The 57,316-nt window shown below is 70.2% G+C and carries 53 protein-coding genes and 1 pseudogene (2 of these 54 only partly in view); 36 read left to right on the top strand and 18 right to left on the bottom strand.

Annotation, left to right across the window (positions count from 1 at the left end; genetic code table 11):
- The 4 genes from rplI to rpsF all read right to left on the bottom strand — a co-directional run.
- Positions 1-198 carry the beginning of a 50S ribosomal protein L9 gene (gene rplI / locus BMZ18_RS09345; RefSeq protein WP_068104522.1) on the bottom strand. It extends 258 nt beyond the left edge of the window, so the window shows 198 of its 456 coding nt (coding positions 1-198); it begins with the start codon at positions 196-198; its stop codon lies off the left edge, out of view.
- Positions 199-213: 15 nt separating this feature from the next.
- The gene (gene rpsR / locus BMZ18_RS09340; RefSeq protein ID WP_068104520.1) at positions 214-456 is read right to left on the bottom strand and encodes a 30S ribosomal protein S18; all 243 of its coding nucleotides are present in this window, start codon (positions 454-456) and stop codon (positions 214-216) included.
- 44 nt (positions 457-500) lie between these two features.
- A complete protein-coding gene (locus BMZ18_RS09335) occupies positions 501-1,037 on the bottom strand; it encodes a single-stranded DNA-binding protein (protein ID WP_068104518.1) in 537 nt (178 codons plus the stop codon).
- An 80-nt stretch (positions 1,038-1,117) separates the two neighbouring features.
- A complete protein-coding gene (gene rpsF / locus BMZ18_RS09330; RefSeq protein ID WP_068104516.1) occupies positions 1,118-1,405 on the bottom strand; it encodes a 30S ribosomal protein S6 in 288 nt (95 codons plus the stop codon).
- 165 nt (positions 1,406-1,570) lie between these two features.
- Between rpsF and BMZ18_RS09325 the strand changes: the two genes are divergently transcribed.
- Both BMZ18_RS09325 and BMZ18_RS09320 read left to right on the top strand, forming a co-directional pair.
- A complete protein-coding gene (locus tag BMZ18_RS09325; RefSeq protein ID WP_068363484.1) occupies positions 1,571-2,929 on the top strand; it encodes a glycosyltransferase 87 family protein in 1,359 nt (452 codons plus the stop codon).
- Positions 2,926-3,558 (top strand): GNAT family N-acetyltransferase, encoded by a 633-nt coding sequence (locus BMZ18_RS09320; protein ID WP_068363485.1) that lies wholly within the window; start codon positions 2,926-2,928, stop codon positions 3,556-3,558. The genes BMZ18_RS09325 and BMZ18_RS09320 overlap by 4 nt, the downstream gene beginning before the upstream one ends.
- On the opposite strand, the gene BMZ18_RS09315 is transcribed toward BMZ18_RS09320, so the two are convergent.
- Positions 3,513-7,271: an nSTAND1 domain-containing NTPase gene (locus BMZ18_RS09315; protein WP_169817725.1), complete on the bottom strand. Its 3,759-nt coding sequence runs from the start codon at positions 7,269-7,271 to the stop codon at positions 3,513-3,515. The genes BMZ18_RS09320 and BMZ18_RS09315 overlap by 46 nt on opposite strands.
- Positions 7,272-7,378: 107 nt before the next feature.
- On the opposite strand from BMZ18_RS09315, the gene BMZ18_RS09310 reads away from it, so the two are divergent.
- Positions 7,379-7,630 (top strand): LuxR C-terminal-related transcriptional regulator, encoded by a 252-nt coding sequence (locus tag BMZ18_RS09310; protein ID WP_240926728.1) that lies wholly within the window; start codon positions 7,379-7,381, stop codon positions 7,628-7,630.
- 1 nt (position 7,631) lies between these two features.
- Here BMZ18_RS09310 and BMZ18_RS09305 read toward each other — a convergent pair whose 3' ends face one another.
- Positions 7,632-8,738 (bottom strand): DUF475 domain-containing protein, encoded by a 1,107-nt coding sequence (locus BMZ18_RS09305; protein ID WP_068104508.1) that lies wholly within the window; start codon positions 8,736-8,738, stop codon positions 7,632-7,634.
- A gap of 152 nt (positions 8,739-8,890) precedes the next feature.
- Positions 8,891-9,466 carry a TerD family protein gene (locus BMZ18_RS09300; protein WP_068104506.1) on the bottom strand — a complete coding sequence of 192 codons (576 nt, stop codon included), beginning with the start codon at positions 9,464-9,466 and terminating at the stop codon, positions 8,891-8,893.
- 135 nt (positions 9,467-9,601) lie between these two features.
- Between BMZ18_RS09300 and BMZ18_RS09295 the strand changes: the two genes are divergently transcribed.
- The 7 genes from BMZ18_RS09295 to BMZ18_RS09265 all read left to right on the top strand — a co-directional run bounded on the left by BMZ18_RS09295 (position 9,602) and on the right by BMZ18_RS09265 (position 16,990).
- Positions 9,602-10,801 (top strand): hypothetical protein, encoded by a 1,200-nt coding sequence (locus tag BMZ18_RS09295; protein WP_244516472.1) that lies wholly within the window; start codon positions 9,602-9,604, stop codon positions 10,799-10,801.
- A 30-nt stretch (positions 10,802-10,831) separates the two neighbouring features.
- Positions 10,832-11,998 carry an HpcH/HpaI aldolase/citrate lyase family protein gene (locus BMZ18_RS09290; protein WP_068363492.1) on the top strand — a complete coding sequence of 389 codons (1,167 nt, stop codon included), beginning with the start codon at positions 10,832-10,834 and terminating at the stop codon, positions 11,996-11,998.
- Positions 11,995-13,248 (top strand): phosphoribosyltransferase family protein, encoded by a 1,254-nt coding sequence (locus BMZ18_RS09285; RefSeq protein WP_068363493.1) that lies wholly within the window; start codon positions 11,995-11,997, stop codon positions 13,246-13,248. Before BMZ18_RS09290 ends, BMZ18_RS09285 begins: the two co-directional genes overlap by 4 nt.
- On the top strand, positions 13,245-14,354 hold the full coding sequence (locus BMZ18_RS09280; protein ID WP_068363495.1) for a cysteine protease StiP family protein: 1,110 nt from the start codon (positions 13,245-13,247) through the stop codon (positions 14,352-14,354). The genes BMZ18_RS09285 and BMZ18_RS09280 overlap by 4 nt, the downstream gene beginning before the upstream one ends.
- Positions 14,351-15,184: an HAD family hydrolase gene (locus BMZ18_RS09275; RefSeq protein WP_068363498.1), complete on the top strand. Its 834-nt coding sequence runs from the start codon at positions 14,351-14,353 to the stop codon at positions 15,182-15,184. Before BMZ18_RS09280 ends, BMZ18_RS09275 begins: the two co-directional genes overlap by 4 nt.
- 36 nt (positions 15,185-15,220) lie before the next feature.
- Positions 15,221-16,450 carry a TerD family protein gene (locus BMZ18_RS09270; RefSeq protein ID WP_170851476.1) on the top strand — a complete coding sequence of 410 codons (1,230 nt, stop codon included), beginning with the start codon at positions 15,221-15,223 and terminating at the stop codon, positions 16,448-16,450.
- A gap of 90 nt (positions 16,451-16,540) precedes the next feature.
- A complete protein-coding gene (locus BMZ18_RS09265; protein ID WP_068104499.1) occupies positions 16,541-16,990 on the top strand; it encodes a universal stress protein in 450 nt (149 codons plus the stop codon).
- On the opposite strand, the gene BMZ18_RS09260 is transcribed toward BMZ18_RS09265, so the two are convergent.
- From BMZ18_RS09260 to BMZ18_RS09250, 3 genes are all read right to left on the bottom strand, one after another.
- Positions 16,953-18,437 carry a glycosyltransferase family 87 protein gene (locus BMZ18_RS09260; RefSeq protein WP_083400194.1) on the bottom strand — a complete coding sequence of 495 codons (1,485 nt, stop codon included), beginning with the start codon at positions 18,435-18,437 and terminating at the stop codon, positions 16,953-16,955. The genes BMZ18_RS09265 and BMZ18_RS09260 overlap by 38 nt on opposite strands.
- A 146-nt stretch (positions 18,438-18,583) precedes the next feature.
- Positions 18,584-21,298, bottom strand: a complete 2,715-nt coding sequence (locus BMZ18_RS09255; RefSeq protein ID WP_371828496.1) for a transglycosylase domain-containing protein — start codon at positions 21,296-21,298, stop codon at positions 18,584-18,586.
- 289 nt (positions 21,299-21,587) lie between these two features.
- Positions 21,588-22,007, bottom strand: a complete 420-nt coding sequence (locus BMZ18_RS09250; protein ID WP_068104497.1) for a DUF5318 domain-containing protein — start codon at positions 22,005-22,007, stop codon at positions 21,588-21,590.
- 180 nt (positions 22,008-22,187) lie between these two features.
- Here BMZ18_RS09250 and BMZ18_RS09245 point away from each other — a divergent pair, with 180 nt between their 5' ends.
- From BMZ18_RS09245 to BMZ18_RS09200, 10 genes are all read left to right on the top strand, one after another.
- On the top strand, positions 22,188-23,420 hold the full coding sequence (locus BMZ18_RS09245; RefSeq protein WP_244516471.1) for a M23 family metallopeptidase: 1,233 nt from the start codon (positions 22,188-22,190) through the stop codon (positions 23,418-23,420).
- A 28-nt stretch (positions 23,421-23,448) separates the two neighbouring features.
- Positions 23,449-24,258: a DUF1707 SHOCT-like domain-containing protein gene (locus tag BMZ18_RS09240; RefSeq protein WP_083400191.1), complete on the top strand. Its 810-nt coding sequence runs from the start codon at positions 23,449-23,451 to the stop codon at positions 24,256-24,258.
- A gap of 13 nt (positions 24,259-24,271) precedes the next feature.
- The gene (locus BMZ18_RS09235) at positions 24,272-25,093 is read left to right on the top strand and encodes a DUF1707 SHOCT-like domain-containing protein (RefSeq protein WP_074922110.1); all 822 of its coding nucleotides are present in this window, start codon (positions 24,272-24,274) and stop codon (positions 25,091-25,093) included.
- A 240-nt stretch (positions 25,094-25,333) separates the two neighbouring features.
- Positions 25,334-25,981 carry a PadR family transcriptional regulator gene (locus tag BMZ18_RS09230; protein WP_074922108.1) on the top strand — a complete coding sequence of 216 codons (648 nt, stop codon included), beginning with the start codon at positions 25,334-25,336 and terminating at the stop codon, positions 25,979-25,981.
- Positions 25,974-27,074: an inositol-3-phosphate synthase gene (locus tag BMZ18_RS09225; protein ID WP_068104492.1), complete on the top strand. Its 1,101-nt coding sequence runs from the start codon at positions 25,974-25,976 to the stop codon at positions 27,072-27,074. Before BMZ18_RS09230 ends, BMZ18_RS09225 begins: the two co-directional genes overlap by 8 nt.
- Before the next feature lie 82 nt (positions 27,075-27,156).
- Positions 27,157-27,966, top strand: coding sequence for a DUF2786 domain-containing protein (locus BMZ18_RS09220; protein ID WP_068364984.1), 810 nt, complete (start codon positions 27,157-27,159; stop codon positions 27,964-27,966).
- A gap of 6 nt (positions 27,967-27,972) precedes the next feature.
- Complete coding sequence (locus BMZ18_RS09215) at positions 27,973-28,497, top strand: TIGR04338 family metallohydrolase (RefSeq protein ID WP_068104488.1); 525 nt, start codon at positions 27,973-27,975, stop codon at positions 28,495-28,497.
- Positions 28,498-28,556: 59 nt separating this feature from the next.
- Positions 28,557-29,432, top strand: a complete 876-nt coding sequence (locus BMZ18_RS09210; RefSeq protein WP_082895131.1) for an SDR family NAD(P)-dependent oxidoreductase — start codon at positions 28,557-28,559, stop codon at positions 29,430-29,432.
- Between the two features lie 17 nt (positions 29,433-29,449).
- Positions 29,450-31,615, top strand: a complete 2,166-nt coding sequence (locus tag BMZ18_RS09205) for a molybdopterin-dependent oxidoreductase (protein ID WP_068364981.1) — start codon at positions 29,450-29,452, stop codon at positions 31,613-31,615.
- Between the two features lie 10 nt (positions 31,616-31,625).
- A complete protein-coding gene (locus BMZ18_RS09200) occupies positions 31,626-32,402 on the top strand; it encodes an LLM class F420-dependent oxidoreductase (RefSeq protein WP_068364978.1) in 777 nt (258 codons plus the stop codon).
- A 10-nt stretch (positions 32,403-32,412) separates the two neighbouring features.
- Here the strand turns inward: BMZ18_RS09200 and BMZ18_RS09195 are convergent, their stop codons facing one another.
- Positions 32,413-33,774: an ammonium transporter gene (locus BMZ18_RS09195; protein ID WP_068364975.1), complete on the bottom strand. Its 1,362-nt coding sequence runs from the start codon at positions 33,772-33,774 to the stop codon at positions 32,413-32,415.
- A 175-nt stretch (positions 33,775-33,949) separates the two neighbouring features.
- Here BMZ18_RS09195 and BMZ18_RS09190 point away from each other — a divergent pair, with 175 nt between their 5' ends.
- The 3 genes from BMZ18_RS09190 (at position 33,950) to fdhA (ending at position 37,941) form a co-directional block, all read left to right on the top strand.
- A complete protein-coding gene (locus BMZ18_RS09190) occupies positions 33,950-35,761 on the top strand; it encodes an ABC transporter substrate-binding protein/permease (RefSeq protein WP_068364972.1) in 1,812 nt (603 codons plus the stop codon).
- A gap of 1 nt (position 35,762) precedes the next feature.
- Positions 35,763-36,506 carry an amino acid ABC transporter ATP-binding protein gene (locus BMZ18_RS09185; RefSeq protein WP_068364969.1) on the top strand — a complete coding sequence of 248 codons (744 nt, stop codon included), beginning with the start codon at positions 35,763-35,765 and terminating at the stop codon, positions 36,504-36,506.
- A 214-nt stretch (positions 36,507-36,720) separates the two neighbouring features.
- On the top strand, positions 36,721-37,941 hold the full coding sequence (gene fdhA / locus BMZ18_RS09180) for a formaldehyde dehydrogenase, glutathione-independent (protein ID WP_068106673.1): 1,221 nt from the start codon (positions 36,721-36,723) through the stop codon (positions 37,939-37,941).
- A 78-nt stretch (positions 37,942-38,019) separates the two neighbouring features.
- Here the strand turns inward: fdhA and BMZ18_RS09175 are convergent, their stop codons facing one another.
- A complete protein-coding gene (locus tag BMZ18_RS09175; protein ID WP_068364966.1) occupies positions 38,020-38,853 on the bottom strand; it encodes an alpha/beta fold hydrolase in 834 nt (277 codons plus the stop codon).
- Between the two features lie 166 nt (positions 38,854-39,019).
- On the opposite strand from BMZ18_RS09175, the gene BMZ18_RS09170 reads away from it, so the two are divergent.
- The 3 genes from BMZ18_RS09170 (at position 39,020) to BMZ18_RS09160 (ending at position 43,570) form a co-directional block, all read left to right on the top strand.
- The gene (locus tag BMZ18_RS09170) at positions 39,020-41,074 is read left to right on the top strand and encodes a PhoX family protein (protein ID WP_371828495.1); all 2,055 of its coding nucleotides are present in this window, start codon (positions 39,020-39,022) and stop codon (positions 41,072-41,074) included.
- A 97-nt stretch (positions 41,075-41,171) separates the two neighbouring features.
- Positions 41,172-42,140: a universal stress protein gene (locus tag BMZ18_RS09165; protein ID WP_068364959.1), complete on the top strand. Its 969-nt coding sequence runs from the start codon at positions 41,172-41,174 to the stop codon at positions 42,138-42,140.
- Positions 42,137-43,570: an amino acid permease gene (locus BMZ18_RS09160; protein WP_068364955.1), complete on the top strand. Its 1,434-nt coding sequence runs from the start codon at positions 42,137-42,139 to the stop codon at positions 43,568-43,570. The genes BMZ18_RS09165 and BMZ18_RS09160 overlap by 4 nt, the downstream gene beginning before the upstream one ends.
- A 17-nt stretch (positions 43,571-43,587) precedes the next feature.
- Here the strand turns inward: BMZ18_RS09160 and BMZ18_RS09155 are convergent, their stop codons facing one another.
- Genes BMZ18_RS09155 through BMZ18_RS09145 form a run of 3 tightly spaced genes read right to left on the bottom strand, consistent with a single transcriptional unit; the run spans position 43,588 to position 45,567 of the window.
- A complete protein-coding gene (locus tag BMZ18_RS09155) occupies positions 43,588-44,361 on the bottom strand; it encodes a pirin family protein (RefSeq protein WP_068364952.1) in 774 nt (257 codons plus the stop codon).
- Positions 44,362-44,398: 37 nt separating this feature from the next.
- A complete protein-coding gene (gene wrbA, locus BMZ18_RS09150) occupies positions 44,399-44,998 on the bottom strand; it encodes an NAD(P)H:quinone oxidoreductase (protein ID WP_068104466.1) in 600 nt (199 codons plus the stop codon).
- A 44-nt stretch (positions 44,999-45,042) separates the two neighbouring features.
- On the bottom strand, positions 45,043-45,567 hold the full coding sequence (locus BMZ18_RS09145) for a VOC family protein (protein ID WP_068364987.1): 525 nt from the start codon (positions 45,565-45,567) through the stop codon (positions 45,043-45,045).
- Positions 45,568-45,663: 96 nt separating this feature from the next.
- On the opposite strand from BMZ18_RS09145, the gene BMZ18_RS09140 reads away from it, so the two are divergent.
- Complete coding sequence (locus BMZ18_RS09140) at positions 45,664-46,125, top strand: MarR family winged helix-turn-helix transcriptional regulator (protein ID WP_068104464.1); 462 nt, start codon at positions 45,664-45,666, stop codon at positions 46,123-46,125.
- 9 nt (positions 46,126-46,134) lie between these two features.
- Positions 46,135-46,803, top strand: a complete 669-nt coding sequence (locus tag BMZ18_RS09135; RefSeq protein ID WP_068364948.1) for an SDR family oxidoreductase — start codon at positions 46,135-46,137, stop codon at positions 46,801-46,803.
- A 9-nt stretch (positions 46,804-46,812) separates the two neighbouring features.
- On the opposite strand, the gene BMZ18_RS09130 is transcribed toward BMZ18_RS09135, so the two are convergent.
- Positions 46,813-47,199 carry a universal stress protein gene (locus BMZ18_RS09130; protein ID WP_068364945.1) on the bottom strand — a complete coding sequence of 129 codons (387 nt, stop codon included), beginning with the start codon at positions 47,197-47,199 and terminating at the stop codon, positions 46,813-46,815.
- Between the two features lie 201 nt (positions 47,200-47,400).
- Between BMZ18_RS09130 and BMZ18_RS09125 the strand changes: the two genes are divergently transcribed.
- The 6 genes from BMZ18_RS09125 (at position 47,401) to BMZ18_RS09100 (ending at position 52,868) form a co-directional block, all read left to right on the top strand.
- Positions 47,401-48,384: a Bug family tripartite tricarboxylate transporter substrate binding protein gene (locus tag BMZ18_RS09125; protein WP_068104458.1), complete on the top strand. Its 984-nt coding sequence runs from the start codon at positions 47,401-47,403 to the stop codon at positions 48,382-48,384.
- A gap of 8 nt (positions 48,385-48,392) precedes the next feature.
- Complete coding sequence (locus BMZ18_RS09120) at positions 48,393-48,923, top strand: tripartite tricarboxylate transporter TctB family protein (RefSeq protein WP_235606364.1); 531 nt, start codon at positions 48,393-48,395, stop codon at positions 48,921-48,923.
- Positions 48,923-50,428 carry a tripartite tricarboxylate transporter permease gene (locus BMZ18_RS09115; protein ID WP_068104454.1) on the top strand — a complete coding sequence of 502 codons (1,506 nt, stop codon included), beginning with the start codon at positions 48,923-48,925 and terminating at the stop codon, positions 50,426-50,428. Before BMZ18_RS09120 ends, BMZ18_RS09115 begins: the two co-directional genes overlap by 1 nt.
- Before the next feature lie 178 nt (positions 50,429-50,606).
- Positions 50,607-51,107 (top strand): GNAT family N-acetyltransferase, encoded by a 501-nt coding sequence (locus BMZ18_RS09110; RefSeq protein ID WP_068364944.1) that lies wholly within the window; start codon positions 50,607-50,609, stop codon positions 51,105-51,107.
- 159 nt (positions 51,108-51,266) lie between these two features.
- Positions 51,267-52,064 (top strand): DNA/RNA non-specific endonuclease, encoded by a 798-nt coding sequence (locus tag BMZ18_RS09105; protein WP_068364941.1) that lies wholly within the window; start codon positions 51,267-51,269, stop codon positions 52,062-52,064.
- A gap of 60 nt (positions 52,065-52,124) precedes the next feature.
- On the top strand, positions 52,125-52,868 hold the full coding sequence (locus tag BMZ18_RS09100; protein ID WP_068364939.1) for a pirin family protein: 744 nt from the start codon (positions 52,125-52,127) through the stop codon (positions 52,866-52,868).
- A 6-nt stretch (positions 52,869-52,874) separates the two neighbouring features.
- Here BMZ18_RS09100 and leuS read toward each other — a convergent pair whose 3' ends face one another.
- Positions 52,875-55,730, bottom strand: coding sequence for a leucine--tRNA ligase (leuS, locus tag BMZ18_RS09095; RefSeq protein WP_068364936.1), 2,856 nt, complete (start codon positions 55,728-55,730; stop codon positions 52,875-52,877).
- Between the two features lie 68 nt (positions 55,731-55,798).
- Between leuS and BMZ18_RS09090 the strand changes: the two genes are divergently transcribed.
- Positions 55,799-56,218 (top strand): SdpI family protein, encoded by a 420-nt coding sequence (locus tag BMZ18_RS09090; RefSeq protein ID WP_068364934.1) that lies wholly within the window; start codon positions 55,799-55,801, stop codon positions 56,216-56,218.
- A 1-nt stretch (position 56,219) separates the two neighbouring features.
- Positions 56,220-57,216: pseudogene (locus tag BMZ18_RS09085) on the top strand (bile acid:sodium symporter family protein).
- Here the strand turns inward: BMZ18_RS09085 and BMZ18_RS09080 are convergent.
- Positions 57,191-57,316: the final stretch of a hypothetical protein gene (locus BMZ18_RS09080; protein WP_068364932.1), read on the bottom strand. 324 nt of this gene lie beyond the right edge of the window; only the last 126 of its 450 coding nucleotides appear in the window; the start codon falls outside the window, past its right edge; the stop codon is at positions 57,191-57,193. The pseudogene BMZ18_RS09085 and the gene BMZ18_RS09080 sit on opposite strands and share 26 nt — an antisense overlap.

Raw genomic sequence — 57,316 nt, 5'->3', positions numbered from 1 at the left:
GTTGGCGTGGTCGAGACCGCGCACGGCGCGGGCTTCCTGCGCACGACGGATGCCGTCGACCTGCTTCTGCGCGCCGCGGGTGGCCACGATGGCCAGGCCGCGAGGCAGCAGGTAGTTCCGGCCGTATCCGTCCTTGACCTCCACGGTGTCGCCGGGCGCACCGAGGTTGTCGACATCAGCGGTGAGGATGAGCTTCATGGTTTCCCTTTCCCCTTATCGCGCAGTCGCGGCGTAGGGCAGCAGGGCCACCTCACGCGAGTTCTTGACTGCGATGGCGATGTCCCGCTGGTGCTGGACGCAGTTGCCGGTGACACGACGAGCGCGGATCTTGCCGCGATCGCTGACGTACTTACGCAGCAGCGTCGTGTCCTTGTAGTCGATGGACGTGTTCTTTTCCTTGCAGAAGGTGCAGACCTTCTTCTTGATCACCTTGTCGCGCAACGGCGGTTTGGGCATGGTCGATCTCCAGATCAGATGTGAAACGTGTGTTGGGGTGCCGGTCAGAACGGCGGTTCGTCGTCCCCGCCACGGTTGCCGCCACCGAACGAGCCCGATGCCTGCGGGGCGCTGCCCCACGGATCGTCGTTCTGCGAGCTGCCACCGGACGACGGACGGGACGATCCGCCCGACCCACCGGAGGAACCGAACCCGCCTCCGCCACCGCCGCCACCGCGACTGACCTTGTTGACCTTGGCCGTCGCGTAGCGGAGCGAAGGGCCGACCTCGTCGACCTCGAGTTCGACGACAGTGCGCTTCTCACCCTCACGCGTCTCGAAGGAACGCTGCCGGAGCCGGCCCGTGACGACCACCCGTGCGCCGCGAGTCAGGGACTCGGCGACGTTCTCCGCTGCCTCACGCCAGATGTTGCAGCGGAGGAAAAGCGCGTCGCCGTCCTTCCACTCGTTGGTCTGGCGATCGAAGGTGCGGGGAGTGGACGCGACGGTGAAGTTCGCGACCGCCGCACCGGCGGGGGTGAATCGAAGTTCGGGATCGGCCGTCAGGTTTCCGACGACGGTGATGACGGTTTCGCCTGCCATGATTCCTCTTTCTCGTACCTCGTCAGTGCCTGCAGTGTCGTGTCCGCCGCCAGCCTAGGGGCGGGCGCCGACAAGGAAGGTCACTTGCCGCGGCGGAGAACCTTGGTGCGCAGAACGGACTCGTTCAGGCCCAGCTGACGATCGAGCTCGGACACCGAAGCAGGCTCGGCATCGATGTCGATGACGGCGTAGATACCTTCGGAGTGCTTCTCGATCTCGTAGGCGAGACGGCGCTTACCCCACACATCGACCTTGTCGATCTTGCCGCCGTCCTTGCGGATGACGTTGAGGAACGTATCCAGCGACGGGGCGACGGTGCGCTCGTCCAGGTTGGGGTCGAGAATGACCATCAGTTCGTAATGACGCATGAGACCTCATCACCTCCTATGGACTGTGAAACGGTCACGGACGATCCGTGACAGGAGGGTCGTTGCGTCAGCAACCCGCCCAGGGTACCTGTCGGACCTGCTGCGACAGAAATCCGCGACCCCCGACGGACGCCCGCACCCGCATCCGCCACCTAGGCTGACCGCATGGAGACCCGTCGCCGCGCGAGCCCCGTCGTGGCCGCGTCGGTCACGGTCGTCGCACTGGTGACGATGGCGCTCGGGTATCTCAACAAGGCCCGGTGCGCGGGTCCGCCGTTCGACGACGCGGGGCGCAGCGAGGTCTTCGATCGCATCAAGGACTCCGCCGTCTGCTACTCCGACATCCAGTTCCTGTGGCTGGGTCGCGGCATCGACCTCCACCTGTTCCCGTACGTCGGCGGGGCCATCGCGCCCGACGGCTCCCTGACGGGCGGGACGGTCGAGTACCCGGTGCTCAGCGGCATGCTGATGTGGCTCGGCGGCCTGGCCAGCGACACCGACGCGGACTTCCTCGCGTGGTCCGCCGTGCTGCTCGCCCCCTTCGGTGCGCTCATCGCCTGGATGCTCGGACGACTCGCGGGGCGCGTCGCCCTGATCTGGTCGGCGAGTCCGGCGCTGGTGATGTACGCCTTCCACAACTGGGAACTGCCGGTGGTCGCGACGGCGGTCGGCGCGGTCGCCGTGATGGCGACCCGGTTGCCGCTCCGCGTGCGCGCGGTGATCGCCGCCGTGCTGCTCGGCATCGGCTTCTGCCTCAAGCTCTACCCCGGCGCGTTCGTGCTGCCGCTCGCGGCGTACGTCCTCCACGGCGAGACGGAACGGGATCGCCGGGACGTGCGCGGCGCTCTGGGCGTGCTCGCCGCGGCCGGCATCACCGTCGCCGCGATCAACGTGCCGTTCGCCGTCGCCGGATACGACGGATGGCGGGCGTCGTTCGCGTTCCAGAGCCTGCGGCAGGCGGACATCACCACCAATTCGATCTGGTACTGGGGTGTGCGGTACCTCTTCGAGACGCCCGGTGCCACGCCGGAGGTGAGCGCCGCCGACGAGGCCGCGTTCCAGTCGGCGGTCGACCTGCTGTCCCCGACCCTGGTGCTGCTGTCCTTCGCCGGCGCCCTGTGGGTCGGTCGGCGCAGCCTGGCCACCGTCGGCTCCTACCCCTGGGTGCAGACGAGCGCCGTCATGCTCACCGGCTTCCTGCTGTTCCACAAGGTGCACTCCCCGCAGTACACCCTCTGGATCCTGCCGTTCTTCGTGCTGCTGCGCGTGCCGTGGCAGGTGGTCGGCGCCTACCTCCTCACCGACGTGGCGGTCGGGGTCGGCGTGTTCCGCTGGTTCGCCGCCCTCGCCGCGGGGCAGGACGCCCGGTCCGAGGAGACCCTGGTGGTGCTGGGCGTCTGGGGACGCACCGTCCTGCTGGTGATCCTGCTCGTGCTCTTCGCCCGGGCGTACGTCCGCACACCGCCCGTCCGCACTACGAGGCCGAGAATGCACCGTCTCGAATCGGAGGAGGTTCCCGTATGAGCGGGTGGATCGAGCACGAGACTCTGCACGGCACGCACGTCACCCTCGAGAAGCTGACCGCCGACCATGCCGACGATCTGCTGGCCGCGGCGGACGACGAGCGCATCTTTCGATGGACCAGCGCCCCGATCCGGACGCGGAGCGACGCCACCGCGTACATCGACGCGGCCCTCGCCGACCCCGCGCGGCAGCCGTTCCTGCAACGCACCGCCGCGGGCGAGCCCGTCGGCACGACGTCGTACTACCTTCTCGACCCCGCCCACCGCAGTCTGGCGATCGGCTACACGTGGCTCTCGACGTCGGCGCAGGGCACCGCGATCAACCCGGAAGCCAAGCTGCTGCTGCTCGGCCGCGCCTTCGCGCACGGCGCGGTGCGCGTGGAATGGCACACCGACGAACACAATGTGCAGTCCCGCGCCGCCATCGCCACGCTCGGCGCGACGTTCGAGGGCCTGCTCCGCAAGCACCGGCAGCGGACCGACGGATCGTGGCGAACCACGGCCCTGTTCGCCATGACCGACGACGACTGGCCGTCCGCCCGACAGGCTCTCCAGGCGCGGATCGACCGCCGACTTTCCGGCGGTCAGCGAGGGGCCCGAGGCGCTGCTTCGTCGCACGGCGGGTCGTAGTTCACGCCCGGCAGCAGATCCGCCCATTCCCGCTCGGTGACCAGCGCCCCCGCTCGCGAACACAGGTTCTCGACAGCGAACTCGGGATCGACCGTCCACTGCCGCACCGTGCCACCCGCACCGCCTGCCACCAGGGATGTCGCTCCGACGAAGACCGCGTCGTTCACCCGTTCCCCGATCGCGCTCAAGGCCGCGTAGGGCCGAGGCGTCGTCGGATCGCGCACGTCCCAGATCCACGCCGAGTCGATCGACGTTCCCCCCACCAGCCGTTCGCCGTCGGCGTCGAACGCCAACGAGTACACCTCCGTGTCCGCGCCGGTCCTGCCCAGCACCCTCGTCTCCGCAGGATCGGTCGCGTCGACGAGGGTGACCGTCCCGTCCGCGGTCCCGACGGCCAGCACCGCATCGTCCGCCGACAGCGCGACCGCGTTGGCCCCGGCAGGCAGTCCCGTCAGCGCTCCGACCCGTACCGGGCGGGCCGGATCCGTCAGGTCCCACGTCTCGACGGCGGCAGCCGACGTGGCGACGTGCACGATCGCGCGGTCGGTGCGGAAGACCGACAACGACGGCAGACCGGTCACCGCGAACGTCGACACAGCGCGAGGGGCGGCGAGATCGGCCAGATCGAGGACGGCGAGGTCGGGCGCGTCCTGCTGGGACAGCAGGAGGTTCCGGCCGTCGGCGGTGAAGGCGAGACCGCCCACCAGCAGAGGCACCACGGCGTCGATCGCTCCGAGCCGCGCCGGCCGCGCGGGGTCGGAGACGTCCCACAGCTCGACGCCACCGGTGGTCGTGCCGATCGCCGCCGTCGAGCTGTCCCAGCTCAGCGCCGACGCGCCGGAGTACGACACCCCCGGGCCCGGGCGCAGCGTCGTCGGCGGCGGTTCGACGCCACCGGTCCCGGCCGGCCACAGCACGGCGCCGTCGCCCCGCACTCCGACACCGGCGAGCACCGACGGGCCACCCTGCCGGTGGACCAGCGTGAAGACGCTCGCCGTCGGTCCGGGAAGGTCGGGACCGGGGAGGCGCCACTGCCGGGTGGTCCCGGCCCCGTCGGACGTGATCAGCGACCCGGTGCGGTCGAACGCGACGCTGCCGACGGTCGCGGGACCGGGAAACTCCGTCACCTCGTCGCCGGTGCGCGCGTCCCACACGAGGGTCGACGCGTCCGCACTTCCCGCGGCGAGGAACTGGCCGGTCCGATCGAATGCGACCGACGTGGCGTAGCTGGCGAACTGCCCCAGGGGCGCGAGGCCGGTGAGCAAGCCGTCTCCGCCGACGGTCCACCGTGCGACCTCACGCCCGGTGGATCCCGTCGCCAGCGTCGTCCCGTCCGGCGACACGTCGAGATCGAGGTAGCGGTAGGTCGAGCCGTCGAACGGGACCGCGAACAGGGGTGCGCCCGAGACGGCGTCCCACACGGCGAGCGTGCGCCCGTTCCCGGCACCCAGGACTCGGCCGCCATCGGGCGTGTAGGCCACGACGGTGTTTCCGGCTCCGGGTAGATCGAGTCGCGTCGGCGACGCCGGCGTCTCGTACGCCCACCGCAGCACCGTCGACGCCGCGGTCCCCACCGCCAGCTCGGCACCTCCCGGACGGAACGCGATCGATTGCGCCGTCGTGTCGAGGGGCAGAGTCGCGACCCTGCGCGGCCGGTCGAGTGCAGCGAGGTCGTACACGGCGACGCCCGTGGCGCTGCCGATCGCCAGTCGCGTTCCCGCTGCGTCCACCGCGAGCGACTGCACGGGGCCCGCATCCGTGCTCAACCGCGCCGGCGGGGCCTGCGCGAACGCGCTCGCATCGTCCGAATCGTCGGAATACAGATCCACCGATCCCGAGGAATACCCCACGGCCAGAACACGTCCCGCCTCGTCGAGAACGGACTGGGTGGGCCCTGCCGAGCCGACGACGCGGGTCGGGAACGCCGACGCCGTGGTGTCCAGGACCGCCGATCGAGCATCGAACGACGGGTCCGTCTCGTAGGCCGCCACCGCCAACTGCGCCGACAGTGCCGGGTCCTGGTCGCGGAGTCGCCGCGACTGCGCGAGGACGACGCGTGCGTCCGCGATCGCCCGAGCCTCGACCGCGTCGTTACGTTCGGACACCGCGCGTGATCGCGCCGACACCGCGAATGTCGCCGCGGCCACCGCGAGCACCGTCATCACGGCCAGAGCCGACGTCAACGCCGCCCGCACACGGGCCCGTCGACGACGCGCGTCGGCCGCCCGGTGATGCTCGGCTGCCGATTCGGTGAGGTACTCCGTCTCGAGCGCGTTGAGGTGTTCGCGTCGGCCGCCGGTGGAGAGCAAGGATTCGTACAGGGCCGATCGCGTCTCGCTCAACAGTTCGCCACGGTCGCGACCCGTCTCGTTCCACCCGTGCGCGTACTGCGTCAGCGTGCGGTGGTGCACCACCCAGTCCCGGTGGGCGTCGATCAGCTCCGCGAATCGAGGCCACGTGGTCACCAACGACTCGTGAGTGATCGTCACGAACTGCTCGTCGACGGTCACCAATCTGGCGTCGGTGAGATCGTCGACCACCTCGGACGCGACGGCCCCCACTTCGGAGAGGGGCACGAGGCGACGCGTCACGGTCGGGCCGTCGAGGTCCACCAGCCGCAGGAGCAGACGCTCGGCCACGGCCCGGTCGTCCACGTCGTACGTGCCGAGCACCGCTTCCGCCGTGTGCTCCACCGCGCCGGCGATCCCCCCGGTCTGTCGATAGTCCGCGACGGACAACGTGGACGTGCGCGCGCGCTCCCAGGTCGCGAGAAGAACATGCGAGAGCAGAGGGAGTGTCGACGGCGACAACCCGTGCTGCGATCGCACACCCAGCTCCGCGAGCAACACCTCGACGAGTGCGGGGTCGACCCGCGCACCGGCGGTCTCGGCGGGGGCGGTGATCACCCGACGCACCCGCTGCTCGTCCAACGGGCCGACGACCAGCGGATCCGACGCGAGCGCGGCCGCCACCGTCGGCTCCGTGAGGGCGACTGCGTAGAAATCCGCGCGCAGCGCGACCACCGCCACCACGGGGTGGCGCCCATCGGTGGTCAGGCCCTCGAGGCGGTCCAGATACCGTCGACGCTCGCCGGCGTCGAACGCCTCTCCCCACAGTTCCTCGGCCTGATCGACCACGACGATGTCCGGTCGCGGGTCGAGGTCCGTCGGATTCCGCAGCCTCGACGGCGTGATGCGCACGGCCGTCCGCGCACCGAGGTCGCCGCGCTCGATCCGAGCCAGCAGGCCCGCCGACAGGAGCGAGGACTTTCCGGCGCCGGACGCTCCGACCACGGCCAGAATTCCGCCTCCGGTCAGCAGCCGAACTCGGTCGAGCAGCGCATCGGTCTCCTCCTCCCGGCCGTGGAACCACCGGGAGTCACCGACGGAGAAGGCCTCCAGACCTCGGTAGGGCGTCGCCGCCGCCCGGCGCTGGGTCGCGCGCCGCACTCGCATCACCGCGGCCCACCACGCGTCGGCGTCGTCGGCGGTGACCCCGCAGGCACCGAGCACACGACGGAAGGCGTCCTGGTTGGCCGGCGTCGGAACGTGCTTGCCGCTGAACCAGCCACCCACCGTCGCCAGGCGGACGTCCGCACTGTCGGCGATGGCGCGGACGGTGAATCCGCTCGCCTGCCGGAGGCCTCGCAGCGCGTCCGCGAAGTCCTCCCTCGTCTCCACCGACGCCAAACCCCGCCCGGCCCCCCAGCTCATGCCGCCGACTATAGATGCGCAGGTCGGCGGCAGATACGCGTTCGGAGTTCGTTCGGACATCGCGCTCGGGCTGGTCGTGCGACCGGCTCGGAGCGAGCATCGAGGACATGCACGAGCCCGCCGGTCCCGCCGCGATTCCGTCCCTCAGCGACCGGGAGATCGAAGTCCTTCTCGCGTGGTTCGCGGCCGACTCGAAGACCGACACCGCGAAAGCTCTCTACATCGCCCCGTGCACCGTCCACACCCACATCACGCGGGTTCGGGCGAAGTACGAGGCGGTGGGTCGCCCGGCACAGACGAAGGCCGCCCTGTTCGCGCGTGCGATCCAGGACGGCCTCACCTCCGTCGAGAGCTGGTGAGTCAGCCGGCGACGTCCACCTTGGCGTCCTCGGCGTGGCCCTCGGCCGCGAGCCGACGGTTCCGTCGCACGCTGGAGAAGAACGACAGGCCGATCAGGACGACGCCGACGAGGCCGGTGACGATCTCGTTGATGTGGACGCCGATGGACACCAGCAGGATCGCGGCCAGCGCGCCGATGGCCCAGTGCGCACCGTGCTCGAGGTACACGTAGTCGTCGAGCGTGCCCTTGCGCACCAGGAAGACCGTGAGCGAGCGGACGAACATCGCGCCGATGAAGCCCAGGCCCAGAGCGATGATGATCGGGTCCGCCGTGATGGCGAACGCGCCGATGACGCCGTCGAAGCTGAACGACGCGTCGAGCACCTCGAGGTAGAGGAAGAGGAAGAAGCCGGCCTTGCCGGTCGCCTTGGCCAGATCGGACGGGCCCGAGGACTCCTCCTCGTCCTCACCGGGGACGTGGAAGAGATTTCCCAGGCCGTTGACCGTGATGTAGGTGACCATGCCCAGGACGCCGGAGACCATGACGGTGGAGATCTTCTCGTCCTCGGCGAGGAACTCCGCCGCGAGAACCAGGGAGACACCGGCGACGACGACGGGCAGCATGTCCAGCTTGCCCGCCTTGGCCAGTGGCTTCTCGATCCAGGAGAGCCAGGTGTGCTCGCGCTCCTCGAAGATGAACCCGAGGAACAGCATCATGAGGAACATGCCGCCGAACGCCGCGATCTGTGGGTGCGCGTCGGTGATCAACGTTTCGTACGACGGGCTGCCGTCCGGGAAGTACGCGGCGTCGTCGGCGGGCGGATTCAGCGCGAGTCGGAGGGCATCGACCGGGCCCAACCCGGACGCGGCCCAGACGATGACCAGCGGGAACACCAGGCGCATGCCGAAGACGGCGATGACGATGCCGATGGTGAGGAAGATCTTCTGCCAGAAATCGCTCATCCGCCGCAGCACGGTGGCGTTGATGACCGCGTTGTCGAAGGACAGCGACACCTCGAGGATGCCGAGGATCACCACGAGGGCGACGGCTTCCCAACTGCCGTAGACGAACGCGACGACGATCGAGACCGCCGTGATCGCGAACGACCACCCGAAGATTCTGAGCACCGGACCTGGCCTTCCTGGCGGCGTCGGCACCTGTGAGCCGAGCCGATGACGAATACTGCCCGCCACCCGTGTCGGATGGCGGGCAGATCGAGAGTGACGAACGGGGCGTTCGCTCCGTTCGTGGCTGGACTCTACTCCCGGTGCAGGGCGACCTAGACGTTCACGCCGAAGTCACGGGCGATACCGGCGAGACCGGACGCGTACCCCTGGCCGACCGCGCGGAACTTCCACTCGCTGTTGTTGCGGTACAGCTCGCCGAACACCATGGCGGTCTCCGTCGAGGCGTCCTCACTGAGGTCGTACCGAGCGAGCTCGGTGCCGTTCGACTTGTCGACGACCCGAATGAAGGCGTTGCGCACCTGGCCGAAGGACTGCGAGCGGGCGTCGGCGTCGTAGATCGAGACCGGGAAGGTGATGGTGTCGATGTTCGGGGGCACCGCGGACAGATCCACGTTGATCACCTCGTCGTCGCCCTCACCCTCGCCGGTGGTGTTGTCCCCCACGTGCTCGATGGAGCCGTCGGGGCTCTTCAGGTTGTTGAAGAAGACGAAGTGCTGGTCACTGACGACCTTCTTGTCGGTGCCGAGCGCGATGGCGCTGGCGTCGAGGTCGAAGTCGGTGCCCGTGGTGGTCCGCACGTCCCACCCGAGACCCACCGACACCGCGGTCAGGTTCGGTGCCGCTTTGGTCAGGGAGACGTTGCCGCCCTTGCTCAGGCTGACGCCCATGATGCTTCCTCTCGTCGATGCGTTCGGTCGTGCTCGCTGGATCGGATTCTGCTCGGTGGAACCTTCTGCACGTTCATACCGTCAACGACCGACGACGCACACGCGTTCCCGACACCCGGCCGTAGGATCGTGAGCGTGACTCACCGGTGGCCCGGGCGGCTCAGCCGTTCGACCGCCCGCGCGGAGGCGGTCGCGGACATTCGCGGCGACACCGTGCGCACCTTCCTGGACATGGACACCCGGCAGAGCATCGCGGCCGGCGGCGTCGACGCGCTCCGGAAGCTCGGCCGTGCCGACGACTCGCTGCACGAGCAGTGGCGTCGAGTCGAGGAACAGTGCTTCGCGGCCGGCGCCACCTACCTCGCCGCGACGGAACGGCCCGAGTCCGACGTCTCGGAAGAAGCCTGGTCCGCGTTCGCGTCGGCGATCGCCGAGCTCGGTGCAGCCAGCGCCGCCGTCGATCGGTTCTACGAGGCGTACCGCGGTCGCATCGAGCAGGCCGTCGCCGAGTACGCAGCCGTCCCGCGGCTGGCCGCCGACGCGCGGCGCGCCGCCCGAGAGGTGGCCGGCCGCGTCGACGGGACACAGCCCTACCACGACTTCCGTTCCGTCCGAACGGCTCTGCGGAACGTCGACTCCGCGCTCGACGCGCTGGCCCGCGCCGAGGCGACCGGGCTGGGTCCCGACGTCGTCGCGGCGGCGGCACGCACCCGCGACGCCACCGACGCCCTGCGCACCGCACTCGCGGACGCACCCGGCCGTGCCGACGCCGCCACCAAGGCGCTGGCCTCGGTGCGCACGCGTCTTCAGGCCGTCGGCACGCGCGCGGAGAACATCGCGCCGGCGTACTCGGCCCTCCTGCGCGAGTTCGTCGCCGCAGGATCGGCGGACCTCACGGGCGCCCGCGAGCGCTGCGAGCAGCACATGCGCGCCGCGGCCGCGGACATCGAGGACGCGACCGTCGCGGCCCGGCGCGGCGATCCGGAAGGCGCACTGGACCGCATCGCCGCCGCCCGACAGCACCTCGCGGACGGGGAGGAGGACGTCGACGCCGTCACGGATCGGCTCGCCCGACTTCGCGAGGTGCGTGACCATCCCGACCGGGTCGAGCAGGGCGTGCGGTTCCGGTTGCGCGACGCGCAACTGCTGGTGGTCGATCGTGGACGGGTTGCCGAGTGGGGGTCGGTCCTGGATGCTCAACTCGCCCGCCTGGAGCGCGCCGGTGAACGGCTCACCGTGGGCAGGCCCGACTACTGGGCGTACCTGCGTGAACTGGACGCCATCGACGCCTTCGTCGCGGGTGTGATCGACCGCGTGCGCGGCCGGCGCGGCTGACCACCCGGCACCGACCCGAAAGGCCCACGAGTGCAGCATTTCTCCCACCTGGACGACGACGTCCGGGCGCGGCTGTTCCACCGTCCGCCGAGCGACGTGCCCGCGACCGGCGACATCGTCGACCGCGCGCTGGCGCTGGGCGCCACGCTCTACGTCCCCGCGACGCGGGACGACCTCGCCGCGACCGTCCGGCGCCGTGCGGCGGCCGGTGTCCGCTCGATGGTGCTCGACCTCGAGGACGCCGTCGCCGACCAGGATCTCGACGGCGCCCGCCTCCAGGTCGTGCGGGCGCTGCGCGACCTGGCGGACGATCCGCCCGAGGCCGCCGTGTTCGTCCGCGTGCGCACCGTCGACGACATGCACCGGGTCTGCGACGGAATCGGCACTGCCGCAGCGGCGCCCGCCGGATTCGTTCTGCCCAAGGTCCGCCCGACCGTCGGCGACGCGTTCCTCACCGCCGTCTCCGACCGGGCCGAGGAACTCGGTGTGCCCTTCGGGGTCATGCCGGTCGTGGAGACTCCGGAGGTGGTCCACCGGGAGACCCGCGACGAGGAACTCTCCGCCCTGCGCGAGGTACTGAGCCGGCACCGGGACCGGGTCCTCGCCGTGCGCATCGGCGCCACCGACATGAGCGGGCTGTTCGGCATCCGCCGCGACCGCGACCTCACCATCTACGACGTGCGGGTGGTCGCGGACACCATCGCCGCCATCGTCAACCACCTCGGGCGCACGGACGGAACGGGTTTCGTGGTCACCGGCCCGGTCTGGGAGTACTTCGCCGACCACGAACGGCTGTTCCGGCCGTTGCTGCGCCAGACGCCCTTCGCCGAGCACGACGCCGTGCGGTTCCGGACGCACCTGGTGAGTCGGGACATCGACGGCCTGCTCCGGGAGGTCGCCCTGGACCGCGCGAACGGCCTGTACGGCAAGACTGTGATCCACCCGACGCACGTCGCCGCGGTGCACGCCCTGTCGGTGGTCACCCGTGAGGAGTACCGCGACGCCCGGGACGTCGCCGCCGCGGCAGGCGGCGGGGTCCGAGCATCGGACTATCGCAACAAGATGAACGAGTCGGGGCCGCACCGCACCTGGGCCGAGCGCACGCTGCGCCGCGCGCATGTCTTCGGGGTCACCGCCGACGGCGTATCGTTCGTCGACGTGATGCGCGCCCTCGCCGCACCGGAGGGGGAGCGATGACCGACGAGCCCCGGGCCACCGCCGAACTCGGCCTGCGTGTCGACCACGTCGACTCTCCGATCGGACTGCGTGTCGACGAGCTGGTCCAACCGGGCCTGCGCCGCAACCCCAAGCGGGCTCACCTGCTGGTGTCGACGGTGCTGGGCAAGCACATCCCGTGCGATCCGGCGCGGGTGATCGACGCCGGCGCCCGGCTCGGGGACCTGTGCGCCGCCGCCCTCGCCGACTCACCGGGGCCCGTCGCGGTCTTCGGATTCGCCGAGACGGCAACGGGTCTGGGCCACTGCGTCGCGACGGCGCTCGACGCGTCCGGCTACCTGCACTCCACTCGCCGGTCCGTCCCCGGCTTTCCGGTGGTGGGCGGATTCGAGGAGGGCCACTCGCACGCGACCGACCACGCACTGGTGCCCTCCGACCCCGCCGTCGATCTTCCACCCGGGCTGCCGCTGGTCCTCGTCGACGACGAGATCTCGACCGGGGCCACCGCACTCGACGCCATCCGTGCGCTGCAGGCACTCGCGCCGCGCACCCGGTACGTGGTGGCGTCGCTCGTCGACATGCGCTCGGACGAGGACCGCGCCCGTATGGTCGCTGCGGCCGAGGAACTGGGGGTGCGGATCGACTCCGTCGCCCTGGCGACGGGTCGGGTCACCACGCCCGACGGGCTGATCGACGCGGTTGCCGCCCTTCCGCCGACGCCGGACCCCGTACCCGCCGGTCGGCGGGGGAGCGCGACGAGAGTCGATCTGCCCTGGCCGGACGGCGTGCCCGACGGCGGGCGCCACGGTTTCCGCGCGAGCGACCGACCGGCCTTCGACCGGGCGGTCGAGAAGGCGGCCGGCGCGCTGCGCGCGGTGGTGGGGGATGGCCCCGTCGTCGTGGTCGGACACGAGGAACTCATGTATCTGCCGTTGCGGCTGGCGGATTCGCTGGCGCGCATCGGCGTTCCGGCGGTGTTCCAGACCACGTCGCGCTCACCGGCCTTCGTGCTGGACGCACCGGGCTACCCCCTGCGTCGGGGTTGGTCGTTCCGACCCCCGGAAGGTGGGGACGGGCGTCGCTACCTGTACAACGCCACGGTGCAGGGGAAGAACGCGACGGTCGTCCTCGTGATCGACCCGCCCGCCGACACCGACCACCTCACCGCGCCGGACGGCGTCGTCGACGCGCTGACGTCGTCGGGCATCGACGTGGTGATCGCCGTCGTTCCGGCCGACCCGGCGCACCTCACCGCGGAGCGGCGCCGATGACCACGCCGCTGCACGGGCCGGCCTTCTCCTCCTACGCGCCCGACGAGGTGTCCTGGCTGCTGCAGGACCTGTCCCGAGTCGACCTCGAGGCGCCCACCGCCGAGCGCGAACGCAGGATCCAGTCCGGCGCAGCCCATTACGCCGAGTCGCTCCCCGTGGAGTATCAACCCGACGAGCAGTACCGCGCTCTCTTCGACGCGGTCCTCGCCGACACCGCACCCCGCCTGGCGACGGCCGTCGGTATCGTCACCGAGCTGATCCGCGCCGAACGTGGCCCGCACCCGGTCCTGGCCTCCCTGGCGCGCGCCGGAACCCCGATCGGCATCCTCATCCGCCGCTGGGCCCGCCACGTGCACCGTGAGACCTGGCCGCACTACACGGTCTCGATCGTCCGTGGCCGCGGAATCGACAGCGCTGCACTGGAGTACCTGAGCCGACATCACGACCCGTCGTCGGTCGTGTTCGTCGACGGGTGGACGGGGAAGGGCGCCATCGCCCGCGAACTCACCGCCGCCCTGGACGCGCACGCCGCCGCGGGTGGGGCCCGCTTCGACGACCGTCTCGCCGTCCTGGCGGACCCCGGCCACTGCGTCACGACGTACGGAACCCGTGACGACTTCCTCATCGCGTCCGCGTGCCTCAACTCCACGGTGTCGGGCCTGGTCTCCCGCACCGTGTTGAACGACGCGCTGATCGGCCCCGGTGAGTTTCATGGCGCCAAGTTCTACGCCGAGCTGGCCGACGTCGACGTCTCGAATCTGTTGCTGGACACGGTCTCCGACTGCTTCGACGAGGTTCGGGATGCCGTCGAGGATGGCGTGCGGGAGGTGAGGGCCGGCGACCGGACACCGACGTGGTCCGGGTGGCACTCGGTCGAGCAGGTGCGGGAACGCTACGGAATCGCGAGCGTCAACTTCGTCAAACCCGGCGTCGGCGAGACCACCCGGGTGCTGCTCCGCCGGGTGCCGTGGCGGGTGCTCGTCCGCGACGCCGACGCCCCCGAACACCGGCACATCCGTCTGCTCGCCGACGCTCGCGGTGTCCCGGTGGACGTGGTGCCCGACCTCGCCTACTCCTGCGTGGGCCTGATCAAGGAGGTGGCGTGAACGCCCTCGTCGCCACCGATCTGGACCGCACCCTGATCTACAGCGCGGGCGCGCTGGCAGAGGGCTCGGACCCCGACTCTCCGACGGTCTGCGTGGAGCACCTCGACGGACAACCTTTGTCGTACATGACCGTTCGCGCCGCCGATCTTCTCCGGGAGCTGACCGGGATGGCCGTCGTCCTCCCGACCACGACGCGCACCGTCGAACAGTTCCGGCGGATCGACCTGCCGGGGGCACCGTGGCGCTACGCCGTGACCAGCAACGGCGGCGCGATTCTCGCGAACGGCGAGCCCGACCGCGCCTGGCGTGCCGGCGTCGATCGGGCGGTCCGGGACTCGGCGGCCTCCCTGGCCGACATCGGTGCCGAACTGGACCGACTCGGCACCCCCGAGTGGATCCTCAAGCGGCGCACCGCGGACGACCTGTTCTGCTACCTGGTGGTGGACCTCGCCACCCTCCCGTCGTCGTTCGTGTCGGACTGGGGGCACTGGTGCGCCGAGCGCGGCTGGAACGTCTCGCAACAGGGCCGGAAGATCTACGCGATGCCCGACGCAGTGTGCAAGTCGCGGGCCGTCGCCGAGGTGCGGACACGCCTCATCGCCGACGGCACCCTGCCCGACACCGCCCCGATCCTCGCCGCGGGTGACGGCGCACTCGACGCGGAGATGCTTCGCGCCGCGGATGCAGCCGTGCGGCCGCGGCACGGCGAGCTCCACGCGCTCGGGTGGGAATGCCCCGGCCTGAGCGTCACCGCCGCGTCGGGCGGAAGCGCCGCCGAGGAAATCCTGCAGTGGTTCGCGCACCGGATTCCGACGGCCGCCGCCACGTAGGCTGGGACACCACCACCGTCACGAGGTAGGAGCACCGTGTCCACACCGCTGACCAAGGGCCAGAACGCACCGCTGACCACGCCCGTCGTGCGCGTCGGAGTGCAGCTGTCCGCACCGTCCGACGTCTCCGCGCTGCTCGTCACCGACGCCGGAAAAGTGCGCAGCGACGCCGATTTCGTCTTCTTCAACCAACCCACCGGACCGGGCGTCCAACTCGACGGCCAGCAGGTCGTCGTCACCACCACCGACGTTCCCGCCGACGTGGCGCAGATTCGCGTCGTCGTCACCCTCGACGACGCCACGGCCACCTTCGGCCGGTTCGACGCCCCCACCGCCGTCGTCCTCGACGGATCCGGGGTGCAACTCTTCGCCTACCGCATCGACGGACTGTCATCCGAATCCATCGTCATCGCCCTCGAGCTCTACCGTCGCGGCGACGGATGGAAGGTCCGCGCCGTCGGCCAGGGCTACGCCGGCGGTTTCGCGGCCCTGGTGCGCGACCACGGAGTCAGCGTGGACGACGCGCCTACACCGACCCCGCCGGCTGCGCCCACCCCGCCGCCCGCCCCCGCGGCCCCGCCGGCGCCGACGCCCCCGCCCGCGCCGACACCCCCGCCCGCGCCTAGTCCCACCTCCCCACCTGCGCCTACTCCCACCACCCCACCCGAGGTCAGCCTGACCAAGGCTCGCCCGGTCAGTCTGTCCAAGGGCCAGAAGGTGACTCTGAAGAAGGACGGCGGCGTCGCCCTCACCACGATCCGCATGGGCCTCGGGTGGGACCCGGTGAAGAAGTCGGGCGGATTCTTCGGTGGTCGCACCGCCAACATCGACCTCGACGCCTCCGCGTTGATGTTCGCCGGAACCCGCCATGCCGACGTCGTCTACTTCGGGCAGCTGCGGTCGAAGGACGGCTCCATCGTGCACGCGGGCGACAACCTGACCGGCGACGGCGAGGGCGACGACGAGGTCATCACCGTCGACCTGACCCGCGTCCCCGCCCAGGTGACGTCCATCGTCTTCATCGTGACGTCCTACCGCGGGCAGACGTTCGAGCAGGTGGCCAACGCCTTCACCCGCCTCGTCGACGCCCCCGTCGGGTCCGAGCTGGCGCGCTTCACCCTGCAGGGCGGCATGCCGTACACGGGCCTGGTCATGGCCAAGGTCTATCGGGCCGACGGGACGTGGAAGCTGCAGGCCATCGGCGACGGGATCCAGGCGAAGCACGCCGGGGAGGCACTGCCGCAACTGGCGCCCTACCTCCAGTAGCTCCTCGGTTCCGATCGGGCTCCCCCGATCGGGGGCGCCGCCCCGCAATCGGGGTGCCGCCCGTTCGCGCTGCAGTCGTAGGGTGGACCCGTGACGGGGTTCGAGTACGGCGTGGACGGGCCGAAGCTGATCGTGGTCGGTCTGGACGGCTCCGACTCGTCCTGGCGCGCAGCGGCATACGCTGCGGGATCCGCCCGCCGACAGCGCTCGAAACTGGTGCTGGTCTACGTCCAGACGCTCGGTGCGGGAGCGTTCGCCCAGGCGTCCGGGGTGCTGTACGACTCGGGCACCCAGGCCGCGGACGACCTGCTCGGCGAGATCAAGGAGCACGTGCTGCGCTTCGGCGAGCAGGAACACGTCTCGTGGGAGTTCCGCACGTTCCGGGGCGACCCCGCCACCGGGCTGGCCGCCGTGGCCGACGAACTGCGGGCCGACGCCATCGTGGTGGGCACCAGCGAACGCGCCGGCCATCGCATCTTCGGGTCGGTGGCCGTGCGGCTGGTCAAACTGGGGCGGTGGCCCGTGACGGTGGTGCCGTGACGGCGCGCGGCCGCAGCCACGCAGGAACTCGATCCGGGTAGGCGTCCGGCGCTTCGTCGAGCACCCCGCCGGCGGGGTCGTCGTCACCGCTGCGGCGCACCAGATCCTCGGCGGGACGGTAGATCTGCCACACGATCATCGCGCACAGACCGATCACGGCGAGATCCCGCAGCAGGACCGTCGCGGTGAAGTACTGCTCGGGCAGACCCTTGTTGCTCACCCCGAGGTAGTACATCATGCGCGGCACCCACACCAGAGCGTCGATCGTCATCCACGTCAACAGGATTCGGCGATGGGGCAGTGCGAGCACGGCCAGCGGCACCAGCCACAGCGAGTACTGCGGACTCCACACCTTGTTGGTGAGCAGGAACCCGGCGACCACGAGGAAGCACAACGACGCCACCCGCGGACGTCGCGGCGCGGTCATCCCCACGTAGGCCACCGCGAGGCACACCGCCAGGAACAGCAGGGCCGTCACGGCATTGAGGATCACCGGCTTCTCACCCGGACCGAGCGGACCGTCGAATCCCGACCACCCGGTGAACGACGAGATCACGTTGTAGATCGAATCCGGATCTGCACCGCGATCGGAGTTCAGGCGGAAGAACTCGGCCCACCCGCGCGGAAACAGCAGTGCGATCGGCAGATTCACCGCGAACCACGTGGCCGCGGCCGCCGCCGTGGCACGCGCCCAGAAGGCGAGCGTCCCGGTGCGCACACAGAGCACCAGCAGGGGGCCGAGCAGGAACAGCGGGTACAGCTTGGTCGCCCCGCCCAATCCCAGCAACACCCCGGCCAGGACCGGTCGACGACGCGCCCACGCCAGCAGACCGCCCGACGCGAACGCCGTGGCGAGAGCATCGAAATTGGTGAAGACGTGAACGACCACCAGCGGTGAGGCGGCGGCCAGCGCGGCATCCCACACGCGTCGACCCGCCAGCATCGTCGTCGCCCAGATCGTGACGATCCACGCCAGCGCCGCACCGAACGCCACCACGTTGAAGTAGAGAGCGACCGTGAGCGCCTGCGGCAGCCACGGCACTGCGGCCCACGCGTGCGCCACCTGCATCGACACGTACTGGTACATCCCGGCGACGACCGGATACTCCATGTAGCGGGTGATCGTGGTCCCGTACGGACCCGTCTCCTCCCACGACTTCTTGTAGGGCAGCGCCCCCTCGTTCAGCCGCTCCGCGCCGTACAGCGGAACGATGTCCGAGTAACACATCGCGGTGTATTGCCGACTGCCGCTCCAGTCCAGGCCGAGCTGACCGTCCGGACCGCCCGGTGACTGCTGGATACACGCGGCCTTGCCGAACCACCCGAGCGCCAGGAACACCACCGTGAACGCGAAAATCACGCGCAGCGGCGTGATCCGACGCTGACGTCCGACCATCGCGTGCCGACCGACCGGGCCGCCGACCACCGACGACAACTCCGCCACCATCGGGTCCGTCCGGCTCGGCAGGTCACGCCAGCGGGCCGAGCGGCGGTCCTTCGCCAACGTGCCCGCACTCGCGAGCAACGCCTGCTCGACCTCCGGACCGGCCGACCCAGCCACCCCACGACCGGCCTCCGGCCTGCCCGGCACCCCTAGCCGCCGGGCGACGCGGCCGGCGGTTGGCCCGCACCGGCACCGGCGCCACCTTCGGCACCCGCACCGGCACCGGCACCACCGCCTGTGTCCTCACCCGCTCCGGTGCCTCCACCGGCACCGGCACCCGGTTCCGCACCCGGCGCGGTGGTCGTGGCCGCCGGTGCGAGTCCGGGTACCGGAATGGTGATACCCGGCAGGATCTCGACCTGGGAGGGGACGACGACCTGCGGGGGCGGAGCCTCCGTCGTGGGCGGTGCGGACGGCGCTTCGAACGTGGTGGCCACCGGCGCCCGCGTCGGGGCCGGCGCGGAGTACTGCGGCACACCGGCCTGCCCGGCGATCGCTCCCGGGGCGGGGAACGACTCGACCTCGGTGCCCTCGAGCGACCCGTCGAGGGTGTCCTTCCAGATATCCGAGGGCAGACCGGATCCGTAGATCGGCCCGCCGTAGACGTTGCGGAGCGGCAGGCCCTGCTCGGTGCCCACCCAGACCGCGGTCGCGAGCGACGGGGTGTATCCGACCATCCACGCGTCCTTGTTCTCCCCGGTGTCGCCGAGCTGCGCGGTGCCCGTCTTGGCGGCCGACGGCCGCCCGCCGGCGAGGTTGTGGCCGTTGGAGTAACCGGCGATGGGCCGCATGGCGGCGGTCACGTTGTCCGCGACGTTCGGGTCGACCCGCTGCTCGCCGGGCTCGGTGCCGCGGTCGAGCAGGACGGTGCCGTCGGCGGTGACGACGCGCTGCACGAAGTGCGGTGCGTGGTAGGTGCCCGAGGCGGCCAGGGTCGCGTACGCGCTGGCCATGTCGATCACGCGCGACTGGTACTGGCCCAGGATGATGCCGTTGTTGGGGCCGGCGCCGTTCGGCTCGGTGAGCGTCGGTCCGATGCCCTCGACCTCTTCCGGGATACCGAGCCGGTGTGCCATGTCGGCGACGGCCTGCGGGCCGCCGTCGAGACCCAGCTGCAGGCGATAGAAGCTCGTGTTCAACGACCGCTTGAGCGCTTCGGCGATGGTGCACGTACCGCAGGACTCGCCCTCGACGTTGCCGATGGAGATGCCGTTGACGGTGAGCGGGGAGCTGTCGTACGTCTGCGACAGCGGGATGCCCTGGTCGAGCGCTGCGGCGAGACCGAACACCTTGAACGACGAGCCGGTCTGCAGACCGGACTGCGCGAAGTCGAAGCCGCGGCCGTCGGCCCCGCCGTAGTAGGACTTCACCGCACCCGTGCGCGGATCGATGGACACCGACGCCGTCCGCAACTCCGACGGCTCGCCCTCCATGTTGCGGTTCACGGCGTCGATCGCGGCCTGCTGGTCCTGCGGGTCGATCGTGGTGGTGATCTGCAGCCCGGCCGTGTTCAGGTCCTGCTCGCTGATGCCCGACGACGACAGCTCGCGCAACACCTGCGTCTTGATCAACCCGTTGGGGCCCGCGTCGGTGGCGTCGCCGCTGTTGACGGACGCCAGCGGCCGGGTGGCGGGGTACTGCATGGCCGACCGTGCGCCCTGGTCGAGCGCACCCATGGTCACCATGCCGTCGAGCACGTAGTTCCATCGGCTCTGGGCACCGACCGGATTGTTCTCCGGATCGAGACCCGAGGGCTGCTGGATGATCGCGGCCAGCACCGCGCCCTCCTCGACGCTCAGCGCCTCGACGGGCTTGTCGAAGTACGCCTTGGACGCGGCGGCGATGCCGTACGCGCCACGACCGAAGTAGATGGTGTTGAGGTAGGCGGCGAGGATGTCGTCCTTGGTCCACTGCCGGGCCATCTTCGAGGAGATGACCAGCTCCCGCATCTTGCGGGTGAGCGTGCGCTCCGACCCGACCAGCGCGTTCTTCACGTACTGCTGGGTGATGGTGGAGCCGCCGCCGGCGCTGTCGCGGCCCAGGACGTTGTCTCGCGCGGCGCGCGCGAAGCCGGACACCGAGAAGCCCGGGTTGGAGTAGAAGTCCCGGTCCTCCGCGGACAGCACCGCGTTGCGGACGTGCTCGGGAATCTGGCCGATCTCGACGTCGGTGCGGTTGCCCTCCGGCGGCACCACGGTGCCGAGGACGGACGTCCCGTCGGACGCCAGGATCGTGGCCACCTGGTTGGTCTTGATGTCACCGGGACGTGGGACGTCCTCGATCACGTACGCCACCATGAACGCAAGGATCGGCACGATCAGTCCGAGCGCGACCAGGGCGTAGGCCGTGCGTCGCACGGTGCGCCAGGGGGACTTCTTCGCGGTCTTCGTGGTCCTACCTCCTGATGGCGGTTCGGTGGGTCCTCCACCGAACCGTGCACTGTCCTCGTCACGGCCGGACGCGGCCCTGTCGTCACGGCCGGACGGGGCCCTGTCGTCACGGCCGGACGGGGCCCTGTCGTCACGGTCGTACTCGCCGCGTCCGTAACCGGACGTCGGGGCGTCGTCGCGAGGCGGGCGGGCCTGCGAGTACGCGGCTCCCGCCGCACCGGCGCCCCCCACCGCACCGGCGCCGGCGATGTATCCGGTGTCGTCGTACCGACGTGGCCCCGGCGGCGGGCCGGCCGGGCGCGCGCGGTAGCCGTCGTCGTACCTCGGTGGTGTCTCCCCGGTCCCGTACGCCGGACGCGGCGCCCGGTACTGCGGCGGCGGGCCCTGAGGCGGACCCTGCGGCGGGCGCCCCTGCGGCGGGGGGCCGTACGACCCGCGGTACTGCCCCGGGCCGTCGCCCCGCCGGGGCGGCATCGGGGAACGCGGCGGCTGGTCGTCGGGCAGCTGGTGACGCGGCCGGTAGTCGTCGCGGTCGTCGCGGTAGCGGTCGTCGTAGCCCGGGCCGTCGCTGCGAGGACGGTCGTTACCCGCGCCGGCCCCGTCGTCGCGGGACCCGTCGTAGGGGGTGGTCACTGACGTACTCCACTGTCGGGACGCACGACGAGGACGTCGGCGTCGGTTGTCCGCTGAGCGCGAGCGGGTCCCGGCTGGGGTGCCCGCCCGTCGGTTCTCGGCGGACGGTACCGCCGATCACCTCTCCCGGTCACTCGCTGGCCGTGCGGCGACGGCCGGTACTACGGGTGCGAGGGCGGGTGGGGGCCGGTGCACTGCCCAGTACATACGACTGGACGAGATGGTTCCAACTGCACGTACGGCAGACCTCGACCACGTGCACGGAGAATTCCTCCTGCGTGGCGGCCAGTCGGCCCAGGTCCTCGGCGGATCGCGCGGAGCCGTTCATCTGGCCCAACTTCTCCCCGAACACCCAGGACACGAGGGTGAGCTGTTCCTTGCGGCAGATCGGGCAGGCCACCGTGGAGGGGCGCCCGTGGAACTTGGCCGCACGCAACAGGTAGGGATCCGCATCACAGACCTGGGCGACGGCGGTGCGACCCGAGTACACCTCGGCGAGCAGCGACTTGCGCTGCAACGCGTAGTCCACCACCTGCCGTTCGAATCGCACGACGTCCAGAGTACGTGCGCCCCGTCGCCGCCGGTCCGTGACGGACCCCGGGTCCGCGTCCGTCGACCGGATGAATCGACGATCGGACCGATCGTTCCGACCCGGGTTCGCCGCTGGTGGCGCACACTGTTCGCCATGTTCACCGGGGGTCGTCACCCTCTGGCGGCAGGGTATGTCGCCGTGGCGGGGATTCTCCTCGTCGCCTGTGGGACCGAGTCGTCCGTCACTCCGTCCGAGAACTCCACCGCATCGAGCACCACCGCATCGAGCACCACCGCGTCCGCGTCGTCGGCCACCGCCTCGGCCGCGGCGTCCGCCGCGGAGGTGACCATCACGCCGATCGTCGGGACCGTTCTTCACGAGCCGGTCCCCGTCCCGGCCACCGACGGCCGAACCCATCTCGTCTACGAGGTGGAACTGACCAACGCCACCTCGCAGAACATGACGGTGCGCGAGGCCGTCGTGCGCGCCGACGGCGAGGAACTGCTGACCCTGGACGCCGAGGCGCTTCCCCAGTGGATGCGGGTGTTCGGGCAACCCGAGCCGACGGCCACCTTCGGTCCCGGCCAGGCCGGCCGACTCTGGCTGGACGTCGCGCTGGACGAGGGTGCGACGGCGCCGTCGTCGCTCGAGCACGTCCTGACCGTGATTCCGGAGACGCCGTCCGACCCGCTGCTTCCCGAGACGATCACCGAGACCGTCGCGCCCGTCGCCGTCTCGACGCGCACCCCGATCGAGGTCGCCCCGCCGGTGCGCGGTCCGGGGTGGCTCGACGGCAACGGGTGCTGCGTGGTCTCGGCGCACCGCGGGGCCGTCAGTCCGCTTGCCGGGCAGTTCTGGGCCGCCGAACGCTTCGCGATCGACTACGTGCAACTCGACGCCGACGGCAAGCTCTACGTCGGAGATCCGACACGGAACGAGACCTATCCCTACTTCGGCGCCGACATCCTCGCCGCTGGGGACGGGCCGGTGGTCGCGGTGGTCGACGACCTGCCCGAACAGACGCCCGGCAGCAACCCCAGCGGCCTGAAGGTCACCGAGTACGCGGGCAACCACGTGGTGCAGGACCTCGGCAACGGCAACTACGCGCTGTACGCACACCTGCAGCCGGGATCGATCACGGTGCAGCCGGGGGATTCGCTCACCCGGGGACAGTCGATCGCGAAGCTCGGCAACTCGGGCAACTCGTCGGCAGCGCACCTGCACTTCCATGTCATGGACGGGCCCGATCCGCTCGCGTCCAACGGGTTGCCGTTCGTGTTCAGCGCGTTCGACCTCACCGGGCAGGTGGTCGGCGACGACAGCATCGAGGAACTCGAGCGCACCGGTGGACCCGTGCCCACGTCCACCACCGAGACCGGGCGGCGGACCGGCGAACTCCCGCTGTATCTCGACGTCACGACCTTCGACTGAGACCGCCGCTCGGTCGTAGTATCTCCGCGTGGCGATCGGCCGACCTGCGGGTACGAGGGCCCGCGACCAGGACCGCGTGGACGCCTGCGCCGAACTCGACCGGGCGCGCGACGACGGGCAACTCGATGCCGAGGAACATGCCCTGCGCATCGGGCTGGCCACCGACGCCCGGACCCTGGGGGACCTCCACGACCTCGTCGACGATCTGCAGGGCGACTCGCGGCTCGCGCCGGTCGTGCTGCCCCGAGCCCTGCCGCCCGGCGCCGTGTCGGGACGCGGCGTCCTCGTCGTCGTGGACGGCGCCGTCCTGGTGGTGATCCTGACGATCGTCGGGATCGCGGCCGGCATCCGGGCCTACGTTCGCAGCGACGATCCGACGTCGGTCTACGGGTCGGCCGGCTACCTCGCCCCGCAGGCCATCGCCGACGTGCTCGCCGCCGTTCCGTCGCGCACCGGGAGCACGACGGTCGACTCGGTGCTGTTCTATCCGGACTACGTCGTCGTCGACGTCCAGGATCCCGACGCGCCGCGCAAGGACGTCTCGTACACCTACCGCGACGGGGAATGGCGGGACGGCTTCGCCGGCGACCGATCGTCGGACACCGTCGCCGTCGACCTGGCCGTGTTCCGGCCGGAGGTGCTCGGCGGGCTGATAGCCGGCGCGTCGGAGTCGCTGAATCTCGACCGCATCGACTCGATGTACTTCTCCCTCGGCGCCGACGACTCCGGCCCGCGCGTGATGCTCCATGCGAGCAACGACGACAACGAGGACGGCTACTTCACGGCCGGCCCGGACGGCGCGTTCGTGTACGTCGACCGGTTCGATCCGGACGAGTGAGGGAGGCCGAGCGATGACCACGCCGCGATCGGACCTGCGGGCGCGCGACGTCGACCGGGCGGTGACGGCCACCGCGCTCGACCGTGCGTACGCCGACGGTCAGCTGACGTTCGACGAGCACCGGGCGCGCAGCGCGTCGGCACGGTCCGCGCGGACGGTGGGTGACCTGCACGCCCTGGTCTCCGACCTGCAGTCGGACGTTCCGCTGCCCGAGCCCGAGACGCCCCGGCGGACGCGCGGACCGCGTCGCCGGTGGCCTCTCGTCGTCGCCGTCGTCGCGGTGGTCGCGCTCGGCGGGTGGCTGCTCGGGCGCGACGAGGATCCCGCCCCGACCAGCGCACCCGTCGCCGTGGCACCGGCCCCCGACCTACCGCCCGACGTCTCGCCGATCGTCGCGCAGCCGTTCGTGTTCGACACCGCCGCGGGGCTCGCCGACTTCCGCGCCCGCTGGATTGAGCGCTTCGGGTCCCCGGAGATCTACTCGATGTACGTCGACCTCGGCGACGGACGCGCCTCCGTCACGCGTCCGGTGGAGAACGGACGGCAGCAGCAGGTCAACGTCATGGGCGGGTTCGACCCGTCGGACTCGACCTCGGAGCCCTCCGACAGCGAACGCACCCTCGACTGGACCACGCTGAACGTCGACGCATTGGCCGGCCACCTCGCCGGGGCACCCACCTCCCTCGGCCGACCGGACGGCGTGGTCGACACCGTGAATCTGCGGAACTTCGGCACCCCGGAGATCCGTCTCGACGTGGTCGATGCGCGGGGGGACGGCGTCGGCACCGTGGTGGTGGACCCGGCGGGGGCCGTGGTGGCGGTGCTGCCGGACTGATCGAGCGGGCGTGAGCGTCCACGACTCGGCCCGATCGACGGGATCCCGTCGATCGGGCCGACTTCTGTGCAGCCAGGCACGCTCGAACCGCTGATTGGGTTCCGGCGAGACGGGGTACTTGTTCCTGTCTCGGTGAGTTACGCGTACCCGTATGTATCGGCCCGATACATACGAGAGCTATGATCGACGAGTCATCACTGCGGAGGTGGACGAACCATCGGACGGGAAGGGGGACGGGCCGTGCTGGAACTGGCTGTTCTCGGGCTGCTCCTCGACTCTCCGATGCACGGGTACGAGCTCCGGAAACGACTCACCGGCCTGCTCGGTGCGTTCCGGGCGTTCTCCTACGGCTCGCTCTATCCGACCCTGCGGCGCATGCAGGCGGACGGACTGATCGTGGAGAACCAGGCGTCGGGCGGCACCGTCCGCCGGGCGCGCCGGGTCTACGAGCTCACTCCCGCCGGCCGAGAACGGTTCGCCGAACTCGTCGCCGACACCGGTCCGCAGAACTACACCGATGATGGATTCGGCGTTCACCTGGCCTTCTTCGGACGCACCCCCGCCGAGGCGCGGATGCGAATTCTCGAAGGTCGGCGACGTCAGGTCGAGGAGCGCCGGGAAGGGCTTCGCGACGCCATCGGCCGAGCAACCGGGCCGGTGGACAGATACACGCGCGGATTGCATCAACTCGGCCTCGAGTCGAGTGAGCGCGAAGTGCGGTGGCTCAACGAACTGATCGCTGCCGAGGCACTGGCGATCAGCTCGGAGGGTCCGCCGTCCGCACCCGCGACCGACCCCCCGGTCGCGGTACCCGGGCACCGAGATGCGGCCCCCACCGACACCTCGACCCGCCGACACGAAAGCAAAGGAGATCCCGACCATGAGTGACAACAGCACTGCGGTGCGCGTGGCCATTGTGGGCGTGGGCAACTGCGCGTCGTCCCTCGTTCAGGGCGTGCAGTACTACAAGGACGCCGACGAGAACGCCACCGTTCCCGGCCTCATGCACGTGAAGTTCGGCCGCTACCACGTCCGCGACGTCGAGTTCGTCGCCGCGTTCGACGTGGACGCGAAAAAGGTCGGTTTCGACCTCTCCGAGGCCATCTTCGCCAGCGAGAACAACACCATCAAGATCGCCGACGTGCCGCCGACGGACGTCTCGGTTCAGCGCGGACCGACCCTGGACGGCATCGGCAAGTACTACTCCGAGACCATCGAGCTCTCCGACGCCGAGCCGGTCGACGTGGCGCAGGCGCTGCGTGACGCACAGGTCGACGTGCTCGTCTCCTACCTCCCCGTCGGCTCGGACGAGGCCGACAAGTTCTACGCGCAGGCCGCCATCGACGCGGGCGTCGCCTTCGTCAACGCGCTCCCCGTCTTCATCGCCTCCGACCCGGTCTGGGCGAAGAAGTTCGCCGACGCCGGTGTCCCGATCGTCGGCGACGACATCAAGAGCCAGGTCGGCGCCACCATCACCCACCGCGTGATGGCGAAGCTGTTCGAGGATCGCGGCGTCGCTCTCGATCGCACGTACCAGCTGAACGTCGGCGGCAACATGGACTTCAAGAACATGCTCGAGCGCGAGCGTCTGGAGTCCAAGAAGGTCTCGAAGACCCAGGCCGTCACCTCGAACCTCACCGGTTCGCTGGCCGACAAGATCTCGGACCGGAACGTGCACATCGGCCCGTCGGACCACGTCGAGTGGCTCGACGACCGCAAGTGGGCCTACGTCCGCCTCGAGGGACGCGCCTTCGGTGACGTGCCGCTGAACCTCGAGTACAAGCTCGAGGTGTGGGACTCGCCCAACTCCGCCGGCATCATCATCGACGCCGTGCGTGCGGCGAAGATCGCCAAGGACCGCGGCCTCGGCGGCCCGATCCTGCCGGCCTCGGCGTACCTGATGAAGAGCCCGCCGGAGCAGATGGCCGACGACACCGCTCGGGCGCAGCTCGAGGCGTTCATCATCGGTGCCGACGACTGACGTTCCCGGCTCCACGGATTCATCCACAGGCCCCCGGTCCACGACCGGGGGCCTGTCGCCGTCCGGGCGTACTGTCGCCGACGTGAGTCAGGACAGGATGCTCACCCGTATTGGGGGGCTGCTCAGGCAGGCGGAGTCCACGGACAATCCGCACGAGGCCGAGGCGTTCATGGAGGCGGCCCAGCGGCTGGCCACCGCCGCGTCGATCGATCTCGCGGTCGCGCGGTCGCACACCGCGGCGGGGCAGTCGCGCAGCGGTCCGGTGCAGCGCACGGTCGAGATCGGGGAGCGCGGCAAGCGGGGCCTGAAGACCTACGTGCGGCTGTTCGTCGCGATCGCCGCGGCCAACGACGTCACGTGCGACGTGCTGTCCACGTCCACCCAGGTCTACGCCTACGGTTTCGCCTCCGACATCGACACCACGCAGGCGCTCTACGCGTCGCTCGTCGTGCAGATGGTCCGCGCGTCCGACGCGTACATTGCCTCCGGCGCTTACCGCGAGGCCACGGTCGACCGCGTGGTGCGGCCCGCGTACGGCCGTGCGCGGGTGGAACGCAAACCGCTGGCCGCGGTCACGGCGCGGATCGAGTTCCAGTCCGCGTTCGCCGATCGGATCGGCGCGCGGCTCGCGGCGGTGAAGGAGGAGACCACCGCCGAGGCGGTGCGGACGGCGGACGCCACCACGGGCACGGCGCTGGCGTTGCGCGACAAGGATCTCGCCCTCACCGACTTTTACCGCAGCACGTCGACGGCACGCGGCCGGTGGAGAGGCAACGCCGCACCCACCAGTTTCTCGCGCGCTGCCCGACGCGCCGGAGACCACGCCGGACGGCGGGCGCGGCTCGGGACCGACGCGGAGCTCGGATCTCCGCGCGGGGCGATCGATCGCTGAGTCGCGGTGCCCGTCCGCGACTCGCAACGCGCTCGTGTGTACGAGTCGGAAACGTTGCTGCGCACCATGATCGATCGTGCCGACGCCGCGGAGGCGGGCCGGTCGGTGGAGATTGCCGGCTCGACGGTGACCCTGCCGATCGAGCGTCGGTTCGCCTCGATCGACTCGGTGCAGACCTACGTCGACGCTGTGCTCGCCCTGGAGGACGTCCGCCGTCGCTACCCCCGGGCATCGCGCCGCTGCCGGGTCCGCGCCCGCGCCGGCCAGGGCGCCGCGCACTACGAGCACGACGCGGCCGTCATCGCGGTGCCGCTGCACGTCGCCGGTCACGCGTGGGCCATGCGGGAACTGGTGGTGCTGCACGAGATCGCCCACCACCTCGAGGATCGCGATCCGGAGACCACCCCCCACGCCGCTCACGGACCGGAGTTCACGGCACGGCTGCTCGACCTTCTCGATCGGGTGGTGGGGCCCGAGGCGGCGTTCGTCCTGCGATGCATCTACGGCCGCAACGACGTCCGCGTGGGCTAACCTCGGTCGGTCGAACCGGGACGTGACGGGGTTCGCCGTCGGGGTGGAAGGGAAGTGCGATGGACGTGTGGGGGGCCGTGACCGGCACGTATCGGCGGGGAGCCGCACGATTCGACCGTGCCGGTCTGCAGCGGCCGCGTCCGGTGTCCGAGCTGATCGCGCGTGGGCACACGCTCGAGGGCTCGACGGTGCTGGTCACCGGGGCGTCGTCCGGTATCGGTGCTGCGGCGGCTCGCCGGTTCGGCGAGGAGGGCGCCACGGTGCTGCTGGTGGCGCGGTCGGCCGAGCCTCTCGACGCGATACGGCGCGAGATCGTCGACGCCGGTGGGTCGGCCGTCGCGCTGACCGCGGATCTGGCCGACGAGGACGACGCCGCCCGGCTGATCGAGAAGGTCCTGGCCGAGTTCGGTGCCCCCGACGTCGTGGTGAACAACGCGGGCCGCTCCATCCGGCGCCGCATGCTCGACTCGACCGACCGGCTCCACGACTACCGACGCACCGCGGCCATCAACTACTTCGCCCCGGTTCAGCTGACGCTGGGCTTCGCGCCGGCCATGGTGGAGCGGGGCAGCGGGCACTTCGTCAACGTCTCCACCTGGGGTGTTCCCGGCGGGGCGATGCCCAAGTTCTCCGCGTACGCGGGGTCGAAGAGTGCGCTGTCGATGTTCGGCCGGAGCATCGCGATCGAGATGGCGCGCACCGGAGTCGGCGTCACCACCGTCTACTTCCCCTTGATCCGTACCCCGATGATCGAGCCGACCGCGCGCTACCGGGACGTTCCGACCCTGTCCGCGGAGGACGCCGGGGAGTGGCTGGTCGACGCCGCCCGGTATCGACCGGCGGAGATGCTGCCGCGGTACACGCGCACGCTGCGGCGCATCGGGGCCGCCCGCGTCGAGTGGGCCGACCGGCTGACCGCGATGGCCCACCTCTGACGACGGCGGGACCGCACATGACGGGGGCAGGGAACGCCGGGGGTGGGAAGACCGCGCGTCGCCTCGGCACCTGCCCGCTCTGCGAGGCCATGTGCGGCCTCGAGTTCACCGTGTCCGCGGGCCGCATCACGAGCGTGCGCGGCGATGCCGAGGATCCGCTGTCCCGAGGCCACCTGTGCCCGAAGGCGACGGCGCTCGGTGATCTGCACACCGATCCCGACCGTCTGCGCCGTCCCCTCATCCGGGTGGGGGACACCTGGCGCGAGGCGTCGTGGGACGACGCACTGGCCCTGGTGCACCGCCGACTGGGCGACATCCGCGACCGCCACGGCCACGACGCCGTGGCGGTCTACTGGGGAAACCCGGTGGCGCACAACCTCGGTGGGCTCACCCACGGCATCGGCGGTCTGCTGCCCGAGCTGAACACCCGCAACGTCTTCTCCGCCACGTCGCTCGACTCGCGGCCGCACCTGATGGTGCACCGCGCCCTGTACGGACACCAATTGCTGGCGCCGGTTCCGGACATCGACCGCACCGACCATCTACTGCTGTTCGGGAGCAACCCGCTGGTGTCGAACGGCAGCATGATGGCCGTTCCCGACGTCGCGCAGCGGCTGCGCGACCTCCGCGCGCGGGGCGGCCGCCTCGTGGTGGTGGACCCACGCCGCACCCGGACGGCCGCCGCCGCGGACGAGCACGTCGCCGTCCGCCCGGGCACCGACGCCGTCGTCCTGCTGGCGATGATCCGCACGATCCTCGACGACGGTGTGGCGACACCCGCGTCATACGTCGACGGTCTGGGTGAGCTGGCCGCGGTCGTCGCTCCGTTCGCACCCGACCGCGTCGCGGCGCTCAGCGGTGTTTCGGCGGAGACCGTCGTCCGCCTGGCGCGGGACTTCGCCGCCGCCCCGCGCGCGGCCGCCCACGGCCGGATGGGCGTGTCCACGCAGCGATGGGGTGGGTTGTGCCAGTGGGCGATTCACGTGCTGAACATCATCACGGGCAACCTCGACCGGCCGGGCGGCACCCTGATCCCGCACCCGGCCGCCGATCTGGTGGCCACCGACTCCATGGAGGCAGGCGCGTCGGGACGCTGGCGCACGCGGGTCCGCGGGCTGCCGGAGTTCGGTGGCGAACTCCCCAGTGCCGCGCTCGCCGAGGAACTCGCCCATCCGGAGCGGCCGATCCGCGCGCTGGTGGTGATCGCCGGCAACCCGGTGCTGTCCGCACCCGGCGGCGACCGGGTTCGCGACGCCGTCGCCGGACTGGACTTCGTCGTCGCCGTCGATCCCTACCGGACCGAGACCACCCGCCTGGCCGACGTGATCCTGCCGCCCACCTCGGCGGTCCAGCGCGAGCAGGTCGACGTCTTCCACGCCCACCTGGCCGTGCGCAACACCGTCCGGGTCAACGGGCCGATCCTTCCCCGGTCCGCCGACGAGCGGCACGACTGGGAGATCTACCGCGACCTCGCCCTCGGCCTGCGACGGCGGACCCCGCGGCGCGCACGCCACCCACGGTGGCGGCTGCGCGGGGCCATGCTCCGGCTGACGCCGATGCGGACGCTGGGGCTGCTCCTCGCCGCGTCGCGACGCGGGGTGTCGCTGCGAACACTGCGGGCGAAGCCGCACGGCGTCGACCTGGGCCCGCTGGAGCCGTCGCTGCCCGCCCGGCTCCGCACACCGGACCGACGGATCCGCCTGGTGCCCCGCGCCTTCGGGGACGCGGCGCGGATCCTGGCCGGCGAACTCGACGCGCGGCCGGACCCCGCCGCACTCCTGCTGATCGGGCGTCGTCACCTGCGCAGCACCAACTCGTGGATGAACAACCTTCCCCGACTGACGAAAGGCGCATCGCGCCACCGCCTCCAGGCCCATGTCGACGATCTCGTCGCGCGCGGTCTCGTCGACGGCGACGCGGCCGTCCTGACGTCGGCGCACGGTTCGGTGACGGTGGAGGTCGAGGCCGCCGACGACCTCGCGCCCGGCGTGGTCAGCCTCCCGCACGGGTACGGCCGTGACCGCGGCGACGGGCTCACGGTCGCCGCGATGCTCGGCGGCCCCAACGTCAACGAGGTCACCGACCCGGCCTGCGTCGATCCAGTGACGGGAACCGCCGTCTTCAACGGGGTCCCGGTGACGCTGACGCGCGACTTTCCGACGCCGACGCCCGCGGCGGATTAGTGTCGGGCGGGTGGCCGACACTCGTGTGCGCATCGGAGTCCAACTTCAACCCCAACACGCCCCGGACTACGGGCTGATCCGCGATGCGGTCCTGCGCGCCGAGGACGCGGGCGTCGACGTCGTCTTCAACTGGGACCACTTCTATCCGCTGTACGGCGACCTCGACGGTGCCCACTTCGAGTGCTGGACCATGCTGGGCGCCTGGGCCGAGCAGACCTCGAACGTGGAGATCGGCGCCCTCGTCACCGGCGGCGGCTACCGCAATCCGGACCTGCTGGCCGACATGGCGCGGACGGTCGACCACATCAGCGGCGGGCGGCTGATCCTCGGCATCGGCTCCGGCTGGAACCAGAAGGACTACGACAACTTCGGGTACGACTTCGGCACCGCCGGTTCGCGACTGGCGCTGCTGAACGAGAGCCTGGCCCGCATCGCGCACCGCCTCGACGTCGGCAATCCCGCGCCCACCCGCCACATTCCGATCCTCATCGGCGGCGGCGGCGAGAAGAAGACGCTGAAGATGGTCGCGCAGTACGCGGACGTCTGGCACAGCTTCGCCGATCTCGACGCGCTGAAGCACAAGTCCGGCGTCCTCGCCGAGCACGGCGAGACCGTGGGCCGCGACGTGTCGCAGATCGAACGGTCGGTGGCCTGGCCGGGCGCGGAGACCGCGCAGGACTTCGTCGACGCCGGGGCCACCCTCTTCACCGTAGGAGTGAACGGGCCGGACTACGACCTGACCGAGCTCACCGGCGCGATCTCCTGGGCGCGGTCGCACCGGGGCTGAGCGCCGCGGGTCAGGCCGGCGGCGTGGTCTTCCCGAACAGTCCGCCGCCGCCGTGCGTGGAGGCGAACTCGTACGCGGATTCCGCGTGCTCGTGTTCGTCGATCCCGTCGACCTCGTGCTGCGGGTCCGCTCGGACCCCGATGGTCAGCTTCACCGCCGCGGCGATGGCCGCCGTCACCACGAACGAGTAGGTGAGGACGACGACGACCGCGACGGCCTGACGGCCGAGTTGCGCGAGGCCGCCGCCGTAGAGCAGTCCGTCGACGCCGGGCGGCATCGAACTGCTGGCCAGGAGGCCGATCATGAGGGTGCCGACGACGCCCCCGACAAGGTGCACCCCGACCACGTCGAGCGAGTCGTCGTAGCCGAAGCGGTACTCGAGACCGATGGCGAGGGCGCACGCGACGCCGGCGGCGGCGCCGACACCCAGCGCCCCGATCGGCGTCACGGCCGTGCACGACGGCGTGATCGCCACCAACCCGGCGACGACGCCCGACGCGGCACCGAACGACGTCGCCTTCCCGTCGCGAATCTTCTCCACCACCAGCCAGGCCACCATCGAGACCGCGCCCGCGCCCATCGTGTTGATCAAGGCCACTGCGGCGACACCGTCCGCCGCCAACGACGATCCGGCGTTGAAGCCGAACCAGCCGAACCACAGCAGGCCCGCGCCCACCATCACGGCGGGCGGGTTATGCGGTCGCATCGCCTCGCGCGGCCAGCCGCGCCGCTTCCCGACGACCACCGCGAGCGCGAGTCCGGCGGCGCCGGCGTTGATCTCGACGGCGGTACCACCGGCGAAGTCGATCGCCCTCAACTCGTTCGCGATCCACCCGCCGGTCCGCGCCGTCAGACCGTCGAGGGCGAAGACCCAGTGCGCGACGGGGAAGTACACCAGCGTCGACCACACCCCCGCGAAGACGACCCACGGTACGAAGCGCATCCGATCCGCCACCGCACCGGACACCAGGGCCACGGTGACCATGGCGAACCCGGCCTGGAACGCCACGAACACCAGCGCGGGAACGGTACCCACCAGGGGAATGTCCACCGGGCCGCTGCCGGCGGAGTAGGTGCCACCGACGAGCTCGGTCAGGCCCGCGAACTGTCGGGGGTCCCCGATCCAGCCGCCGAGGCTGCTCTCGCCGAACACCATCGAATAGCCGTAGAGGACCCACAGCACCCACACGACACCGATGGCCGACAGGCTCATCATCATCATGTTGAGCACGCTCTTCGCCCGGACCATGCCGCCGTAGAAGAAGGCGAGCCCCGGAGTCATCAGCAGCACCATCGCCGCACTCGCCAGCACCCACGCCGTGTTGCCCGCGTCCGGTGAACCCATGACCGGATAGTCGAGACCGGTGTTCATACGATCGCCTCTCGTCCCCCGGCGCCGGCCCTGCCGTCGTTCCGACCCGTCGCCCGCGCCCCGACGGAGAGTAGACCCCCGGTCACGGACGTGGAACGGCAGGAGATCACTGAGCCGAACCATTGCGTGATGACCGTTTCGGTGATTCCGGCGCAGGCGACCTACTGTTCTCGGCATGCACGCGCACCGCACGGGGCGAACGTCCGTCGCCGTGGTTCTCGTCCTTCTTCTCGCGGGTCTGCTCGCCGGGTGCGGGTCGTCGTCGGACGGCGACACCGCGGCCGCCTCCGCACCCACCGAACTCTGCGCGCCCCCAGGCGTCGAGAGTGCGTCGTCGGTGCCCACCAACTTCGACGCCGCGGCCGCCGCCGCGTCGGAGGACCGGTACACCACGCCGTCCGTGACGCCGCTCGATCGCATCGACACCGCGCAACTCGGGTTGATCACGCCGGGCACCCTCACCGTCGGCACCCTGTCCGACGCCCCGCCGAGCATCTGCGTCGACGGCTCGGGCACGTACACCGGGTACGACAACGAGCTGCTGAAGGCGGTCGCGGCGAAGCTCGGCCTGCAGGTGACGTTCTCCGGCACCGAGTTCTCCGGCCTGCTCGCGCAGGTGGCGGGGCGACGGTTCGACGTCGGCTCGTCGTCGATCACCACCACCGACGAGCGTCGCAACACGGTCGGGTTCACCAACGGGTACGACTTCGGCTACTTCTCCCTCGTCGCGAAGGCCGGCGGCCCCATCACCGCCTTCGAGGACCTCGGCCCCACCACCCGCATCGGCGTGGTGCAGGGCACGGTGCAGGACGACTACGTCGTCAACACCCTCGGCCTCGACCCGGTGAAGTTCCCCGACTACAACACCGCCTACGCGAATCTGCGCACCGGGCAGATCGACGCGTGGGTCGCTCCGTCGCAGCAGGCCGAAGGTCTGGTGAAGCCGGAGGACGGCACCGCGATCACGCAGAACACGTTCTCGCTCAACAACTTCGTCGGGTGGGCCGTCGCGCGGGACAACCAGCCGCTGATCGACGCGCTGAACTCCGGACTCGACGCCGTGATCGCCGACGGCACGTGGGCGCAGCTGTACTCGGACTGGGTGCCGCGCGAGCTGCCCGAGGGATTCAAGCCGGGCAGCAAGGCCGCCCCGCAGCCGGATCTCCCCGACTTCGCGGCCATCGCGGCGGAGAACGACGCCGCCGCCCCCGCCGCGCAGGCCGTCGCACCGAAGTCGACGCTGCAGCAGCTCGGGGACACGTTCTTCGACTGGGAGCTCTACAAGCGGGCCATCCCGGACCTGCTGAAGACCGGCCTGCCGAACACGCTGATCCTGGCGCTCGCGTCGGGCGTCATCGGCACCGTGCTCGGCATGCTGCTCGCCCTTGCGGGGCTGTCCCGCTCGCGCTGGCTGCGCTGGCCCGCGCGGGTGTACACCGACATCTTCCGCGGCCTGCCCGCCGTCGTCATCATTCTGATCATCGGTCTGGGCATCGGCCCGGTGACCAGCAGCCTGACCGGCAACAACCCGTACTGGCTCGGCGCGCTGGCGCTCTCGCTGCTGGCCGCGGCCTACATCGGCGAGATCTTCCGCTCCGGCATCCAGTCGGTCGAGCGCGGTCAGCTCGAGGCGGCGCGCGCGCTCGGCTTCGGCTACCGCGGCGCGATGCGCCTGGTCGTGGTGCCGCAGGGTGTGCGACGGGTCCTGCCGGCTCTGGTGAACCAGTTCATCTCGCTGATCAAGGACTCCTCGCTGATCTACTTCCTCGGCCTGCTCGCCACCCAGCGCGAGCTGTTCGCCGTGGGCCGCGACCTCAACGCGCAGACCGGCAACCTGTCACCCCTGGTGGCCGCCGGCCTGGTGTACCTGGCCATGACCGTTCCGCTGACCCACCTGGTCAACTACATCGACAAGCGCCTCCGCACGGGCCGTGCGGAGAAGACCCTCGACCCGGTCGAGCAGGCCATCGTCGTGGAAAGAGGCTGACATGACCACCGAGACACTCACCGGCGTCTCCCTCGCCGGACGCGACCTGCATCTGTCCTTCGGCGCCAACAAGGTCCTGCGGGGCGTGAGCATCGACGTCGCCGCCGGGTCCACCACCACCGTCATCGGCCCGTCGGGCTCCGGGAAGTCGACGCTTCTGCGCGTGCTGAACCGCCTGCACGAACCGGAGCAGGGCGACATCCTGCTGGACGGCAAGTCCGTGCTGAAGGACGACCCCGACGCGCTGCGTCAGCGCATCGGCATGGTGTTCCAGCAGTTCAACCTCTTTCCGCACCGGACCGTGCTGGACAACGTGGCGCTGGGCCCGTGGAAGCTCAAGGGGCAGAGCAAGGAGGCGGCCCGCGAGGTCGCCCTGGAGCAACTCGACAAGGTGGGGCTGAAGGAGAAGGCGGGCTCGCGTCCCGGCAACCTCTCCGGCGGTCAGCAGCAGCGTGTCGCCATCGCGCGGGCGTTGGCCATGACCCCGCAGGTCATGTTCTTCGACGAGGCCACCTCCGCCCTGGACCCGGAGCTGGTCAAGGGCGTGCTCGCGCTCATGGCCGACCTCGCGACCGGCGGCATGACGATGGTCGTGGTCACCCACGAGATGGGCTTCGCCCGCTCGGTGTCGGACCGCGTGCTCTTCATGGACCACGGCAGCGCCGTCGAGGTGGGCCCGCCCGCCGCGCTCTTCGACGACCCGGAGACCGACCGTCTCAAGCGGTTCCTCTCCGAGGTGCTCTGACAACCTGCGCCACCGCACACAGCACGCCCCGATCGGCGGTTTCCCGTCGATCGGGGCGTGTCGTGTGCAGCCAGGCAGGTCGACGCGCGAGACTCCGTGTCGCCTCCGTTCGTGACCGGCATCACACCGACTCCCGTACCGTCGAGATCGGTGCCGGCATGCGCATCCAGGCATGCCTGCACCGGCCATCGTGATCGACGAGACGGGAGAACCCATGTCGGACAACAGAGCCGTTGCCTACGCCGGAGCCGGGAAGGTCGAGGTGATCGACATCGACTTCCCCAGCTTCACCCTGCAGGACGGGCCGGGGGTGAACCCGGCGAGCGTGGGCCGCGAATGCCCGCACGGCGTCATCCTGAAAGTGGTGTCCACCAACATCTGTGGCAGCGATCAGCACATGGTGCGTGGTCGGACCACGGCCCCGGAGGGCCTGGTGCTGGGCCACGAGATCACCGGTGAGGTGGTCGAGGTGGGACCGGGCGTGGAGTTCGTGAAGGTGGGCGATCTGTGCTCGGTGCCGTTCAACATCGCCTGCGGCCGGTGTCGCAACTGCAAGGAGCGCAAGACCGGAATCTGCCTGAACGTCAACCCCGATCGGCCCGGTGCCGCGTACGGCTACGTCGACATGGGCGGCTGGGTCGGCGGTCAAGCGCAGTACGTCATGGTGCCCTACGCGGACTGGAACCTCCTGAAGTTCCCCGATCGCGATCAAGCCATGGAGAAGATCCTCGACCTGACCATGCTGTCGGACATCTTCCCCACCGGGTTCCACGGGTGCGTCACCGCCGGTGTCGGAGTGGGGTCGACGGTCTACATCGCCGGCGCCGGACCCGTCGGCCTCGCCGCGGCCGCCAGCGCCCAACTCCTCGGCGCCGCCGTGGTGATCGTCGGAGACCTCAACGAGGACCGACTCGCACAGGCGCGGAGCTTCGGTTGCGAGACGGTCGACGTGTCGAAGGGTGATCCGGCGGACCAGATCGAGCAACTCCTCGGCGTCCCTGAGGTGGACTGCGGCGTGGACGCCGTCGGCTTCGAGGCCCGCGGACACGGTGACGGTAGTGCGACCGAGGCGCCGGCCACCGTGCTGAATTCGCTGATGGACATCACCGCGGCGGGCGGATCGCTCGGCATTCCCGGCCTGTACGTCACGGGCGACCCGGGTGCATCCGACGAGGCCGCCAAGAAGGGATCCCTGTCGCTGAGCCTGGGGACCGGCTGGGCCAAGTCGCTGGCCTTCACCACCGGCCAGTGCCCCACGATGAAATATCACCGCGGGCTGATGATGGCGATCCTCCACGACCGCGTGCAGATCGCGAAGGCCGTCAACGCCCGGGCCATCGGCCTCGAGCAGGCCCCGCAGGGCTACGCCGACTTCGACCGCGGCGAGGCCACCAAGTTCGTGCTCGACCCGCACGGGTTGCTCGGCGCCGCCTGACACCTGCGCCACCGCACACAGCACGCCCCGATCGGCGGTTTCCCGTCGATCGGGGCGTTCCGTGTGCAGGCAGGCAGGTCAGCGCGCGAGGAACTCCAGCACGGCGGCGTTGAACTCGTCCGGGTGCGAGGCGTTGAACCCGTGGGGCCCGCCCTCGACCACGACGAGGGAGGAATCCGCGATGGCCTCGTGCGAGCGCCTGCCGCTGACCTCGAAGGGCACGATCGCGTCGGCGTCGCCGTGGATCACGAGGGTGGGAACGTCGATCTTCGGCAGATCGTCGCGGAAGTCGGTGTAGGAGAATGCCTTCACGCAGCCGAGCATCGCGGTGGTGGAGGCCTCCGCAGCCATGTCGACGGCGTACTGCCGGGTCTCCTCGCTGACCTTCAGCTCGCCGTTCGCGCTGAAGAAGTTGGTCGCGAAGCCGTCGATGAACGCGTTCCGATCGTTCTCCACGCCGTCGAGGAAGCCCTGGATCGTCTCGTCGTCGAGTCCGCCGTCCGGGTTGTCGTCGGTCTTGTAGAGGTACGGCGGTACCGCTCCGGCCAGCACGGCCTTGGCGACGCGCTCGCTGCCGTACTTGGCCAGGTACCGCACCACCTCACCGCCGCCCATGGAGAAGCCCACGAGGGTGGCGCCCCGCAGGTCGAGAGTCTCGAGCAGGACCGACAGGTCGGCGGCGAACGTGTCGTAGTCGTAGCCGGACTCGGGCTGCGACGAGCTGCCGAACCCGCGACGGTCGTAGGTCACCACGCGGTGGCCGGCATCGAGCAGGGAGGTGATCTGCGCTTCCCAGGACCGCGCGTTCAGCGGCCAGCCATGGATGAGCACCACGGGAGCGCCCTCGCCGCGGTCCTGGTAGTGCAGGTCGATCGGGGTGTCGTTCTCGACTCCCACCGAGAGCATGGGCATGGCGTCTCCTTCGTCGGCTACCGCTCTGCGAGCGCGTTGCCTTCGCATACCCGACGCATCGAAACGTGACACGTGTTCGCTTTCCGTTCACCTGTCGGGTTCTCCGCCGTCGCCTGCGTTCCGGCTGTCTTTTGCCTGGATTTCCTACGGTCTGCCGGTGACCACGATTCCGCTGTCCCTGCACGTCGTGCACGCCCACGACGGCCGCTCCTCGCGCTCGAACCTCACCTGCCGCTACAAGTGCGGCGACGCCTGCTTCCACGAGGTACCCAACACCTCGACCGGGGAGTACTTCGGCGACGTCGTGAAGACGGCGATGTCGCGACGCGGCATTCTCAAGGGCGGGGCGATGGCCGTGGTGGCCGTCGGCGCGACCACGGCCCTCGCGGCGTGCGGCGGCGGAAACGAGTCCGGCACGGCGACGACGGCCGATCCGTCGTCCACCCTGCCCCCCGAGCCGCGCGGTCTCGAGTTCGCCGCGGTGGCGCCCAACACCGAGGACGCCGTGGTGATCCCCGAGGGCCACGAGCAGGCCGTCGTGATCCGGTGGGGTGACCCGGTGGTCGCGGGTGCGCCGGAGTTCGACTTCGACAATCAGACCGCCGCGGCCCAGGAGAAGCAGTTCGGCTTCAACAACGACTTCGCGGGACTCCTGCCGATCGACGGGTCCAGCACGGACTACCTCCTCGTGGTCAACCACGAGTACACGACGGAACCGTTCCTCTTCCGGGGGTACGACGCCGAGAACCCCACCGCCGAGCAGGCCGCCATCGGCCTCGCCGCCCACGGCCTGTCCGTCGTGGAGGTGAAGGGCGAGAACGGATCCGGACGCCTCACGCCGCAGATGGGTCGGTACAACCGTCGCATCACCGGCACCACCGAGTTCGTGCTCACCGGTCCGGCCGCGGGTTCGGACTTCCTCAAGACCTCGGCCGATCCGACGGGCACCAAGGTCCTCGGCACGTTCAACAACTGCTCGGGCGGTCTCACGCCGTGGGGCACGGTGCTCTCCGGCGAGGAGAACATCAACCAGTACTTCGCCAACGCCGAGTCGGTGACCGATCCGACGGCGGCGGCACGTCTGGCTCGGTACGGCGTGGAAGGTGCTGCGTCCGAACGGAAGTGGGAGCGTTTCGACAAGCGCTTCGACCTGGCCCAGGAGCCCAACGAGGTCAACCGCTTCGGCTGGGTGGTTGAGGTGAACCCGTGGGATCCGACGTCGACCCCGATCAAGCACACCGCCCTCGGACGGTTCAAGCACGAGGCCGCAACCATTCACGTCACCGACGACGGCACCGTGGTCGCCTACAGCGGTGACGACGAGCGCTTCGACTACATGTACAAGTTCGTCTCGTCGCGAAAGATGATGCAGGGCACCGGACCTGCGGCCATGCGGTCCAACCTGACGCTGCTCGACGCGGGCACCCTGTACGTCGCCAAGCTCACCGGTGACTCGCCCGACGAGATCGACGGCAGCGGAACGCTGCCCGCCTCGGGCACCTTCGCCGGCAAGGGCGAGTGGATCCCGTTGCTGCGCACGGGCGAGGACGGACGCGGGGAGTCCCTCGTCGACGGCATGTCGGCGGAGGAGGTGGCGGTGTTCACCCGCCAGGCCGGGGACAAGGTCGGCGCCACCAAGATGGATCGGCCGGAAGACTTCGAGCCCAACCCGGTGACGGGCAAGGTGTACGTGGCGCTGACCAACAACTCCAACCGCGGTACCGAGGGCAAGGCCCCCGCCGACGAGGCCAACCCCCGCAACAAGAACAAGAACGGCCAGGTCCTCGAACTCGACGACGACCACGCGGGAACGAGTTTCACGTGGAACCTGCTCCTGGTGTGCGGCGACCCCGAGGCCGCCGACACGTACTTCGGCGGCTTCGACAAGTCGCAGGTCAGCCCCATCAGCTGCCCGGACAACCTCGCGTTCGACCCGGCGGGCAACCTGTGGGTCTCCACCGACGGCAACGCGCTGGAATCGAACGACGGCCTGTTCTCGGTGGTGCTCGACGGCGAGCGCCGCGGCCAGACCAAGCAGTTCCTCACGGTGCCGAAGGGCGCCGAGACCTGCGGGCCGATCGTGCAGGAGCAGCGCGTCGTGGTGTCGGTCCAGCACCCGGGCGAGCTCGACGACGCCAGCGCCGACGCTCCGGCCTCGCACTGGCCTGACGGCGGCGACTCTCAGCCGCGCCCGTCCGTCGTGGCGGTCTGGAAGATCTGATCGGCGCAGCACCCACACGTCACCCACTCGTCACCCCTCGCGGCCCCTCCTGGCGCATACTCACGGTCACGGATCGTGAGGCAACGAAGGAGGGGCCGTGGCGACGACGTCGGTGCTGGTCGGGTGGTTGCCGGACGAGGCGGGGCGCGACTCGGTGGCCTGGGCGGCGCGGGCGGCCGCGACGGCCCGCGCCGCGGAGTCCGTCGTCCGGGTGCGCTGTTGCACGGTCCTGCCCCGCACCTGGCCGTTCCCCACGTCCAACGCGGCCGACGCCGACTACCGCCGCTGGGTGCGGGAACGGGGTGACGAGTCGGTGCGCGCCGCGCACGACACCTTGACCGAGTTCCTCGACCCCGGTGAACTCGACGAGCCGGCCGCGTTCCACGTCGACAACCCGGCCGAGTCCGCCGGCCTGATCGGCGCCGCCGCCACGCACCACACCGACCTCGTCGTGCTCGGCTCCACCGACGGCCCGCCCGGCAGATTCACCAGCGGGAGCACGAGCGACGCCCTGCTCCACTCGTCGCGCGTCCCGCTCGCCCTGGCCCCCCGCGGTTACGCCGAGCGGCGTGGCCCCTTTCGCCGTCTGGCCTGCGCCTACACCGGAACCGAGGAGTCGGAGGACGCCGTCGACACCGCCGCGGTCCTGGCGGATCGGTGGGGGATTCCCCTGCACCTGGTCGCGTTCGCGCCCCGCCGTACGACGACGTTCCCACCGCTGGGCGGGTACGGCGCCGAGGATCTGGTCACCGCGCAGTGGGCCGAGCAGGCCACCGCCCTGCTGCGCGCCGCCGCGACGCGGGTTGCCGAGAGCCATCCGACCCTCGCCCCGACCTGCGCGGTCGGCGTCGGGGGAGGATGGGAGGACGTCCTCCGGTCGGTCGATCTGGGGGACGACGACGTCCTGGTCCTCGGGTCGTCCCGGCCCGGCCCGGTCGCCCGGGTCTTCCTGGGGTCGACGGCGTCGAAGATCGTCCGACACAGTCCCGTTCCGGTGATCGTGGTACCGCGGGGCAGTCGCCTCGGGTCCGCGCGCCCGGCGCACTCGTCGAAGGAGACATCATGAGCGAACGCAGTGCCTCGGGCTCCGGACGGAGCTTGCTCCGCCGTAAACCGTTGGCCGACATCGCCGCGCTGGAGACTCGGGGCGGGAGCGACCTGAAACGCTCCATGACCACGTTCCAGTTGACCTGCATCGGCGTCGGCTCGACCGTCGGCACCGGCATCTTCTTCATCTTCTCGTCGGCCGTGCCGGTGGCGGGACCCGCCGTGATCTTCTCGTTCGTCATCGCCGCGATCACGGCCGGACTGACCGCGCTCTGCTACGCCGAGCTCGCGTCGTCGATACCGGCGTCGGGATCGACGTACACGTACACCTACACGATCATCGGCGAGTTCGTCGCGATGCTCGTCGGTGCCTGTCTCATCCTGGAGTACGGCGTCTCCACGGCGGCGGTATCGGTGCTGTGGTCGCAGTACCTCAACGATCTGCTCGATCGCACCGTGGGACTTCGCATTCCCGACGTGTTGTCGCACGCACCCGGCGGGGGCGAAGGGTTCGGGGTCAACCTGCCGGCCGTGGTGCTGGTGGGCCTGTGCGCGGTGCTGCTGATCCGCGGAACCAGCGAATCGGCGCGCGCCAACGTGATCATGGTGATCGTCAAGATCGGCATTCTCGCCATGTTCGCGGTGGTGGGCTTCACCGGATTCAGCCTGGACAACCTCGAGCCCTTCGCGCCGTTCGGTGTGGCCGGTATCGGCGCGGCGTCGGGCCTGATCTTCTTCTCGTTCATCGGCCTCGACGCCGTGTCGACCGCCGGAGAAGAAGTCGAGAATCCCCGACGGACCCTGCCGATCGCGCTGATCAGCGCCCTGGTGGTGGTCACGCTGATCTACCTGCTGGTCACCCTGTCCGCCGTCGGCGCGCAGAAGTGGACCAAGTTCGAGGGCCAGGAGGCGGGCCTCGCCGAGATCCTGTCGTTCGTCACCGGCTCGAGCTGGCCGTCGATCGTGCTGTCCGCGGGCGCCGTGGTCTCGATCTTCTCGGTGACGCTGGTGACGCTCTACGGCCAGACCCGCATTCTGTTCGCGATGAGTCGCGACGGCATGGTGCCGTCGATCTTCTCCGAGGTGGCGCCGCGCAGCCTCGTGCCGGTGAAGAACACGATCATCGTGGCGTGCTGCGTGGCCCTGCTCGCCGGGCTGCTGCCGCTCGACTTCCTCGCCGACCTGGTGTCGATGGGCACGCTGGTGGCGTTCCTCGTCGTCTCCGCCGGAGTGATCGTGCTGCGGCGACGGGAACCGGACATCGACCGCGGATTCAAGGTTCCGTTCTACCCGGTGCTGCCGCTGCTCTCCATCGCCGCTTGCCTCTACCTGATCAGCACCCTCCACGTGCAGACGTGGATTCTCTTCGCGATCTGGCTCGGAGCGACGTCGGCGCTCTACTTCGGATACTCCCGGCGGCGGTCCCGGTTGGAGCCGACCGCCGGGTAGGCGCCGGGAGACACCCGCTAGCGCCCGATGGTCGCGTGCATCTCCCACACGATGACCTCGGCTGCCGACGTCGAACCGAGACGCTGACCCCCGCCGCCGGTGACGCGCACCGCGTCACCCTCGCGCAGAACCCCGACGCCCTCGAGTGACGCCTCGCCGCGCGCAACGAAGACGTGGAGGAAGGGCGCGTCGGGCAGGGTCTGCGGAACCCCGTCGGCGCGCAGGCGCGCGACGTGCATCGCGGCGTACTTGTTGCGGATGCGGATCGCGGAGTGGTCGCGGTAGGCGTCCATGCCCGACGCGACGGGAACCAGTCCGCCGGAGAGCAACTCGTCGTCGATCTCGAGTTGCTCGTATCCCGGCGTGACGCCCGCCTCGTCCGGGACCACCCACATCTGGACGAAGTGCACGGGGTCGGCGGACGAGTCGGCCGCGTCCTGTCGTCGCCACGCGTCGTTCTTCTCGGAGTGGAGAATCCCGGTGCCGGCGCTCATCCGCTGGGCCAGGCCCGGGTAGATGACGCCGTTGTGGCCGATGGAGTCCTGGTGGACCAGCGACCCCTGCAGCACCCAGGTCACGATCTCCATGTCGCGGTGCGGGTGGGTGTCGAAACCCGTTCCCGGAGCGACGATGTCGTCATTGTTGACCATGAGCACCCCGTGGTGGGTGTTGTCCGGATCGTAGTGATGCCCGAACGAGAATGAGTGGTGCGAATCCAGCCACTCGATCCGGGTGTGCGGCCGGGTGTCGGCCCGTCGCACGTCGAGCACGGGGGAGGTGGAGGCAGTCATGACGACCTTCCGGGGAGGCGCTGCAGGGGTGGCGAGGTCAGCTCGCGAGCTTGGCGGCGATGCCGGTGACGCGGGTCGCGAGGTGCTCGAGGGCGTTGCGGGTGGCGTCGTCGATCTCGTTCTTGTTCTCGGGACCGGTCACGTGGCCGACGCCGTAGGGGTTGCCGTCGGCGAACTTCAGGCCGTCGGTGTAGCCCGGGGGCACCAGCACGCCGCCGAAGTGCATCAGCGAGGTGTAGAGGTTGACGATGGTGGTCTCCTGGCCGCCGTGCGCGGTCTGGCTGGAGGTGAACGCGGCGTACGCCTTGTTCGCGAGCGCGCCCTGCGCCCAGAGGCCGCCGAGCGAGTCGATGAACGTCTGGAACTGGCTGGTGGTGCTGCCGAAGCGCGTGGGCGAACCGAAGATCACGCCGTCGGCCCACACGATGTCGTCGCCGCTGGCGGCCGGCAGGTCCTTGGTGGCCTCGTAGTTGGCGGTCCAGGCCGGGTTCTCGGCGAAGGTGGCGGGATCCTTGGTCTCGGCGATGTGGCGGACGCGGACCTCCGCGCCGGCGGCCTCGGCGGCCTTGGCGACGATGTCGGCCATCGTGGTGCCGTGGCCGGTAGCGGAGTAGTAGAGAACGGCGATCTTGGTCATGGTGTGCCTTTCTTTCCGGGGTGTTCGACGAGAATGGTTCGGGGCTAGAGGACGTGTTGGCCGTACATCTCGCCGAGCGGATCGGCGATGAGTTCGAGGCGGGCGCCGTCGGGATCGCGGAAGTAGAGGGAAACCTCGCTGTGCTCGACCAGTTCGACTCCCGCGTCGATCAGCTTGACGCGCAAATGATCCCACCGTTCCTGCTCGACACTGACGGCGACGTGATGGAGACCGCCGAGCACCTCGGCGTAGGGCCCGACGTCGAGGCCGGGGAAGTCGAAGAAGGCGAGCAGGTTGCCGTTGCCGATGTCGAAGAAGAAATGCGACGAGCCGGGGTAGTCCCGGTTCTCGATGAGTTCGGTCAGCGGGAACTCGAGGACGCCCTGATAGAACTCGATGGTGCGTTCGACGTCGCTGCTGATCAGCGCGGTGTGGTGCAGTCCGCGAGCGGACGAGGTGGGACGCGACTCGGCGGGCTGCAGGTGCAGGCCGCGCAAACGCTCGCGCTCGGACTCACCGCGAGCGGCCCGCTCGGACGTTTCGGCCGGGCCGTTGCTGTCGATACTCATCGTGTCGCCTTCCCGATCGCGGATCGTTGCGTCGTCAACGAACACCACCGTAGCGGAAATAATTGCGCCGTCAACTATCTGTCGTAGACTGGTGACATGACGACCTGGTTGACGGACGACGAACAGCTCGCCTGGCGGGCCTACCTCGACTCGACCCGGTTGCTTCTGCAGACCCTCGACCGCCAACTGGTCCGCGAGTCCGGCATCTCCTTCACCGACTTCGAACTGCTGGTCAAGCTCAGCGAGGCGCCGAACCGCAGCATGCGGATGCGCGATCTCGCCGACGCGGTGACCACCACTCGTAGCGGCGTCACGCGCGCCATCACGCGACTGGTCGACGCCGGATGGGTCGTGCGCGTGGAATGCGAGGACGACCGTCGCGGCATGTCTGCCGAGCTCACCGACGCCGGCATGGAGAAGCTGGCCGCATCGAGCCCCGGCCACGTCGACGCGGTCCGCGCGTCGATGTTCGACGTGCTCTCCCCGGACGACGTCGAGACGTTGGGCCGGGTCTACTCCGCGATGCGGACCCACATTCAGAAGAACGCCCGCCAGTAGGCTCGAGCCATGTCACCCACCGCCCTCGTCACGGGAGCCGGCCGCGGGCTCGGCGCCGGCATCGCCCGTCTGCTCGCCGCCGACCACGACGTGCTGATCGGGGGCACGACGGCCGACTCCGTGGCCGCGGTGAGCGAGGAGCTGGGAGCCACGCCGTGGCCCGTCGACCTCACGGACGCCGACGCCCTGCGGACGGCGACCGCCGACGTCGACTCTCTCGACGTCCTGGTGCACAACGCCGGCGTCGCCGACCTCGGCACGGTCGAGGACCTGACGCTCGCCGACTGGCGACACACGTTCGAGGCCAACGTCTTCGCGGTCGCCGAACTCACCCGCCTCCTGCTGCCCGCCCTGCGGCGCGCACACGGCCACGTCGTGCTGATCAATTCGGGGGCGGGTCTGCGCGCAAACCCGCGCTGGAGTGCCTACGCCGCGAGCAAGTTCGCGCTGCGCGCGTTCGGCGACGCCCTCCGCCAGGAAGAGCCCGACATCCGGGTGACCAGTGTGCATCCGGGCCGGATCGACACCGACATGCAGCGCGCGATCGTCGCGGGTGAAGGCAAGTCGTACGACGGCTCGCAGTACCTGTCCGTCGACACGGTCGCGCGTGCGGTTCGCCACGCGATCGACACCCCGGCGGACGCGCACCCGACCGAGATCGTGTTGCGCCCCCGCTGAATTCGCGGGTCAGCGATCGGCGGCCTTGACCACCAGTACGGGAACCGGGCAGTCGAGTAGGACACGCTGCACCGTGCTGCCCATGAGGAACTTGCCGACGGCGCTGCGACGCTTGGATCCGATCACCACCAGCGTGGCCCCGACCTCGGTGGCGAGATCGACGATCGCGCCCGCCTCGTCGCCGCCGTCGGGCTCGACCCGCGCCGTGAACTCCACGTCCCCGAGCACCTCGCGCACCTGCGCGTCGACGGCCTCGCGGTCGGTCGCCGTCACCTCGTCGCTGTCCAGCACCGAGAGCACCACCAGGGCGTCCCCCCGGAGTTGCGCCTCGGCGCCCCCCTTCACGAGCGCCTCGCGACCCTCGGGAGTCGAATTCATCGCCACTGCAACGGTCATGGTGTGCCTTTCGGTGTCGTCGTCGGTCCCGCCTCGGGCCGGACAGGCACCAGGGTTGCCCGAATCGGGGTGATTCGGTAGCCGTTTCGCCGAACCGGGCCGTGCACACTATGCGCACAATTCGGATTGTCTGGACCAAACGGACAGCCGGGTCATACCGTCACTGCCTGTGACCGACACCACTTCCCGAATTTCGTTCTCATGCAGATCACACTGACCCGCGCCCTGGGCGCCGTCGCCGTCGCCGCGGCCGTCACGGTGGCCGGTATCGACGCCGCCGGCAGCGCCAGCGGCTCCGACGCACGGGCGAAGCTGACCCTCATCGCCCCCGCCGCGGCGGGCGGCGGCTGGGACCTCGTGGCCCGCGAATCGCAGCAGGCGCTCCGATCGGACGGCATCGTCAACAACGCGCAGGTGGTGAACGTCCCCGGCGCCGGCGGCACCATCGGGCTGAGCCAGCTCGAGACGCTCACCGGCCAGCCGACGACGGTCATGGTCACCGGCACCGTGATGCTGGGCGGCATCGCGATCAACGACTCGCCCGTCACCCTGCAGGACACCGTGCCCATCGCCCGGCTGGCCGAGGACTTCGAAGTGTTCGTCGTCCCGCGCGACTCGCCCTACCAGGATCTCGACGACTTTCTCGAGGCCTGGCGGGCCAACCCCGGCGGTCTGCCCATCGGCGGCGGCTCGCTCGGCGGCATCGACCACATCGTGTCCGGTCAGCTCGCGCAGCAGGCCGACATCGATCCGGCCGCCATCAACTACATCGCGTTCTCCGGTGGCGGCGAGGTCCTGACGTCGTTGCTGTCGAACACCGTCGGCATCGCGGTCAGCGGGTACAACGACTTCCGCGACCAGATCGAGGCCGGCAACGTCCGGGCCCTCGCCGTCGCCGCGCCGGAGCCGGTGCCCGGCATCGACACGCCCACGTTCATCGAACAGGGGTACGACGTCGACCTGGTCAACTGGCGCGGCTTCGTCGCACCGCCCGGAGTCTCCGAGACCGACCGGCAGACCCTGATCGACATCGTCACCGAGATGGTCGACACCGAGCAGTGGGCCACCGCCGTCGAGCGCAACCGGTGGAAGGAATCCCTCCTGACCGGCGACGAGTTCGGCGAGTTCCTCGCGGTCGAACAGGACCGCATCAGCGACATCCTCCGAGAGTTGGGTCTGATATGAGCAACAGCGTGACCACCGACCCGCCGGACACCGGCACCCGGGCCGGCGCCCTCACCGGCCGCAGCGGCCTGGTGGTGCCCGCGCTGCTGGTGGCCCTCGGCCTCTTCCTGGTCTACGGCACCGTGACCATGAAGGTCCCGGACACCGCCACCTCGCCGGGCCCGCAGGTCTTCCCCGCCATCGTCGCAGGCTTCTGCTTCCTCGTCGCCGTCCTCGTCACGGTGCAGCTGATCCGTCGGCCCGAGCCCGTCGACCTCGGGGTGGACGACGACGGACGCCCGAACACCGGGACGTTCTCCAACTGGCGCAGCGTCGGCATCACGGTCGGCACCGTCGCCCTGTTCATCGCGCTGCTCGAGCCGCTCGGCTGGGTGTTGGCGGGTGCGTTCCTCTTCTGGGGCGTCTCGATCGGGCTCGGCGGACGGCGCTACGTCTTCGACGCCGCCGTCGCACTGCTCGTGTCCTCGGCGGTCCAGCTGGTCTTCTCCGGGGGGCTGGGCCTGACCCTCCCCGGCGGCATCCTCGCGGCGGTGTTCTGATGGACGCTCTGAGCAACCTCTTCGAGGGCTTCGGCACCGCCCTCACGCCCATGAACCTGGTGTGGGTCGTGGTCGGCGCGCTGCTCGGCACCGCCGTCGGCGTGCTCCCCGGCCTCGGATCCGCCATGGCCGTGGCGTTGCTGCTGCCGGTCACCTTCACCCTCGAACCGACGTCCGCGCTCATCATGTTCGCCGGCGTCTACTTCGGCGGTCTGTTCGGCGACTCGATCTCCGGCATCCTCATGAACACGCCGGGTAATTCCACGGCGATCGCGGGCACGTTCGAGGGCCATCGCATGGCGAAGAACGGCCGCGCCCCGCAGGCTCTCGCGACCTCCGCGATCGGTGCCTTCATCGGCGGCATCGTCGCCACCACGCTGGTGGTCTTCTTCGCACCGACCCTGGCCTCGTTGGCGACGAACTTCGGTCCGGCGGAGTACTTCGCCCTCGCGGTGTTCGCGTTCATCGCGACCTCCGCCGTCGTTTCCGACTCGGTGCTCAAGGGCCTGTCCGCCCTGCTCATCGGGCTCACGCTGGCCGTCATCGGTATCGACGGGCCCTCCGGCGCATCACGTTTCACGTTCGAGGTCCCGTCGCTCTTCGACGGCGTCCACATCGTCGTCATCACCGTCGCCATGCTCGCGCTCGGCGAGGTGATCCACGTGGCGTCGAAGATCGGCAAGCCCGACGACACCACGCTCATCCCGTCGAAGGGTCGGCCGTTCCTCACCCGGTCGGAGTTCCGCGAGGCGCTGCCGGCCTGGATGCGCGGCACCGCGTTCGGCGTTCCGTTCGGCGTCATTCCGGCCGGCGGCGCCGAGGTGCCCAGCTTCCTCGCCTACGGCACGGAGCGCCGTCTCGACCGTCGGCGCCCCAACCCGATGTTCGGCAAGGGTGCCATCCGCGGTGTGGCCGGGCCCGAGGCCGCGGGCAACTCGACGGCCGGCACCGCCATGGGCGCGCTCCTCGCCCTCGGTCTGCCGACCTCGGCGACCGCGGCGATCCTGCTGGCGGCGTTCCAGCAGTACGGCATTCAGCCCGGGCCGCTGCTGTTCGACCGTAACGGCGAGATCGTCTGGGCCCTCATCGCCAGCCTCTTCGTCGGCATGGTCGTGCTGTTGATCCTCAACCTGCCGTTCGCTCCCCTGTGGGCTCAGCTGCTCCGCATCCCGAAGAACTACCTGTACGCCGGCATCACCGTCTTCGCCTCGCTGGGTGTGTACGCCTCGTCCGCCTCCGTGGTCGACCTGATGTTCATGCTCGGACTCGGCGTCATCGGTTTCATGTTGCGACGCTTCGGTATTCCGTTGGCGCCGGTGCTGATCGCCGTCATCCTCGGCCCGCTCGCGGAGGACTCGCTCCGCCGCGCCCTGGCCGTCAGCGAGGGCGACGCCACGATCCTGATCGGCAGCGGCATCACCGTCGTGCTCTACACGCTGATGATCATCGCGGTCGTGTTCTCCGCGGTGACCAAGGTGCGGTCCCGGCGGCGGGTGGACTTCTAGCTCGATCCTCACGCGCGCAGGCTGTCACCGCGGGTCGGTGGCAGCCTGCGCTGCGTCGGGGGCAGCCTGCGTGTCGTCGGGGAGACCTGCCTCCGTGCACACAGGACGGCCGGATCTCCGGGATCCCGCCCGTTCGACGGACCTGTGTGCAGCGGGGCAGGTCTGGGACACTCGGCCGGTGCGGATACGACGTGAGCAGCCCTCCGACCGCCCCGATGTCCTGCGCGTCGTGCACGAGGCGTTCGAGAGCGGCCCCGACGAGCCCGGGGAAGTGGCGCTGACCCGAGCCCTGTTCGACGACCCCGGGCACATTCCCGAGTTCTCCCTGGTTGCTGTGGTGAGCGGGGACGTGGCCGGCTACGTGATCGGCACCCGCGGGTACATCGGCGACACACCCGCCGTCGGCATCGCACCGCTGGCCGTGGCCCGGGCGCACCAGCGGAGGGGCGTGGGGTCGGCGCTGATGTGGGCGCTGATCGGGGCGGCGCAAGCACGGCACGAACCGGCCCTGGTTCTGCTCGGCGAGAACGCGTACTACGAACGGTTCGACTTCGCCCCCGCATCCCGGAACGGCATCGAGGCCCCGGTCGCCTCGTGGGGGCGGCACTTCCAGGCACTCGTGCTCACCGACAACCCGGTGGCTGGCCGGTTCCGGTACGCGGCGGCCTTCGGCCTCTGAGCTCCGAGCCCGACTTGCCTCCGAGCCCGACCTGCCTCCGTGCACACAGGACGGCCGAGTCGCCGGGATCCCGCCCGTGCGGTCGACCTGTGTGCAGCCACGCAGGTCCGGCGGGCGCAGTTCACCCCACCGTCACCGCGGTGTGGCTGACTGGGTCGTATGACCTACGACGCGAGCTTCCTCGGGACCGCCGACGCCCTCCCGATCCCGTCGCGGGACGGCCTGGTCATCCTCGACTACACGCACTTCGCGGTGTCGATGGACACGAGACGAAGGCTGGCCGCCGTGACCGCGGTGAACATCGACGGCAGCGATCTGCGGGACGTCGAGCGAGGTGACGACTGGCGGCTCGACCCCCGACTTCCGGAGACGCAGCAGGCGGGACCGGAGCTGTACTCCGCCAACGACCTCGATCGCGGTCACCTGGTTCGACGCCGCGATCCGGTGTGGGGCGAGGACGCCGAGCGCGCCAACGCCGACACGTTCCACTACACGGTGTGCGCCCCGCAGACGGCGACCCTCAATCAGTCGAAGACACTGTGGCTCGGCCTCGAGGACTACGTGTTGGACCACGCCCGGCAGTACGGGGAACGGCTCTCGGTGTTCACGGGGTGCCTGTTCGAGTCGGACGATCCGGTGTACCGGGGTGTCTCGATCCCCCGACGGTTCTTCAAGGTCGCGGCGTGGGCACAGGAGGAGAGCCTCGCCGCCACCGGATACGTGCTCGACCAGACGGCGTCACTCGGTCCGATTCGGGAGCGCGGCGTCCGGGCCGCGGACGTCCCCCCGCTCGGGGCGTACCGCACCTACCAGGTGCCGATCGCGGACATCGCCGCCGCAACCGAACTCGCCATGCCGCTGCTCGTAAACGCGGACCGTCTCGCCCCGGTTCCCGCCGCCCGGCCCACACCATGGATCGAGCTGACCGGCCCGGAGGACCTTCGGCTGGAACGGTGACGGGAATGGCGACCGCAGCGCGGGGGTTCCGCTCGACATGACCACCGAGGGCACCTCGACATGACCACCGAGGGCACCACCGCGCGCATCGTCCGCAGCGCCGACCGGAAGCACTGGTGGGATGGCGCGATCGACTCCTGGCAGTCCTTCCCCGCCACCGGCAACTTCGACCTCGCGAGTGCCGCGCACGGGCTGCTGCTGGTGCACAACGAGGACACCGTCGCGCCCGGCGAGGGGTTCGACCGTCACCACCACCGCAACATGGAGATCATCACCTGGGTGCTCGACGGAACACTGCGACACGAGGATTCGGTGGGCCACACCGGTGTCCTCCGGCCCGGGGTGATCCAGCGGATGAGTGCGGGCTCCGGCGTCCTGCACTCGGAACGCAACGACAACGGCTACACCTCGCGGCAGCCGCTGCGCGTCGTGCAGATGTGGATCCCGCCCAGCACCCCGGACACCGCACCGTCCTACGAGGAACGCGACGTGTCCGACGCCCTCGCCGGCGGCGACCTGGTCGTGGTCGCGTCCGGCCGGGAATCCCACGCCGGGCGAGCAGCGGTCACGCTCGGCAATCGCGACGCCGCACTGCACGTCGCGAGACCGGCTGCGGGACAGCCGATCACCGTACCGGATGCGCCGTACGTTCACGTCTTCCTCGCGCGCGGCGAGGCGACGACGGGCGGCGACGAGCTACGCCAGGGCGACGCCGTTCGGCTCACCGGCGGCGGCGGTCACCGCATCACGGCGACGATCCCGAGCGAGATCCTGGTCTGGGAGATGCACTCCGCCGCAGCATGAGTCCAGTCAGAGCACCACGTTCACCATGCGACCGGGGACCACGATGACCTTCTTGGGCTGCCCGCCGTTCAGCAACGCGACGATCTTCTCGTCGGCCAGCGCCGCCGACTGCACGGCCTCGCGGGACGCGTCCGCCGCCACACTGATCCGGCTGCGGACCTTGCCGTTGACCTGGATGGGGTAGTCGACGGTGTCGTCGACCAGCCACGTCTCGTCGGCGACCGGGAAGGGGCCGTGTGCGAGAGATCCACTGTGGCCGAGCAGGGTCCAGAGTTCCTCCGCGATGTGCGGCGCCAGAGGCGCGAGCATCAGCACCAACGGTTCGACGGCGCTGCGTGGGGCGCCGGCCGGGTACTCCTTGGTCAGGTGGTTGGTCAGCTCGATCAGCTTCGCACCGGCCGTGTTGTCCCGTAGCGCAGCGTAATCCGCGTCCACGCCCTCGATCGCCCGGTTCACCGCACGCAGGGTGTCGTCCGAGGGGACGTCCTCGGTCACCCGCAGCGCACCGGTCTCCTCGTCGACGACGAGCCGCCACACGCGCTGCAGGAATCGCTGCGCTCCGACGACGTCCTTGGTGGCCCAGGGCCGCGAGGTGTCCAGCGGGCCCATCGACATCTCGTACACCCGGAGCGTGTCCGCGCCGTACTCGGTGAAGATCTCGTCGGGGGAGACGGAGTTCTTCAGCGACTTGCCCATCTTCCCGTACTCGCGGGTCACCGGCTGGTCCTGGAAGAAGTACTGCCCGTCGCGCTCGACCACCTCGTCGGCCGGGACGTACACCCCGCGAGCGTCGGTGAACGCGTAAGCCTGGATGTAGCCCTGGTTGTACAGGCGCCGGTACGGCTCCTTCGAGCTCACGTGCCCGAGGTCGAAGAGCACCTTGTGCCAGAAGCGCGCGTAAAGCAGGTGCAGCACAGCGTGTTCCACGCCGCCCACGTACAGGTCGAGGCCACCGGGATCGTTCTCGCCGTGGACGTCCGGACGCGGGCCCATCCAGTACGCCTCGTTCTCGGGAGCGCACAGCGTGTCGGCGTTGGTGGGGTCGATGTACCGCAGCTGGTACCACGAGCTGCCCGCCCACTGCGGCATGACGTTGGTGTCGCGCGTGTAGGTCTGCAGACCGTCACCGAGATCGAGGTCGACGTGCACCCAGTCGGTTGCCTTGGCCAGCGGCGGCGACGGCTCGCTGTCGGCGTCGTCGGGGTCGAACGACACCGGCGCGTAGTCCTCGACGTCCGGAAGTTCCACCGGCAGTGCGGACTCGGGCAGGGCGTGGGCAATGCCGTCGGCGTCGTAGACCACCGGGAACGGCTCGCCCCAGTACCGCTGCCGAGCGAACAGCCAGTCCCGCAGCTTGTACTGGATGGTGCCGCGCCCCGTGCCCTTCTCCTCGAGCTGCGCGATCACCCGAGTCTTGGCCTCGTCGACCGTCAGCCCGTCGAGATCGCCCGACGCGACCAGTGTCCCGTCGCCGGTCCACGCCGATTCGGTGACGTCGCCGCCCGAGATCACCTGCACCACGGGCAGACCGAACGCCGTCGCGAATTCCCAGTCGCGCTGATCGTGCGCGGGAACCGCCATGATCGCGCCGGTGCCGTAGCCGGTCAGCACGTAGTCGGCCACGAACACCGGCACCGACTCTCCGGTGACGGGGTTGACGGCGTAGGACCCGGTGAAGACGCCCGTCTTCTCCTTGTTCTCCTGCCGCTCGAGGTCGGACTTCGCGGCGATCGCGCGGCGGTACGCGCCGATCGCCTGCAGGGGCGTGCCCTCCCCGAGGGTCCACCGCGCGTCGACGTCCGCGGGCCACGCGACGGCCGTGATGTCGTCCACCAGAGGGTGTTCCGGAGCGAGCACGACGTAGGTGGCGCCGTACAGCGTGTCCGGACGCGTGGTGAAGACCTCGATGCCGGCGGTCCCCGTGCCGTGCGGCAGCTGGGCGTCGAACCGCACCTGCGCACCGCGCGAGCGCCCGATCCAGTTGCGCTGCATGGTCTTGACCTTCTCCGGCCAGTCCAACAGGTCCAGATCGTCGATCAACCGGTCGGAGTACGCGGTGATGCGCATCATCCACTGCCGCAGGTTCTTCCGGAACACCGGGAAGTTGCCACGATCGCTGCGGCCGTCCGCCGTGACCTCCTCGTTGGCCAGCACCGTACCCAGACCGGGGCACCAGTTGACCAACGAATTCGACTGATACACCAACCGATACCCGTCGATGACCTCACGACGCTCGGCGGCCGTGAGCTCGGACCAGACGCGGCCGTCGTCGAGAGTGCGCGCCCCGGACTCGAATTCGGCCTCCAGCTCGGCGACCGGACGCGCGCGTCCCGCCTCGGCGTCGTACCAGGCCCCGTGGATCTGCAGGAAGATCCACTGTGTCCAGTGGTAGAAGTCGACGTCCGTCGTCGCGACCGACCGGCGCATGTCGTGGCCCAGCCCGAGACGGCCGAGCTGACGACGCATGTTGGCAATGTTCGCGTCGGTGGTGGTGCGCGGGTGGGTACCGGTCTGCACGGCGTACTGCTCGGCCGGCAGTCCAAAGGCGTCGTAGCCGAGCGTGTGCAGCACGTTGCGACCCCGCATGCGGTGATAGCGGGCGAACACGTCGGTGGCGATGTACCCCAGCGGATGCCCGACGTGCAGGCCGCTGCCCGACGGATACGGGAACATGTCCTGGACGAACAGCTTGTCCGCCGGGAGGTCGCCGTCGGCGGCGAGGTCCCCCACCGGGTTGGGCGCCGCGAACGTCCCCTCGTCGGCCCAGCGCTTCTGCCACCGCGCCTCGATGGAGCCCGCGAGGTCCGCCGTGTAGCGGTGTCCGGGGGTCGTCTCGGCGGTGGTGTCAGGCTGCGAAGTCACGCGACCAGCGTAAAGCGTGCCCCGGGCCGTGATCGGCCCGGTCACCGACGGACCGTAAACTGGGCATCGTGATCGTCGTGTCCGTGATTCTGTTCGTCCTGCTCCTGGCCGCCGCCGTCGCCCTCGGCGTGGTCGCGGTCCTCGGGCTGCGCGGGCGCCTGCGTCGCAACGCCCTGGTCGGCGTGCGCACCGACGCGAGCATGGCCAGCGACGAGTCCTTCGCCCTCGCCAACAAGGTGGCCGCCCCCACCACCGCGGCCGCCGCCGTGATGTTGCTGCTCGGCGCCGTCGCCGCCGTCGCGCCCGGCGGTCTCTTCGGTGTGATCGCCGCGGCCGTCACCACGGCGGCCGCACTCGTCTCGGCCGCTTACGGCGGCACGATGGGTACCCGCGCCGCGGCCGCCGCCGCGCCCGCACCCGACGAGCAGGGCGGCTGCGGCCATTCCTGCATCTCGTGCAGCCTCAAGGACGCCTGCAAGCCCGCCTGACATGAGCCTGCTGCGGCGGGTGGCCGCTGCTCTGGACGGCTTCGTCCTCGCGATCTTCGGCGTCGCGATCCTCGCGACCCTGCTGCCGGCGACGGGCAGCGCATCCGACGTCCTGCACGCCGTCACCGTCGCCGCGATCGCGCTGCTGTTCTTCCTCTACGGCACCAGACTGTCGCCGCGCGACGCCCTCGACGGGCTGACGCACTGGCGGCTGCACGCCGTCGTCCTCGGGTGCACGTACCTGCTGTTCCCGCTGCTCGGACTCGTCCTGCGGGTGCTCGCGCCGACCGTCCTCACCGACGAGCTGTACACCGGCATGCTCTACCTGTGCCTGGTCCCGTCGACCATCCAGTCGTCGATCGCCTTCACCTCGATCGCCCGCGGCAACGTCGCCGGCGCCGTCGTCAGCGCGTCGGTGTCCAACCTGCTGGGCGTCGTCGTCACGCCGCTCCTGGTCGTCCTGCTGGTGACGACGACGGGTGAGGCGAGCGTCGACGCCTCCGCGATCGGCGACATCCTCCTCCAACTGCTGGTCCCGTTCCTCCTCGGCCAACTCGCCCGCCGACGCATCGCGGGGTGGGTACAGCGGCACGCGTCGGCCACCAAGCTCGTCGACCGCGGGTCGATTCTGCTGGTCGTCTACGCCGCGTTCAGCGTCTCCCGCGTGCAGGGCGTGTGGTCGGTGCTCTCGCCGTGGCGCATCGCCGCGGTGGGTGGCCGTGTGCAGCGTCCTGCTCGCGGTGGTGCTGGGGGCGACCGTACTGATCGGGCGGCTGTGTCGCTTCGACCGCGCCGACCGCATCGTGGTGCTGTTCTGCGGCTCCAAGAAGTCGCTGGCCAGCGGGCTGCCGATCGCCTCGGTGCTGTTCGCCGGACAACCCATCGGCATCATCGTGCTGCCGCTGCTGATCTTCCACCAGATCCAACTGGTGGTGTGCGCCATGCTGGCCACGCGGTACGAACGGCAGGCGATCAGGGACGCCGCATCGACTTCCTGATCTCCTCGAGCCGCGCCTTGCCGGCCCGCTCGCGCTCGGCGAACTTCTCGGCCTCCGTGCGGCCAACGGCGCTCTCGGCGTCCAGCTCGGCCGCACCCAT

This window comes from Rhodococcoides kroppenstedtii (genome assembly GCF_900111805.1).
GTDB classification, from domain to species: Bacteria; Actinomycetota; Actinomycetes; order Mycobacteriales; family Mycobacteriaceae; genus Rhodococcoides; species Rhodococcoides kroppenstedtii.
Note: the sequence above shows the minus strand (reverse complement) of the source record. Positions and strands in the feature narration are given on the sequence as shown.

What these genes read in the sequence shown, in the direction of transcription:
- rpsR (WP_068104520.1), bottom strand. Translation starts at nt 456, where the DNA reads ATGCCCAAACCGCCGTTGCGCGACAAGGTGATCAAGAAGAAGGTCTGC.
- BMZ18_RS09335 (WP_068104518.1), bottom strand. Translation starts at nt 1,037, where the DNA reads ATGGCAGGCGAAACCGTCATCACCGTCGTCGGAAACCTGACGGCCGAT.
- rpsF (WP_068104516.1), bottom strand. Translation starts at nt 1,405, where the DNA reads ATGCGTCATTACGAACTGATGGTCATTCTCGACCCCAACCTGGACGAG.
- BMZ18_RS09325 (WP_068363484.1), top strand. Translation starts at nt 1,571, where the DNA reads ATGGAGACCCGTCGCCGCGCGAGCCCCGTCGTGGCCGCGTCGGTCACG.
- BMZ18_RS09320 (WP_068363485.1), top strand. Translation starts at nt 2,926, where the DNA reads ATGAGCGGGTGGATCGAGCACGAGACTCTGCACGGCACGCACGTCACC.
- BMZ18_RS09315 (WP_169817725.1), bottom strand. Translation starts at nt 7,271, where the DNA reads ATGAGCTGGGGGGCCGGGCGGGGTTTGGCGTCGGTGGAGACGAGGGAG.
- BMZ18_RS09310 (WP_240926728.1), top strand. Translation starts at nt 7,379, where the DNA reads ATGCACGAGCCCGCCGGTCCCGCCGCGATTCCGTCCCTCAGCGACCGG.
- BMZ18_RS09300 (WP_068104506.1), bottom strand. Translation starts at nt 9,466, where the DNA reads ATGGGCGTCAGCCTGAGCAAGGGCGGCAACGTCTCCCTGACCAAAGCG.
- BMZ18_RS09285 (WP_068363493.1), top strand. Translation starts at nt 11,995, where the DNA reads ATGACCGACGAGCCCCGGGCCACCGCCGAACTCGGCCTGCGTGTCGAC.
- BMZ18_RS09280 (WP_068363495.1), top strand. Translation starts at nt 13,245, where the DNA reads ATGACCACGCCGCTGCACGGGCCGGCCTTCTCCTCCTACGCGCCCGAC.
- BMZ18_RS09260 (WP_083400194.1), bottom strand. Translation starts at nt 18,437, where the DNA reads ATGGTGGCGGAGTTGTCGTCGGTGGTCGGCGGCCCGGTCGGTCGGCAC.
- BMZ18_RS09255 (WP_371828496.1), bottom strand. Translation starts at nt 21,298, where the DNA reads ATGCCGCCCCGGCGGGGCGACGGCCCGGGGCAGTACCGCGGGTCGTAC.
- BMZ18_RS09235 (WP_074922110.1), top strand. Translation starts at nt 24,272, where the DNA reads ATGACCACGCCGCGATCGGACCTGCGGGCGCGCGACGTCGACCGGGCG.
- BMZ18_RS09225 (WP_068104492.1), top strand. Translation starts at nt 25,974, where the DNA reads ATGAGTGACAACAGCACTGCGGTGCGCGTGGCCATTGTGGGCGTGGGC.
- BMZ18_RS09210 (WP_082895131.1), top strand. Translation starts at nt 28,557, where the DNA reads ATGGACGTGTGGGGGGCCGTGACCGGCACGTATCGGCGGGGAGCCGCA.
- BMZ18_RS09205 (WP_068364981.1), top strand. Translation starts at nt 29,450, where the DNA reads ATGACGGGGGCAGGGAACGCCGGGGGTGGGAAGACCGCGCGTCGCCTC.
- BMZ18_RS09195 (WP_068364975.1), bottom strand. Translation starts at nt 33,774, where the DNA reads ATGAACACCGGTCTCGACTATCCGGTCATGGGTTCACCGGACGCGGGC.
- BMZ18_RS09190 (WP_068364972.1), top strand. Translation starts at nt 33,950, where the DNA reads ATGCACGCGCACCGCACGGGGCGAACGTCCGTCGCCGTGGTTCTCGTC.
- BMZ18_RS09185 (WP_068364969.1), top strand. Translation starts at nt 35,763, where the DNA reads ATGACCACCGAGACACTCACCGGCGTCTCCCTCGCCGGACGCGACCTG.
- fdhA (WP_068106673.1), top strand. Translation starts at nt 36,721, where the DNA reads ATGTCGGACAACAGAGCCGTTGCCTACGCCGGAGCCGGGAAGGTCGAG.
- BMZ18_RS09175 (WP_068364966.1), bottom strand. Translation starts at nt 38,853, where the DNA reads ATGCCCATGCTCTCGGTGGGAGTCGAGAACGACACCCCGATCGACCTG.
- BMZ18_RS09160 (WP_068364955.1), top strand. Translation starts at nt 42,137, where the DNA reads ATGAGCGAACGCAGTGCCTCGGGCTCCGGACGGAGCTTGCTCCGCCGT.
- BMZ18_RS09155 (WP_068364952.1), bottom strand. Translation starts at nt 44,361, where the DNA reads ATGACTGCCTCCACCTCCCCCGTGCTCGACGTGCGACGGGCCGACACC.
- wrbA (WP_068104466.1), bottom strand. Translation starts at nt 44,998, where the DNA reads ATGACCAAGATCGCCGTTCTCTACTACTCCGCTACCGGCCACGGCACC.
- BMZ18_RS09145 (WP_068364987.1), bottom strand. Translation starts at nt 45,567, where the DNA reads ATGAGTATCGACAGCAACGGCCCGGCCGAAACGTCCGAGCGGGCCGCT.
- BMZ18_RS09140 (WP_068104464.1), top strand. Translation starts at nt 45,664, where the DNA reads ATGACGACCTGGTTGACGGACGACGAACAGCTCGCCTGGCGGGCCTAC.
- BMZ18_RS09135 (WP_068364948.1), top strand. Translation starts at nt 46,135, where the DNA reads ATGTCACCCACCGCCCTCGTCACGGGAGCCGGCCGCGGGCTCGGCGCC.
- BMZ18_RS09130 (WP_068364945.1), bottom strand. Translation starts at nt 47,199, where the DNA reads ATGACCGTTGCAGTGGCGATGAATTCGACTCCCGAGGGTCGCGAGGCG.
- BMZ18_RS09125 (WP_068104458.1), top strand. Translation starts at nt 47,401, where the DNA reads ATGCAGATCACACTGACCCGCGCCCTGGGCGCCGTCGCCGTCGCCGCG.
- BMZ18_RS09115 (WP_068104454.1), top strand. Translation starts at nt 48,923, where the DNA reads ATGGACGCTCTGAGCAACCTCTTCGAGGGCTTCGGCACCGCCCTCACG.
- BMZ18_RS09105 (WP_068364941.1), top strand. Translation starts at nt 51,267, where the DNA reads ATGACCTACGACGCGAGCTTCCTCGGGACCGCCGACGCCCTCCCGATC.
- BMZ18_RS09100 (WP_068364939.1), top strand. Translation starts at nt 52,125, where the DNA reads ATGACCACCGAGGGCACCACCGCGCGCATCGTCCGCAGCGCCGACCGG.